The organism is Streptomyces lanatus (assembly GCF_014655715.1).
Taxonomy (GTDB): Bacteria; Actinomycetota; Actinomycetes; order Streptomycetales; family Streptomycetaceae; genus Streptomyces; species Streptomyces lanatus.
This window is the reverse complement of record NZ_BNBM01000014.1, coordinates 56207-113632: the sequence shown is the minus strand read 5'-3', so window position 1 is coordinate 113632 and position 57426 is coordinate 56207. Positions and strand designations below refer to the sequence as shown.

51 protein-coding genes (1 of these 51 running past the window's edge) are annotated in these 57426 nt (G+C 70.9%); 27 read left to right on the top strand and 24 right to left on the bottom strand.

The annotated features are described in order from the left end of the window. From IE325_RS31155 to IE325_RS31140, 4 genes are all read right to left on the bottom strand, one after another. Positions 1-832: the 5' portion of a CitMHS family transporter gene (locus IE325_RS31155; RefSeq protein ID WP_190073454.1), read on the bottom strand. Its footprint begins 572 nt before the window's first position; the window shows 832 of its 1404 coding nt (coding positions 1-832); the start codon lies at positions 830-832; the stop codon falls past the left edge of the window. A 132-nt stretch (positions 833-964) separates the two neighbouring features. Beyond that, positions 965-3217 carry a molybdopterin oxidoreductase family protein gene (locus IE325_RS31150; RefSeq protein WP_190073453.1) on the bottom strand — a complete coding sequence of 751 codons (2253 nt, stop codon included), beginning with the start codon at positions 3215-3217 and terminating at the stop codon, positions 965-967. 128 nt (positions 3218-3345) lie between these two features. Continuing rightward, positions 3346-3960, bottom strand: coding sequence for a TetR/AcrR family transcriptional regulator (locus tag IE325_RS31145; RefSeq protein ID WP_190073452.1), 615 nt, complete (start codon positions 3958-3960; stop codon positions 3346-3348). Continuing rightward, positions 3957-4565 (bottom strand): hypothetical protein, encoded by a 609-nt coding sequence (locus IE325_RS31140; protein WP_190073451.1) that lies wholly within the window; start codon positions 4563-4565, stop codon positions 3957-3959. Before IE325_RS31140 ends, IE325_RS31145 begins: the two co-directional genes overlap by 4 nt. A 150-nt stretch (positions 4566-4715) precedes the next feature. Between IE325_RS31140 and hmgA the strand changes: the two genes are divergently transcribed. The 3 genes from hmgA to IE325_RS31125 are packed head-to-tail and all read left to right on the top strand — an operon-like array spanning position 4716 to position 7978. Continuing rightward, complete coding sequence (gene hmgA, locus IE325_RS31135; protein ID WP_190073450.1) at positions 4716-6032, top strand: homogentisate 1,2-dioxygenase; 1317 nt, start codon at positions 4716-4718, stop codon at positions 6030-6032. Positions 6033-6059: 27 nt separating this feature from the next. Further along, positions 6060-6809, top strand: coding sequence for a GntR family transcriptional regulator (locus tag IE325_RS31130; RefSeq protein WP_190073449.1), 750 nt, complete (start codon positions 6060-6062; stop codon positions 6807-6809). A gap of 26 nt (positions 6810-6835) precedes the next feature. Further along, a complete protein-coding gene (locus tag IE325_RS31125; RefSeq protein ID WP_190073448.1) occupies positions 6836-7978 on the top strand; it encodes a type ISP restriction/modification enzyme in 1143 nt (380 codons plus the stop codon). Here the strand turns inward: IE325_RS31125 and IE325_RS31120 are convergent. Then, entirely contained in the window at positions 7975-8694 is a 720-nt protein-coding gene (locus IE325_RS31120) for a TetR/AcrR family transcriptional regulator (protein ID WP_190073447.1), read from the bottom strand. The two genes, IE325_RS31125 and IE325_RS31120, sit on opposite strands and share 4 nt — an antisense overlap. Before the next feature lie 63 nt (positions 8695-8757). On the opposite strand from IE325_RS31120, the gene IE325_RS31115 reads away from it, so the two are divergent. Then, positions 8758-9708 (top strand): ATP-binding cassette domain-containing protein, encoded by a 951-nt coding sequence (locus IE325_RS31115; protein ID WP_190073446.1) that lies wholly within the window; start codon positions 8758-8760, stop codon positions 9706-9708. Continuing rightward, positions 9705-10487: an ABC transporter permease gene (locus IE325_RS31110; protein ID WP_190073445.1), complete on the top strand. Its 783-nt coding sequence runs from the start codon at positions 9705-9707 to the stop codon at positions 10485-10487. Before IE325_RS31115 ends, IE325_RS31110 begins: the two co-directional genes overlap by 4 nt. A gap of 249 nt (positions 10488-10736) precedes the next feature. Here the strand turns inward: IE325_RS31110 and IE325_RS31105 are convergent, their stop codons facing one another. From IE325_RS31105 to IE325_RS31095, 3 genes are all read right to left on the bottom strand, one after another. Next, entirely contained in the window at positions 10737-11006 is a 270-nt protein-coding gene (locus tag IE325_RS31105; RefSeq protein ID WP_190073444.1) for a hypothetical protein, read from the bottom strand. 126 nt (positions 11007-11132) lie between these two features. Beyond that, a complete protein-coding gene (locus tag IE325_RS31100; protein ID WP_190073443.1) occupies positions 11133-11975 on the bottom strand; it encodes an anti-sigma factor in 843 nt (280 codons plus the stop codon). Further along, complete coding sequence (locus IE325_RS31095) at positions 11972-12514, bottom strand: sigma-70 family RNA polymerase sigma factor (RefSeq protein WP_190073442.1); 543 nt, start codon at positions 12512-12514, stop codon at positions 11972-11974. The genes IE325_RS31100 and IE325_RS31095 overlap by 4 nt, the downstream gene beginning before the upstream one ends. 209 nt (positions 12515-12723) lie before the next feature. Here IE325_RS31095 and IE325_RS31090 point away from each other — a divergent pair, with 209 nt between their 5' ends. The 4 genes from IE325_RS31090 to IE325_RS31075 all read left to right on the top strand — a co-directional run bounded on the left by IE325_RS31090 (position 12724) and on the right by IE325_RS31075 (position 19374). Further along, positions 12724-14259: a DUF4331 domain-containing protein gene (locus IE325_RS31090; protein ID WP_190073441.1), complete on the top strand. Its 1536-nt coding sequence runs from the start codon at positions 12724-12726 to the stop codon at positions 14257-14259. Positions 14260-14368: 109 nt separating this feature from the next. Next, positions 14369-16006 (top strand): tetratricopeptide repeat protein, encoded by a 1638-nt coding sequence (locus tag IE325_RS31085; RefSeq protein WP_190073440.1) that lies wholly within the window; start codon positions 14369-14371, stop codon positions 16004-16006. Continuing rightward, on the top strand, positions 16003-17715 hold the full coding sequence (locus IE325_RS31080; protein ID WP_190073439.1) for a nickel transporter: 1713 nt from the start codon (positions 16003-16005) through the stop codon (positions 17713-17715). Before IE325_RS31085 ends, IE325_RS31080 begins: the two co-directional genes overlap by 4 nt. Before the next feature lie 63 nt (positions 17716-17778). After that, entirely contained in the window at positions 17779-19374 is a 1596-nt protein-coding gene (locus IE325_RS31075; RefSeq protein ID WP_190073438.1) for a serine/threonine-protein kinase, read from the top strand. 13 nt (positions 19375-19387) lie between these two features. On the opposite strand, the gene IE325_RS31070 is transcribed toward IE325_RS31075, so the two are convergent. Then, positions 19388-20197, bottom strand: a complete 810-nt coding sequence (locus IE325_RS31070; protein WP_190073437.1) for an SGNH/GDSL hydrolase family protein — start codon at positions 20195-20197, stop codon at positions 19388-19390. Positions 20198-20465: 268 nt separating this feature from the next. On the opposite strand from IE325_RS31070, the gene IE325_RS31065 reads away from it, so the two are divergent. From IE325_RS31065 to IE325_RS31035, 7 genes are all read left to right on the top strand, one after another. Then, positions 20466-21674 carry a S8 family peptidase gene (locus tag IE325_RS31065; protein ID WP_190073436.1) on the top strand — a complete coding sequence of 403 codons (1209 nt, stop codon included), beginning with the start codon at positions 20466-20468 and terminating at the stop codon, positions 21672-21674. A gap of 175 nt (positions 21675-21849) precedes the next feature. Further along, positions 21850-22299 (top strand): hypothetical protein, encoded by a 450-nt coding sequence (locus tag IE325_RS31060; protein WP_229912134.1) that lies wholly within the window; start codon positions 21850-21852, stop codon positions 22297-22299. Position 22300: 1 nt separating this feature from the next. Then, the gene (locus IE325_RS31055; protein ID WP_190073435.1) at positions 22301-23410 is read left to right on the top strand and encodes a GNAT family N-acetyltransferase; all 1110 of its coding nucleotides are present in this window, start codon (positions 22301-22303) and stop codon (positions 23408-23410) included. Between the two features lie 401 nt (positions 23411-23811). Beyond that, entirely contained in the window at positions 23812-24633 is an 822-nt protein-coding gene (locus IE325_RS31050) for a glycosyltransferase family 2 protein (RefSeq protein ID WP_190073434.1), read from the top strand. Continuing rightward, on the top strand, positions 24630-25616 hold the full coding sequence (locus IE325_RS31045) for a glycosyltransferase family 2 protein (RefSeq protein WP_190073433.1): 987 nt from the start codon (positions 24630-24632) through the stop codon (positions 25614-25616). The genes IE325_RS31050 and IE325_RS31045 overlap by 4 nt, the downstream gene beginning before the upstream one ends. Next, a complete protein-coding gene (locus IE325_RS31040) occupies positions 25613-26413 on the top strand; it encodes a polysaccharide deacetylase family protein (RefSeq protein WP_190073432.1) in 801 nt (266 codons plus the stop codon). Before IE325_RS31045 ends, IE325_RS31040 begins: the two co-directional genes overlap by 4 nt. After that, positions 26406-30188 carry a lipopolysaccharide biosynthesis protein gene (locus tag IE325_RS31035; RefSeq protein ID WP_190073431.1) on the top strand — a complete coding sequence of 1261 codons (3783 nt, stop codon included), beginning with the start codon at positions 26406-26408 and terminating at the stop codon, positions 30186-30188. The genes IE325_RS31040 and IE325_RS31035 overlap by 8 nt, the downstream gene beginning before the upstream one ends. Positions 30189-30206: 18 nt before the next feature. On the opposite strand, the gene IE325_RS31030 is transcribed toward IE325_RS31035, so the two are convergent. Continuing rightward, positions 30207-31619 (bottom strand): GH39 family glycosyl hydrolase, encoded by a 1413-nt coding sequence (locus tag IE325_RS31030; RefSeq protein ID WP_190073430.1) that lies wholly within the window; start codon positions 31617-31619, stop codon positions 30207-30209. A 155-nt stretch (positions 31620-31774) separates the two neighbouring features. On the opposite strand from IE325_RS31030, the gene IE325_RS31025 reads away from it, so the two are divergent. Next, positions 31775-32869, top strand: coding sequence for a DUF5925 domain-containing protein (locus tag IE325_RS31025; RefSeq protein ID WP_190073429.1), 1095 nt, complete (start codon positions 31775-31777; stop codon positions 32867-32869). A gap of 15 nt (positions 32870-32884) precedes the next feature. After that, the gene (locus IE325_RS31020) at positions 32885-33637 is read left to right on the top strand and encodes a DUF72 domain-containing protein (protein WP_190073428.1); all 753 of its coding nucleotides are present in this window, start codon (positions 32885-32887) and stop codon (positions 33635-33637) included. A 16-nt stretch (positions 33638-33653) separates the two neighbouring features. On the opposite strand, the gene IE325_RS31015 is transcribed toward IE325_RS31020, so the two are convergent. Further along, entirely contained in the window at positions 33654-34022 is a 369-nt protein-coding gene (locus IE325_RS31015) for a GntR family transcriptional regulator (protein WP_190073427.1), read from the bottom strand. Positions 34023-34093: 71 nt separating this feature from the next. Here IE325_RS31015 and IE325_RS31010 point away from each other — a divergent pair, with 71 nt between their 5' ends. After that, positions 34094-35023: a GNAT family N-acetyltransferase gene (locus tag IE325_RS31010; protein WP_190073426.1), complete on the top strand. Its 930-nt coding sequence runs from the start codon at positions 34094-34096 to the stop codon at positions 35021-35023. Continuing rightward, on the top strand, positions 35004-35510 hold the full coding sequence (locus IE325_RS31005) for a ribonuclease FAU-1 family protein (RefSeq protein ID WP_190073425.1): 507 nt from the start codon (positions 35004-35006) through the stop codon (positions 35508-35510). Before IE325_RS31010 ends, IE325_RS31005 begins: the two co-directional genes overlap by 20 nt. Here IE325_RS31005 and IE325_RS31000 read toward each other — a convergent pair. Further along, the gene (locus IE325_RS31000) at positions 35507-36121 is read right to left on the bottom strand and encodes a class I SAM-dependent methyltransferase (RefSeq protein ID WP_190073424.1); all 615 of its coding nucleotides are present in this window, start codon (positions 36119-36121) and stop codon (positions 35507-35509) included. The genes IE325_RS31005 and IE325_RS31000 overlap by 4 nt on opposite strands. 141 nt (positions 36122-36262) lie before the next feature. Between IE325_RS31000 and IE325_RS30995 the strand changes: the two genes are divergently transcribed. After that, positions 36263-36403: a hypothetical protein gene (locus IE325_RS30995; RefSeq protein ID WP_190073423.1), complete on the top strand. Its 141-nt coding sequence runs from the start codon at positions 36263-36265 to the stop codon at positions 36401-36403. 27 nt (positions 36404-36430) lie between these two features. Here the strand turns inward: IE325_RS30995 and IE325_RS30990 are convergent, their stop codons facing one another. Continuing rightward, positions 36431-36880 (bottom strand): GNAT family N-acetyltransferase, encoded by a 450-nt coding sequence (locus IE325_RS30990; RefSeq protein WP_190073422.1) that lies wholly within the window; start codon positions 36878-36880, stop codon positions 36431-36433. A gap of 141 nt (positions 36881-37021) precedes the next feature. Here IE325_RS30990 and IE325_RS30985 point away from each other — a divergent pair, with 141 nt between their 5' ends. Beyond that, complete coding sequence (locus tag IE325_RS30985; RefSeq protein ID WP_190073421.1) at positions 37022-38002, top strand: lytic polysaccharide monooxygenase auxiliary activity family 9 protein; 981 nt, start codon at positions 37022-37024, stop codon at positions 38000-38002. A gap of 73 nt (positions 38003-38075) precedes the next feature. On the opposite strand, the gene IE325_RS30980 is transcribed toward IE325_RS30985, so the two are convergent. Beyond that, positions 38076-38948, bottom strand: a complete 873-nt coding sequence (locus IE325_RS30980) for an esterase/lipase family protein (protein WP_190073420.1) — start codon at positions 38946-38948, stop codon at positions 38076-38078. 173 nt (positions 38949-39121) lie between these two features. Next, positions 39122-39568 (bottom strand): MarR family winged helix-turn-helix transcriptional regulator, encoded by a 447-nt coding sequence (locus IE325_RS30975; RefSeq protein WP_190073419.1) that lies wholly within the window; start codon positions 39566-39568, stop codon positions 39122-39124. Positions 39569-39679: 111 nt separating this feature from the next. Between IE325_RS30975 and IE325_RS30970 the strand changes: the two genes are divergently transcribed. Next, a complete protein-coding gene (locus tag IE325_RS30970) occupies positions 39680-40054 on the top strand; it encodes a cupin domain-containing protein (RefSeq protein ID WP_190073418.1) in 375 nt (124 codons plus the stop codon). 2 nt (positions 40055-40056) lie between these two features. Here IE325_RS30970 and IE325_RS30965 read toward each other — a convergent pair whose 3' ends face one another. Both IE325_RS30965 and IE325_RS30960 read right to left on the bottom strand, forming a co-directional pair. Then, positions 40057-41025, bottom strand: coding sequence for a DNA polymerase Y family protein (locus tag IE325_RS30965; protein WP_190073417.1), 969 nt, complete (start codon positions 41023-41025; stop codon positions 40057-40059). Then, entirely contained in the window at positions 41022-44471 is a 3450-nt protein-coding gene (locus IE325_RS30960) for a DNA polymerase III subunit alpha (protein WP_190073416.1), read from the bottom strand. Before IE325_RS30960 ends, IE325_RS30965 begins: the two co-directional genes overlap by 4 nt. 179 nt (positions 44472-44650) lie before the next feature. Here IE325_RS30960 and IE325_RS30955 point away from each other — a divergent pair, with 179 nt between their 5' ends. Further along, positions 44651-45676 (top strand): DUF3533 domain-containing protein, encoded by a 1026-nt coding sequence (locus IE325_RS30955; protein WP_190073415.1) that lies wholly within the window; start codon positions 44651-44653, stop codon positions 45674-45676. A gap of 153 nt (positions 45677-45829) precedes the next feature. Here the strand turns inward: IE325_RS30955 and IE325_RS30950 are convergent, their stop codons facing one another. The 4 genes from IE325_RS30950 to IE325_RS30935 form a co-directional block, all read right to left on the bottom strand. Then, the gene (locus tag IE325_RS30950; protein WP_190073414.1) at positions 45830-46912 is read right to left on the bottom strand and encodes a S1 family peptidase; all 1083 of its coding nucleotides are present in this window, start codon (positions 46910-46912) and stop codon (positions 45830-45832) included. A gap of 277 nt (positions 46913-47189) precedes the next feature. Then, positions 47190-48023 (bottom strand): slipin family protein, encoded by an 834-nt coding sequence (locus tag IE325_RS30945; protein ID WP_190073594.1) that lies wholly within the window; start codon positions 48021-48023, stop codon positions 47190-47192. A gap of 162 nt (positions 48024-48185) precedes the next feature. Then, positions 48186-49091, bottom strand: coding sequence for a S1 family peptidase (locus tag IE325_RS30940; protein WP_190073413.1), 906 nt, complete (start codon positions 49089-49091; stop codon positions 48186-48188). A 262-nt stretch (positions 49092-49353) separates the two neighbouring features. Next, positions 49354-50565, bottom strand: coding sequence for a DUF5685 family protein (locus IE325_RS30935; RefSeq protein ID WP_229912133.1), 1212 nt, complete (start codon positions 50563-50565; stop codon positions 49354-49356). 382 nt (positions 50566-50947) lie between these two features. Here IE325_RS30935 and IE325_RS30930 point away from each other — a divergent pair, with 382 nt between their 5' ends. Beyond that, positions 50948-51385 (top strand): cell division protein SepF, encoded by a 438-nt coding sequence (locus IE325_RS30930; protein ID WP_190073411.1) that lies wholly within the window; start codon positions 50948-50950, stop codon positions 51383-51385. A gap of 35 nt (positions 51386-51420) precedes the next feature. Here the strand turns inward: IE325_RS30930 and IE325_RS30925 are convergent, their stop codons facing one another. Further along, on the bottom strand, positions 51421-52611 hold the full coding sequence (locus IE325_RS30925; protein WP_190073410.1) for an acyl-CoA dehydrogenase family protein: 1191 nt from the start codon (positions 52609-52611) through the stop codon (positions 51421-51423). A gap of 185 nt (positions 52612-52796) precedes the next feature. Continuing rightward, positions 52797-54398, bottom strand: coding sequence for an MFS transporter (locus IE325_RS30920; protein ID WP_190073409.1), 1602 nt, complete (start codon positions 54396-54398; stop codon positions 52797-52799). 259 nt (positions 54399-54657) lie between these two features. Between IE325_RS30920 and IE325_RS30915 the strand changes: the two genes are divergently transcribed. Together IE325_RS30915 and IE325_RS30910 are read left to right on the top strand one after the other, a co-directional pair. Next, entirely contained in the window at positions 54658-55848 is a 1191-nt protein-coding gene (locus tag IE325_RS30915) for a mannosyltransferase family protein (protein ID WP_373315249.1), read from the top strand. Between the two features lie 237 nt (positions 55849-56085). After that, complete coding sequence (locus IE325_RS30910; protein ID WP_190073408.1) at positions 56086-57123, top strand: phosphatase PAP2 family protein; 1038 nt, start codon at positions 56086-56088, stop codon at positions 57121-57123. A gap of 53 nt (positions 57124-57176) precedes the next feature. Here the strand turns inward: IE325_RS30910 and IE325_RS30905 are convergent, their stop codons facing one another. Beyond that, positions 57177-57392 (bottom strand): I78 family peptidase inhibitor, encoded by a 216-nt coding sequence (locus IE325_RS30905; RefSeq protein WP_190073407.1) that lies wholly within the window; start codon positions 57390-57392, stop codon positions 57177-57179. Between the last annotated feature and the right edge of the window lie 34 nt (positions 57393-57426).

Below are 57426 nucleotides of genomic sequence, written 5' to 3'. Positions count from 1 at the left end.
CCGTGAGCAGCGCGTTGAACCAGTAGAGCTTGGGGCGCAGGGTGGGCCGGTCGGGATCCAGGGCCTGGAAGCGCTCGTCGTCCTCGGAGTCGTCATCCGCGTCGGTGCCGGAGCCCGAACCGCCGGTCTTCACCGGGGACTTGGCCGCACCGGAGCCGGAGCCCACGAGAACCGTCTCGGTCTCCTTCTCCTCCACCAGGACCTCGCTCAGCGTCAGCACACCGAGCCGCTTGCGCTCGCGCAGACCGAGGAAGTACGAGAGCGTGACGACGGCCACCAGACCGACGGCGAGCGCCGGGATCATCGGGACGAAGATGTCGCTGGCGTCGACCTTGAGCGCGGTGGCGGCACGGGCGGTCGGGCCGCCCCACGGCAGCGTGTTCATCACGCCGTTGGCCATCGCGGCGACGCCGGTCATCACGACCAGGCTCATCTTCAGGCGCTTGTACAGCGGGTACATCGCCGAGACGGTGATCATGAAGGTGGTGGAGCCGTCGCCGTCGAGCGAGACGATCGCGGCGAGGATCGCGGTGCCGACGACGATCCGCATCGGGTCGGCCTTGCAGAACTTCAGGATGCCCCGAACGATCGGGTCGAAGAGGCCGACATCGATCATCACACCGAAGTAGACGATCGCGAACATGAGCATCGCCGCGGTGGGGGCGAGGCTGGTGACGCCGTCGATGACGTAGTCACCGAGCTTGGCGCCCTTTCCGACGAACACACAGAACAGTGCCGGAATCAGTACGAGCGCCGCGATCGGCGACATCTTCTTCATCATGATCAGGACCAGGAAGGTCGCGATCATGGCGAAGCCGAGGATGGTCAGCATGTGGATACCTAACGTTCGCCCTTGAACATCCCACGAGGGCCGGGGGTGCGACGACGTTAGGTCCCGTCAAGTGACGTTAACAAGACGTTGACATGCGAGCAATAAGCGCAAAACTCCAGGTCAGAGCTTTGCTCAGGTCAGAGCCGTGATCTTTTCGGACACCGGGGACACCTCGATGGGCACTCCGTTGAGCACGGCGTTGCCCGACAGCGGGTCGAGCAGGCTGCCGTCGAGGAGCTGGTTGACGTTGACTCCGGGGTCGATCGCGGCATGGCCGAGCCGGGTGCCGGGGCGGTCGTGGCCCCAGCCGTGCGGCAGGCTCACCACACCCGGGCGCACCGCGTCGGTGACCTCGGCGGGCGCGGTCACCTCTCCCCCGGCGCCCTTGAGGCGTACGGGCGCCCCGTCCCGTACGCCGAGGCGTTCGGCGTCGGCCGGGTGGATGTGCAGGGTGCAGCGGTTGGAACCGCCGGTGAGGGCGGGCACGTTGTGCATCCAACTGTTGTTGGAGCGCAGATGGCGCCGGCCGATCAGGACCAGCCCGTCCGGGCGGTGCCGCAGGGCCTCCCGCAGCCGGGGCAGATCGCCGGCGATGGGCGCCGGCAGCAGCTCCACCTTGCCGCTGACGGTCTTCAGCGGCTGCGGCAGCCGGGACTTCAGCGGCCCGAGGTCGATGCCGTGGGGATGGGCGAGCAGCTTGTCGAGGGTCAGACCGTCCGGCCGTACGCCGAAGCCGTCGCCGTAGGGGCCCAGGCGCAGCATCATGTCGAGCCGCCGCTCGGGGCCGCTCTCGCCGGTGAGCCGCGCGGCGAGTTCCTGCGGGTCGCGGCCGTGGACGGGTGAGTGGGGCTCCTTGACGGCCTTGCCGAGGGTCTGGCCGATGACCAGGTCGTCGACCGCGGACGGGTCGGCGCCGTGCATGCCGGTGGCGGCCAGGATCAGCCGGGCCAGGATCTCGGACTCGGCCATGCGGCCCGGCTCCAGCGGGACGGCGGCACGGGTGTAGCGGACCTGGTTGCGTACGGCGAGGGTGTTGAAGGCGAAGTCGTGGTGCGGGCTCTGCGAGGGCGGGGGCGGCGGCAGCACGACGTCGGCGTGGCGCGAGGTCTCGTTGAGGTAGGGGTCGACGCTGACCATGAAGTCGAGCGAGTCGAGGGCCTTGTCGAGGCGGTCGCCGTCGGGGGCGGACAGGACCGGGTTGGACGCGACGGCGACGAGGGCGCGGATGGGCTCGCCCTCGGCGGTGGCGGTGTCGATCTCCTCGGCGAGCGCGGACAGCGGCAGCTCGCCCTTGGCCTCGGGGTGCCGGCTCACCCGGGAGTGCCAGCGCCCGAGCGCGAAGCCGTGGCCGGGCCCTGCGGGGCGGGGCGTCTTGTCGGTGGCGGCCTGCGGGAAGAGGGCGCCGCCGGGGCGGTCGAGGTTGCCGGTGAGGACGTTGAGTACGTCAACCAGCCAGCTGGCGAGGGTGCCGTGCGGGACGGTGCAGCTGCCGATGCGGCCGTAGACGGCGGCGGTGGGGGCGGCGGCGAGCTCGCGGGCGAGGGCGCGGATGGTGCCGGCGTCCACGTCACAGGCGTCGGCGGCGGCTTCGGGGGTGAAGTCCCTTACCGCGTCCGGGAGTTCGTCGAGTCCCTGGAGATGCGGGGCCAGCTCGCCGGGGTCGACCAGGCCCTCGTCGAAGAGGGTGTACGCCATCGCCGCCAGCAGCAGCGCGTCGGTGCCGGGCCGGATCGCGACGTGCCGGTCGGCGAGTTTGGCGGTGCGGGTACGGCGCGGGTCGATGACGGTGAGGGTGCCGCCGCGGGCCTTGAGCGCCTTGAGCTTGCCCGGGAAGTCGGGGGCGGTGCACAGGCTGCCGTTGGACTCCAGGGGGTTGGCGCCGATCAGGAGGAGGTGGTCGGTGTGGTCGAGGTCCGGGACCGGGATCGCGAGGGCGTCGCCGTACAGCAGTCCGCTGGAGACGTGTTTGGGCATCTGGTCGACCGTGGAGGCGGTGAAGACGCTGCGGGTGCGCAGGCCTGCCATCAGGACCGGCGGGTAGAGCGCGCCGGCGACGGTGTGGACATTGGGGTTGCCGAGGACGATGCCCACCGAGTTCGGCCCGTACCGCTCGACGACCGGGCGGATTCCGGCGGCGATCGCGTCGAAGGCCTCCTCCCAGGTGGCCTCGCGCAGCTCGCCGTCCTTGCGCACCAGCGGGGTGCGCAGCCGGTCGGGGTCGCCGTCGACGGCGCCGAAGGAGGCGCCCTTGGGGCAGATGAACCCCTGGCTGAAGACGTCGTCACGGTCGCCGCGGGCGCCGGTGACCTTGGTCCCCTCGATGGTGAGGGTCAGGCCGCAGGTGGCCTCGCACAGGGGACAGATGCGCAGTGCGGTGCGGGACACGGGTTCCTCCCGGAGGGGCGACGGCAGTGGCGCACGGACTCTCCGGCGAGCATACCGACCGGTATGCACGGAGGGGAGCCCTCTCGGGAATGAGGTCGGAAATCCGCGAGCCGTCTACGGCTGGGGCGTCAGTCCAGCACCCGCGCCAGATACGCCCGCAGCATCTCCCGCGCCTCCTCCAGGATCCGCTCGTCGCCCTCGGGAGTCACCCGGAAGGCCAGGTGGACCAGGGTGTCGGCGGTCTCGACGGCTACCAGGAACGTGCGGCGCAGATCGTCGTCAGGGGCACGGTCGAGATAGCCGGAGAGCAGGTCGGTGAGGCGGTCGGCGACGCGGGTGTTGGGTTCGCCGCGGGTCCCGACCGGGATCTGGTTGCCGAAGTCGACGAGCGAGAAGCCGGGCGCGGTGCGCTTCATGGCGATGTACTCGTCGAGCACGGCGTCCATCGCCACGCGCCAGCCGCCCTCGCCGGTCGCCTCCAGGCGCTCGGTGACACGAGCGGTGTAGCGCTCCAGGTTGCGCTGGGCTAGGGCATCGGCCATCTGGCGCTTGTTGCCGAAGAAGCGGTACACGGAGCCGATGGGGACTCCGGCCCGCTGGGCGACGGCGCGGGTGCTCAGGTCGTCGTAGCCGACCTCGTCGAGGAGGTCGGCGCAGGCGTCGAGGATCCTGGTGAGCCGTTCGGCGCTGCGGCGCTGCACGGGCGCCCGGCGTAGCGTTGCTGGATGGGGCACGGTCTTCATGATGCCTTTCCGGCTCGGTCCGGTGAACATCGACCCCCAGTACGGAGACAAGTACCCGGTGCGCTCAGTGCGGCGGGAGACGGTGTCGCGGTCGTCTCCGCCGCCGACGCCGTGATGTCGGCGGTGCTCTCGACGGGCTGGCCGTCCACGGCCCACACCGTGCCGTCGTCGGCGTACAGCCGCACGGTGACCTGGTGCGTGCCGCGCGGCACGAGGCCGGCCGGGAGGCGGTAGCCGGGGGTGCGGAGTTCGGTGACCGGACGGCCGTCCACGAAGAGGCGGGCCGCCCCGCGCCCGGCCACGGCCTGCGGCTTCGCGCCGGCGGGCGAGAAGCGGAAGTCGCGCAGGGTCAGCCGTACGTCCCACCCGGCGCCGTCGCCCGGATCCGGCTGCACCTCTATGGCGACCTGGGGCGCTTCGCCCTCGCCCACCTCGCGGTAGTGCCGCCCGTCGCCGTCGGTGTCGCCGAGGACCTTGCCCACCGGGGAGGGCGACACGGCGCTCCCCGCGCCGTCCCGGGCATCGCTGGAGCCGCAGCCCACGGATCCGGTCGACAGCAGGACACAGACCGCGAGCACGGCGGGAAGGGTCCGTGTCCACGACATGCCCGGAGACTAGAACACGGGTCCGACAGTCGGATCCCCCTGAAGTCTGGTTCCGGTCGTCACCACTGAGGAGGACCGGTGGATCTCTTGCGCCCGGGCAACCGCAATCCTACGGTGAAGCATAGGAATCAGATCCTTTAAGGAGTGATCATGAGCGGGGACGCGCGGAAGACCGCGGAAGGGCTCACCTACCTCTCCGGTTTCGGCAACGAGCACAGCTCGGAGGCGGTGCCGGGCGCCCTTCCCCAGGGCCGCAACTCACCCCAGCGCGCCCCGCTGGGCCTCTACGCGGAGCAGTTGAGCGGTACGGCGTTCACCGAGCCGAGGGCGCACAACCGCCGCTCATGGCTGTACCGCATCCGCCCGTCGGCCGCCCACCCGGCGTTCACGCGCACGGACAACGGCGCGATCCGTACGGCACCCTTCACGGAGTCGACACCGGACCCGAACCGTCTGCGCTGGAACCCGCTGCCCGAGCCCGCCCCCGGCACCGACTTCCTGGCCGGCCTGTGGACCCTGGGCGGCAACGGCGACGCGACCCAGCGCACCGGCATGGCCGTGCACCTGTATCACGCCAACTCCTCGATGGACCGCGTCTTCAGCGACGCCGACGGCGAGCTGCTGATCGTCCCGGAGCGCGGCGGGCTGCTGCTGCGCACGGAGTTCGGGCTGCTCCATGTGGAGCCGGGACATGTGGCGCTGATCCCCCGTGGGGTGCGCTTCCGTGTGGAGCTGCTGGATGCCTCGGCCCGGGGTTATGTGTGCGAGAACTATGGGGCGCCCTTCCACCTCCCCGACCTCGGCCCGATCGGCGCGAACGGCCTGGCGAACGCCCGGGACTTCATGGCACCGGTGGCCGCGTACGAGGAGGTCGAGGGCCCGGTGGAGGTGGTGAACAAGTTCTGCGGCAACCTCTGGACGGCCATGTACGACCACACACCTCTCGATGTGGTCGCCTGGCACGGCAACCATGTGCCGTACATCTATGACCTGCGCCGTTTCAATGTGATCGGCACCATCTCCTACGACCACCCCGACCCGTCGATCTTCACGGTGCTGACGTCCCCCTCGGACACCCCGGGCCTCGCGGGCGTCGACTTCGTCGTCTTCGCCCCGCGCTGGCTGGTGGGCGAGGACACCTTCCGGCCGCCGTACTTCCACCGGAATGTGATGAGCGAGTACATGGGCCTGATCGAGGGCGCCTACGACGCCAAGGCGGAGGGCTTCGTGCCCGGCGGTGGCTCGCTGCACAACATGATGTCGGCGCACGGCCCGGACCGGGAGACCTTCGACCGCGCGAGCGCCGCCGAGCTGAAGCCGCAGAAGATCGACGACGGTCTGGCGTTCATGTTCGAGACCCGCTGGCCGGTGACGCTCACCACGGCCGCGGCCCGCGCCGATCATCTGCAATCGCATTACGACAACGCCTGGTCAGGCATGGAAAGGCACTTCCGCCCGTTGCACTGAACGATCCGCGAAAGGTACGGATAGCCCGTGACCTCTTTCGCCCCGGACTCCATCGTCCTGAACCGCAAGCTGCCGCTCTGGTACCAGGTGTCGCAGTCGCTGCGCGCCTCGATACTGGGCCGCCGCCCGCAGGACCCGCTGCGGCTGCCCACCGAGGAGCAGTTGGCGGAGCACTACGGCGTGAGCGTACTGACCATGCGGCAGGCGCTGAAGGAGCTGGAGGACGAGGGCCTGATCACGCGGCATCGCAGACGCGGCACGTTCATCGAGCCGGACGTCCGCCGGGGCGCCCCCGTGCGGCTGCTCGGCTCGGTGGACGCGATCGTGGCCCAGCAGTCCGGCATGGCGACGGAACTGCTGGACCACGGCCGGGCGCAGGTGCCCGCCGAACTCGCCGAGTTCTTCCCGGACATCGACGAGGTGGCGACGTACCACCGCCTGCGCAGTGACGAGAAGACCGGCGAGCCCACCAACCACGCCCGCAACTACGTCCGCCCCGAACTGGCCGCGCGCATGGACCGGGACGACCTGGTCCGCTGGCCGATGACCAAGGTGCTGCGGGATGTCGTCGGGGCGGACATCAGCCGCATCACGGACACGGTCGAGGCGCGGCTGGCCGACCCGGAGACGGCGAAACTGCTCCAAGTCCCCCTGCTGAGCCCGATCCTGCACTACACGGGCGTGACGTACGACGCGGACGGACGTGTGCTGGACGTGGCGGTCATCCACTACCGCGGCGACCGCTTCTCCTTCACGGTGACCTTGGAGGCGACCTGACTCCCGTGTCGCACCCAGGCCGTACCATGCCCAGCGTGACGCACGACGACGCTCCGCCGCTGGCGGACCTCATGCCGTGGTCCGTCGCACCGCCGCGGCTCGGCCGGGGGTGGCCGTCGGGCCCCGACGCAGCGACCCTGAAGGCCCGCTGGGACGCCTTCGTGAAGGCCGAGGGCCCGGACCGCGAGACCCTGCTGGAGCCGACCCGCTCCCGCACCCTGCACTCCGCGGTCGGCCAGCTCCCCGGCCAGGACACCGGCACGGAGAAGCTGGCCCGCGCCTCGGGCCCCTGCCCGGACCCGGTGCGCGTCCTGCACGCCCCCTTCGACGAGCAGTGGCTGATCCCCGACCACCGTCTGATCGACGTGGCCCGCCCGGAGCTGTGGCGGGTGCGGGACGAACACCAGGTCTTCGTCCTGGAGACGCCGGAGTCCCGGCTGCTGGCGGCCTCCGCGCTGCCGCTGCTGCGCCCGGGTCGCGTCCGCCCGCTGTACCGCCGCCCCGGCGGCACGGAACCCAACCTCGCCCCCGGTCTCCTGGACCACCTCCGGGACCGGCTCGGCACACCGGTCGAGCCGCTCGACCTCCTCGCCTGGACCCTGGCGGCCGTACGCCCGGACCTCACCGTCCCTCTCACCGCCGACCCCGGACTGTGGGCACGCGGCGTGGAGTCGGGCCACCGCGCCCTGTGGCTGATGCGGCGCAACGGCGACCGTCCGAAGCTGCCGGGAGGCCGCCGCCCGTACGTCCGCGCACCGCTCCCCTCCCGCCCGCTCACCCTGGAGTACGACCGCGAGGAGGAGACCCTGCTCCTGGGCGAGGGCCGCATCTCCCCGGTCCCGCCGGAGGCCTGGGACTACGAGGTGGCCGGCGTGAAGGTCCTGGAGCAGTGGTTCACGGCCCGCGTCACGGAACCCGAGCCGGGCACCCTGGCGGCGATCCGCCCCGCGACCTGGCCGCAGGCGTGGACGTCGGAGCTGCTGGAGTTGATCACGGTGCTGGCGCTGTTGGCGGAACTCCAGCCCCTCGACGAGGAGTTGACGTCACCCGTCACCACGACCGACCTGCGCAGGGCCGGCGTGCTGCCGGTCCCGGGAACAGCCCGCCGACCGGCCTCGGTGCTGGACGGCCACGAGGAGGGGCCGGAGGGTCAACTCACGTTGATCTAACCGCCCTGAAGGGGATCGAACGCATCCAGCACCCGCTCAAGGGCCCGCCGGAACACCCCTTCCAGATCGATCGGCCCGCTGTCCGCCATGAACGCCGCAGCAAGCCGCGGATACTTCCCCGTCGCCACCTGACCCCCGAGATACGCGATCCGGACCGCGTTCTCCTCCTCCTCGGACCACGGCATGGAACGGGTGCGCTCGGCGGTGGCGATCTCGTTCGCGGTGTACGTCGTCACGACACCGTTGAGCAGCGCGACGAGCTCCATCTTCACGCTGTACGGGACGTCGAGCGGTTCGAGACAGGCCAGGCAGTGCTCCAGATAGCGCAGGGTGTTGGGGCTGAAGCCGTACACCCCTGACATCAGCCGCGGCACCCAGGTGTGGCGGTGCATGATGCCGCGCGTCTCCTGCGCGTTGCGGATCATGTCGGCACGCCAGTCGCCCGAGGGCTCCCCGATCTCGTGCTCGGCACCGACCGCGTCGATCATCAGCTCGTGCAGGTCCTCCTTACGGGGGACGTAGTTGTACAGCGACATCGTCCCGCAGCCCAGTTCGGCCGCGACATGCCGCATGGACACGGCATCCAGCCCTCCGGCGTCGGCGATGCGCACCGCCGCGGCCGCGATGTCCGCGCGCGTGAACGCGGGCCTGGGCCCACGCCCCGTCCGCTCCGGACGCGCCCAGATCACTTCGGGTACGGCTGCTCGGCCCGCCATCGATCATCACCTCGGCCACCATCCTAGTTACGTACAGCGTACGTAGTGCGCTATGGTCGACCCATGACTTCTACGTACGCTGTACTTAGTGAAGGTCTGGAGAAGCGATTCGGCCCCAAGGGAGCCGAGGTCCACGCCCTGCGCGGACTCGATCTGGCCGTCGCGCAGGGCACCGTCTGCGGCCTCCTCGGCCCGAACGGCGCGGGCAAGACGACGGCGGTCCGGCTCCTCACCACGCTGCTGCGCCCGGACGCGGGATCGGCCCGGGTCGCCGGTCACGACCTGCTCCGGGACCCGGCGGCGGTGCGCCGCAGCATCGGTGTCACCGGCCAGTACGCCTCGGTCGACGGCGACCTCACCGGCCGCGAGAACCTCCGGCTGTTCGCCCGGCTGCACCGGGTGCGCGGACCGGCCGAGCGGGCCGCCGAGCTCCTGGACCGCTTCGGCCTGACCGAGGCCGCCGACCGGCCGGCGTCCACCTACTCGGGCGGGATGCGCCGCCGCCTCGACCTCGCGGCGAGCCTGGTGCGCCGCCCCGACGTGCTGTTCCTCGACGAGCCCACGACCGGCCTCGACCCTGCCAGCCGCAACCGGATCTGGGAGGCGGTCCGAGAGCTGACCGCCGACGGCACCACGGTGCTGCTGACCACGCAGTATCTGGAGGAGGCCGACCAACTCGCCGACGACATCGCCCTGGTGGACCGGGGACGGGTCGCGCACACGGGCTCACCGGCCCAGTTCAAGGCGACCATCGGCGCCCATGTCGAGGTCGTCGTCACCGAGGCCGACGTGATGGTCAAGGCGGCGGCCGTACTGGATCAACTCACCGGCACGGAACCGTCGTTCGACCATGAGCGGCGAGCCGTCGGCGCGGTCACCCGGGACGCCACACTCACCCTGCCCCGGCTGGTGCGCGAACTGGACGCGGCGGGCGTGCCGTTGCTCGACGCCCGCATCGAACCCCCGACCCTGGACGACGTCTTCCTGCGACTCACCGAGGAGCGTGCCGCATGAGCACCCTGGCCTACGACGGCGGCGCGATGCTGGGCCGGCAGCTGCGGAGGATCCGCAACAACCCCGGGCTGCTGATCCTGACCCAGACCATGCCGATCACCATGCTGCTGTTCTTCGGCTATGTCTTCGGCAGCGCGCTGGCGATGCCGGGCGAGGAGTACCGCTCCTTCCTGGTGCCGGGGCTGCTGGTGGCGACCGCGGCGAACGGGATCATGACCGGTATGTTCCAGGCCGCCCAGGACACCCACCGGGGTGTGATGGACCGGCTGCGGACGCTGCCGATGAGCCGGGCCGCCGTACCGCTCGGGCAGGCCGCCGCGGATCTGGTCGTGACGGCCGCGGGGACGGTGCCGTTCCTGCTGGTCGGGCTCGCGGTGGGGTGGCGGATCGAGGGGTCCGCGCTCGACGCGGCGGGCGCGGTGGCGCTGTTGCTGCTGTTCCGGTTCGCGACGACGTGGATCGGCATCTTCCTCGGGCTGCTCACCCGGAACGAGGAGGCCGCGGGCCAGCTGGGCGGGGCCACCTTCATCCTCCCGCTGCTGTCCAACGCCTACATCCCGACCGAGGGACTGCCGGGCTGGCTACGGACCGTCGCCGAGTGGAACCCGATCAGCGCCGTCACCACGGCCCTGCGGGACCTGTTCGGCAACGCTCCGGTGCCGCAGGACGCCGCCTGGCCGGTCGCGCATCCGATCGCGGGGTCACTGATGTGGTGCGCGGTGCTGATCGCGGTGTTCGGGCCGCTGGCGGTACGGCGGTACGCGCGCGGCGAGCGCTGAGAGAGCAGGCGCCGGGTACGACAACGGCCCCGTCAACATCCGTGCGCGGCAGAGCCGTTGTGCACGGGGACGGGGCCGATGAGCGGGGTGGGGGTGGAGCGGGGGACGAGGCCCGCACCCGGGTCGCACTCCGGGGGCGCCGCCGGGTGCCGTGGGGATGACGGCGGTGACAGCGCGGTGCGGCGCCGGGACGTGTGGGTCGCCGGGCGCGGGCCTGGAAGTCGGTCGAGGAACGCCGGTACTACGTGTTCAGCGTCCGCCGAACAGTGAACGCCGGAGCCGACGCAGCGGGGCGAACAGGGAGACACGGCGAACCCGCGAGCTCCGGTCGCTGCGCTCGTGCGCGACGTCACGCGTGGTCAGCTCGCGCATCAGTGACGTCGCCTCGGCCGCCTCCCGCTGCGGCACGGCGGGGCCCGCCAGCACCGAGAGATGGCGGTCGAGACGCGAACTGGTCGCGCTGCTCCCGCAGGTGATCGCAGGGACCCTTGCCCTGCTGCGCACTGTTATCTGATCCATGTCACTCCCCACCCGTACGAGTCCACCCGGCCCGGGCAGGTTAACCCTATCGCCCCGGTGGGGCACTCGTGTATCGCGGTCACAGGATTCACCTTCCCCGTAAGGGTGTTGACGACTCGCGCCCGATTACTCTCCGAATCCAACCGATTTCAGGGCGAGTTGGACAACGGGCTGGCTGGTGGGTTGCGGTGACCCCCCGTCGGGCTCCACGGTCACAGCCAGTGATGTCGCCGATTTGTCGAGACCGGACGTGACCAAGGGCGTGTCGCCGTCGAAAAGGCCCAGGGAGCGCGGTTGCACATCGGGGCGCATGAGCCAGAGCTGGTGCACCCGGCCGCCGGTCGGCTTGCCGTATCCGCTCAGAGTGACGACCGCGCGCCCCTCGGATGCGGAGGCGACCACTCCGATCGTGCGGCCCTCGGCGTCCTCGCCGGCGGTCGCCCGGGCGTCGGGCGCGCCGAGAACGTTAGCGATCTCACTCGCCTGTGCCCGCTGGGCGTCCAGCTCGTCCTGGGTCCGGTTGGCCTGCACGGCGATCAGGGAGGCGACCACGAGAGCCGCTGCGGCGGTGGCCGTGGCGAAGGGCACGAACAAGGGGCGCGGCCTGGGCGCACGGGTGCGCGGCGGCGGCTGACTGCCCCACACATGGGGCGGCAGCTGCGTGCCACGCGCGTGTGCCGCTTCCCGCCCGGCGGACTGCCCGACGGACTGTCCGGCGGACTCCTGCGGAGTGGCGCGTACGGCGGCCAGGACGCGGTCGCGCATCGCGGCGGGCGGCGCTGCGGCCGTCGACCAGGCGAGGCGTACGGCGTCCTCGGACAGGACGCGTACCTCGGCGGCGCAGATGTCACACGTCCTCAGGTGCTTCTCGAAGCGGTGCCGTTCGCCGGGCTCCAGGGCGTCGAGGGCGTAGGGGGCAGCGAGGGAGTGCAGATCCTCACGCCGGAAGAGACGGCCGACGAAGCTCATGCGACACCTCCCAGGCACTTGCGCAGCTGGGTGAGTCCGTCGCGCATCCGGGTCTTGACCGTGCCCAGCGGCAGGGAGAGCCGCTCGGCCACTTCACGGTACGTGTAGCCGTCGTAATAGGCGAGCGTGACCGACTGGCGCTGGAGGGCGGTGAGGCGTTCGAGACACCGGCGCACCCATTCCCGCTCCAGACCCGCCTCCACCTCCTCGGCGACATGGTCGAAGGCGGGGTGGTTGGCGCGCAGGGCCTCGCGCTGCTCGCGCTCGCCGGCCGCGCGGGCGCTGCGCACCCGGTCGACGGCACGGCGGTGGGCGAGGGTGAGGATCCAGGACAGGGCGCTGCCCCGACCGGGATCGAACTTCGCCGCCGACCGCCACAGTTCGAGCAGCACTTCCTGCGCCACCTCCTCGGACTGGGCGGGGTCGCGCACCACACGCCGTACGAGCCCGAACACCGGCCCGGAGACCAGCCCGTACAACTCCTCGAACGCCTTCTGATCACCGCCCGCCACGAGCACGAGCAGCTCGTCCGCCTCCAACTCGTCTCCCCCTCCAGCCAGACCGCATCTCGGCCGTCTTGTCCCACGAGGTATTCGCAACGAACACACCTCCGGATGGGGTTACGGATCAGCGGACCGAAAACGCGGGTCGGGAAGACGCGAAATTTGTTTTCGAGATCGACCAATCCGGCCCGCCCCCGGCTCCGAATCCCGGTGCGTCAGGCAAGTTGGCACTGAGGACGGACGGCATGACACCTATTTCCAGGAGCGGTGCGGGACGCAGGAGCCTCGCGACCCTCGTATGTGGTGCGCTGGCCGCCGGTGGGCTCGCAGCCGCCGGCATGGCCGCGCTGGAACCGGGGGCGGCCTCCGCCTCCAGCCACCGGGAGGCCCCGCTGATCTCGGGGACACCGCAGTACGACAACACGGACGTGTACGCGTTCGTCAGCCCGGACAAGCCGGACACGACGACGATCATCGCCAACTGGATCCCGTTCGAGGAGCCGGCCGGCGGTCCGAACTTCTTCACGTTCGCGGACGACGCGCAGTACGACATCCACATCGACAACAACGGTGACGCGCAGGGCGAGCTGCTCTACCGCTTCACCTTCGACACCCACGTCAAGAACAAGAAGACGTTCCTGTACAACACGGGTCCGGTCGAGAGCCTCGACGACAAGGACCTCAACATCACGCAGACCTACGACATCGAGCTGATCAAGCTCAAGGACCAGTACCCGGTGTCGAAGACGAAGATCGCCAACGATGTGCCGGTGGCGCCGTCGAACGTCGGCAAGGCGTCGATGCCGGACTACGCCAAGCTGCGCGAGCAGGCGGTCCACGAGGTGCACGGCGGCACCACGACGTTCGCCGGCCAGGCCGATGACCCGTTCTTCCTCGACCTGCGGGTCTTCGACCTCCTGTACGGCGGGAACCTCTCCGAGGTCGGCAACGACACCCTCAAAGGCTACAACGTCAACTCCGTGGCCCTCCAGGTCCCGACGCACATGATCGCCGAGTCCGCGGACCAGCCGATCGTCGGCGTCTGGTCGACCACGCAGCGCCAGAACGCCAAGGGCGAGTACGAGCAGGTCTCGCGCCTGGGCATGCCGCTGGTCAACGAGGTCGTCAACCCGCTCAAGGACAAGGACAAGTTCAACGCGTCCTCGCCGTGGGACGACGCGAAGTTCCTGAAGAACGTCACCAACCCCGAGCTGCCCAAGCTCATCGAGGCGATCTACAAGATCCCGGCGCCCGACGAGCCGCGCAACGACCTGGTCGACGTCTTCCTCAAGGGCGTCAAGGACCTCAACCAGCCGCCGCATGTGACGGCGTCGGAGATGCTGCGCCTCAACACCTCGATCAAGCCCGCGGCCGAACCGAAGCGCCTGGGCGTCCTCGACGGCGACAACGCGGGCTTCCCGAACGGCCGCCGCCTCACCGACGACGTCATCGACGCCTCGCTGCAGGTGGTCGAGGGTGAGCTGCTCGGCGCCAAGAACGACCTCGGCGACGCGGTCGACAAGAACGACAAGGACTTCGAGAAGGCCTTCCCCTACGTCGCTCTCCCGACCGAGGGTTCACGCGGTCCGCTCGCCAAGGGCACCGAAGGCGACACCGACGTCCGCAGCCAGCTCGGCGACGCCCTCCAGCCGGCCGGCGCCTCCGGCGGCACCGACAACATGACCCTGATCGCCGGTTCGGCCGGCGCGGGCGCCCTGGGCATCCTCCTCATCGGCGGCGCCCTGGCCTGGTGGCGCCGCATGCGGGACCGGGCGTACTGACCCCGTCCCACCCCTGAACCGGCGCGGCCCGCGGAGTATCCATCCCCCACGACGCGGGCCGCGCCGCCCCACGCACCAACCGTTCCTGAAACCCGACGGAGGAGAGGGCATGGCCCCGCGCACGAACGACACCCCACCGGAGAACGAGGATCGCGTTGCCGCGGTACGGCGGGTGCGCGGGGTGAAGCGAAGGGACCCGAGCCTCTCGGCACCGGAGCAGGAGATCTCAGCCCGGCCGGAGGCGATCTCAGCCCGGCCGGCGCTTGAGGACAAGGCCCTTTCGGGGCCGGAGCGGGGGTCTGGGGGCGGCAGCCCTCAGGACGGCGGGGTCGAAGGGGCGGAGCCCCTGGAGGAGGGGACGGGTAGGGGCGGCAGAGGCGAGAACACCAAGCCGCGCATCACCGCCGTACGCCGCGCCGCCGCCCACCGCCGCGCCCTGCACCTCGCAGGCTGCGCCGCCCTCCTCGCCGTAGCCCTCACCGCCGGCTCCATAGCCCTCGGCGCCGCCCGCGACAACACCGGCCAGGGCATCGCCCCCGCCTCCGCCGCCGTCTCCCCCGGCCTCCTCACGACCGGGGACCTCGACACAGGCATCGCCTCCCTCCAGTCCCACCTCCGGGACCAGCCAAAGGACTTCAGCAGCTGGGCGACCCTGGGCCTCGCCTACATCGAGCAGGCCCGCACCAAGGGCGACCCCTCCCGCTACCCCCAGGCCGACCAGGCGTTCAAGCAATCCCTCGCGCTCAAGGCCGACAACGACCAGGCCCTCGCCGGCCGCGCCGCCCTCGCCGCGGCCCGCCACGACTTCGAGGACGCCCTGAAGTACGCCGATCAGGCCCTGGACATCAACCCCTACAGCGAACGCGCCCTGTGCACCCGCGTCGACGCCCTGGTCGAACTCGGCCGCTACGAAGAGGCCTCCAAGGCCGCCGACACCGCCGACGACCGCCGCCCGGGCATCCCGGTGTTCACCCGGTACGCGTATGTGCACGAACTGCGCGGCGACGTCCGCACGGCGGAACGCGTCCTCGAACAGGCCCTCTCCTCCGCGAGCGCCCCCGGCGACATCGCCTACGTAGCGGCCCAGCTCGGCCAACTCGCGTGGAACCAGGGCGACTACGACACGGCGCTCACCCACTACGCCCGGGCCCTCGGCGCCGACGAGAACTATGTCCCCGCCCTGGAGGGCCGAGCCCGCGCCCAGGCCGCGAGCGGCGACAAGGCAGGCGCGCTGAAGGGCCTCAAGGACGTCGTCGCCCGCTATCCCCTCCCCGGCCCCCTGGTCGAACTCGGCGAGCTGTACGAGTCGACCGGCGACAAGGTCAAGGCCGACGACCAGTACGCCCTGGTCGACGCCTGGACGGCCCTCGCCCGCGCCAACGGCGTCAACGCCGACCTCGACACCGCCCTCGCGGCGGCCGACCACGGCGACAAGGCCTCCGCCCTGCGCGCCGCCCGCGCCGAGTGGAACCGCCGCCGGACCGTGCACACCGCGGACGCCCTCGCCTGGGCCCTGCACGTCAACGGCAAGGACGAGGAAGCCCTCCCGTACGCCAGGAAGGCCACGGCGACGGGCTACCGCAGCGCCGCGTTCCGCTACCACCGCGGCGTCATCGAGCGCGCCACCGGCCACGACGAGGAAGCCCGCGAGCACCTGAGCGCCGCCCTGAAGCTCAACCCCGGCTTCTCCCCGCTGGGCGCCCGGGAGGCCCGTACGGCGCTCAAGGACCTGGAGGCCGCCAAGTGACCCCCCGCCGTCTGCTCGCCTCCGGCGCCGCCGTCCTCACGGCGGCCTGCGCGCTCGCGCTGTTCCCCGCCACCGGAGCGAGCGCGCACCCTCTCGGCAACTTCACCGTCAACCGCTACGACGGCCTGGTCGCCGCCCCCGGCGAGCTACGCGTCCACCATGTCGAGGACCTGGCCGAGATCCCGGCGACCCAGGCCAAGCCCGACATCGAGAAGGCGGGCATGACTCAGTGGGCCCGGCAGCGGTGCGCGAACGCCGCGCAGGGCAGCGAGGTCACGGTGGACGGCCGCACGGTCGAGCTGACGCTGAACAGCAGCCACGCGCGCGTACGGCCCGGTCAGGCCGGCCTCGACACGCTCCGGGTGGAGTGCCGGCTGACGGCGCCGCTGCCCGAGGACGCCACGGTCGCCCTGGGCTTCCGGAGCGCGGGCGCGCAGTCCGGCCCCGGCTGGCGGGAGATCACGGCACGCGGCGACCGGATGACGCTGAGCACCTCGGACGTACCGAAGCAGTCGGTCTCCGGCGAACTGACCAAGTATCCGGAGGAGTTGCTCTCCTCCCCCGCCGACACCAAGTCCGCGTCGCTGCGGGTACGCCCCGGTGGGCCCGCCCTCGCCGAGTCCGAGCAGGACGCCCCCGCCGCCTCCGTCCTGCCGCGCGGCGCCGACCGCTGGACACGCGCCCTGGACGGCCTGGTCTCCCGCCATGACCTCACCCTCGGGTTCGCCGCGCTCGCGCTGCTCATCGCGGTCTTCCTGGGGGCGATGCACGCGCTCGCCCCGGGCCACGGCAAGACCATCATGGCCGCGGTCGCGACGGCACGCGGCGGCCGGGCCCGGCTGAAGGACGTCATGCCGCTGGCCGCGTCGGTGACGGTCACCCACACCCTGGGCGTGGTCGCCCTGGGCCTGCTGGTCACGGCCGGTTCGGCGGCGGCGCCCTCGGTGATCACCTGGCTGGGCATCGCGAGCGGCGCCCTGGTGATCGCGGCCGGCGCGACCCTCGTACGCCGGGCCTGGCACATCCGCAACCACGGATACGGGCAGCCCCACGACCACGGCCACACCCACGACCATGGCCATGACCACGGCCACCCCCATGACCACACACATGATCACGACGACCACCCCCACCAGCACACCCACGACCACACCCACGAGTCGGAACACGCTCACGAGCGCCAACCGGTCCTGGTCGCCGCACACACCACCCACGCCCACACCACGCCGGAACCCCCCACCCCCATAGCCCCCGACCACACACACCCCCACCCCCAGCCGCACTCCCACCCACACAGCCAGCCCCACAAACATGGTCTGCTCACCCACACCCACGGCGGCTTCACCCATAGCCACCCCACCGCCCCCACCCTCCGCGGCACGATCTTCCTCGGCTTCGCCGGTGGACTCGTGCCCAGTCCGTCCGCGGTCGTCGTGCTCGTCGGCGCGGCGGCGCTCGGCAAGGCGTGGTTCGGGCTGCTGCTCGTCGTGGCGTACGGCGTCGGGCTCGCCCTGACCCTCACGGCGGCCGGGTTCGCCGTCGTCAAGCTGGGAACCGGGGTCACCCGCCTCCTGGACAAGCAGCCCCGCTGGACGACCCACCCGCTCACGACGTTCCTCCGCAGGACCGCCCCCCTGGGGTCCGCGCTCCTCGTGGTGGCTCTCGGGGCCGGATTGGTGTTCCAGGGGGCGGCATCCGTACTCGGCTGAGCTACTTTTGGGAAGAAATCACACGGAGTGGAAATTTCGCACGGCTGCGAATGGGGGACGCCCGTGTCCGAAGAACACGGCAGTGAGCGTGTGATCGCGGGCCGCTACCGCCTCCTGTCCCCGCTCGGCGAGGGCGGCATGGGCACGGTGTGGCGGGCCCGGGACGAGGTGCTGCACCGCGAGGTGGCCGTCAAGGAGGTGCGCGCGCCGGCCGGGCTGCCGACGTCGGAGGTCGAGCGGATGTACGCCCGCCTCGAGCGCGAGGCGTGGGCGGCGGCGCGGGTCGCCAACCGCAATGTCGTCACGGTGTACGACGTGGCGACGCAGGACGGCCGGCCCTGGATCGTGATGGAGCTGGTCCGGGGCATCTCGCTGGCCGAGCTGTTGGACGCCGAGGGTCCGCTGAGTCCGCAGCGCGCCGGGCACATCGGCGCCGAGGTGCTGTCCGCGCTGCGCGCCGCGCACGATGCCGGGGTGCTGCACCGGGATGTGAAACCGGCCAACGTGCTGCTGTCGAACGACGGCCGGGTCGTCCTGACCGACTTCGGTATCGCGATGGTCGAGGGCAGCTCGGCGCTGACGATGACCGGCGAGGTGATCGGCTCCCCCGAGTTCCTGGCCCCGGAGCGGGCGCTGGGCCGCACGCCCGGCCCGGAGTCCGACCTGTGGTCCCTCGGCGTACTGCTCTACGCGGCCGTGGAGGGCAATTCCCCCTTCCGTCAGAACACCCCGCTCAGCACGCTCCGCGCGATCGTCGACGACGAGTTGCCGCCGGCGCACCGGGCCGGTCCGCTCGCGCCCGTCATCGAGGGGCTGTTGCGCAAGGACCCGGCCGAGCGGCTGTCGGCCGAGCGGGCGGAGCAGGATCTGCGGATCGTCGGGGCGGGCGGGACGCCGCGCGCGGACTCCGTGCAGGCGAGCCCGTACGCCCCGACCGTCGCGGCGTTCCCGACGCCGTCGCAGACCGCGCCGACGGCCCCGGTCCCACCGCCCGGGCCCACGACGACCCCCGTCCGCCCCGACCGCAATCGCCGCGCCGCCCTCACCCTCATCGCGGGCATCGCCGTCCTCGCGCTGGCGGTGGCAGGACTGACGTACGCCCTCCTCAACCGTGACGACGGCGGGGGCGACGCGGGCAATCAGGGGACCAACACCCAGAAGGGCGGCGGGACTTCACCGACCGCGACCGCGACCGAGACCGAGACCGGGGACGAGGGCACCGGCGGCGAGAACCCGGAGCCGAGTCCGAGCCGTACGAACACCCCGCCGCAGTCCGTGCAGGTGGCGCTGGCCGGCTCGAACCTGGAGTACTCCGGGGCGTGTCCGCCGCCGAGCGGTCAGGCGCCCGCCTTCACGGCGACGTTCACGGTGGGGCGGCTGCCGGCGCAGGTGACCTATCGCTGGGTGTCCGAGGACGGGGACGTCATGGATCAGGGCTGGAAGACCCTGTCGTTCCCGGAGGGCGGGGGGCGGAGCAAGCAGGACCGGGCGTTCGTGACGACACACGACGACAGCGGGACGTTCGAGAGCGAGATCAGCGTCGAGGTGCGCGACCCGGTGGAGACGAAGTCGGATTCGGTGGCGTTCTCGGTGACCTGTGAGACGGAGACCCCGACGGGCGGGGTCTCGCCTACGCCTACCGAGACGCCGAGCGACTGACGGCCTGAAGCGGTCAGGCCGCGCCGCTGAGCACCGGCAGATAGCCACCCGACTGGCCCGCGGCCGTCGGGTGGTACGACTCGGGGATGTTGAGCCAGCTGACGGCGTGCATCCACGGGCTGCCGGAGCAGAGCTCGTGGCCGGTGAAGGCGGGCCGTACGTCGGCGAAGGTGAAGCCGTGGTCGGCGGCGCGCTTCGCGGTCGCCGCGTCGATGTAGTCGGCGGCGTCGTTGAGCGCCCTGCGCTTGGTCTCGGAGAGGCCGATGCAGCCCGACGCGCCCAGCTTGTAGAAGCGGGGGTAGCCGAGGACGACCACATGGGCGGACGGCGCCCTGGTGCGGATGGCCGTGTAGACGTTGTCGAGGCGGCCGGGGAGCGTCGAGTCGACGAACGCCTTGGCGGTGTTGATGCGGGAGACGCAGGCGCTGTCGCCCTGCAGCACACAGGTCGTCATGATGTCGGCGAATCCGGCGTCGTTGCCGCCGATCGAGATGGACACGAGTGCGGTGGCGGAGCTGAGCGGGCCGAGCTGGCTCGCGGTGACATCACCCGTTTGAGCGCCCGAGCAAGCCGTGAAGTCGAACGACGAGGGTGAGTTGGCGGCGGCCCAGAGGTACGGGTACGCCTTCGTGCTGCGCTTGCAGTCGCCGCTGGAGCCGATGTAGCTCCCCGCGCCGAGGCCCGAGGAGTAGGAGTCGCCGAGCGCCACGTACCCGCCTGTTGCGGCGGTGTCGGCGGCGTGCGCGGTGGCTGCCCCGGTGAGGGCGCTGCCGACGGCGAGGAGGAGTGAGGCGACGTATACGGAAAGTCGGGAACGTCTCATGGAACCTCCCTATAGCAGGATCTCTGCCATAACCGTCGTACCAACTACGCGTGTTGACGGGAAGTGTCCATGCCAAGACTTTTCCGGGCATCGCGACCCTCAACCTATGTGTACCCCATGAGTTTGATTTCGTGTTCATGACAACATTGTTGACAGGTCGTCAACTCTCTTGCCGGTCACGAGTGGACCACAGATCCTTTACCTCGGCTTCGAACCCCCACATGTGCGCGTACCACATTGCGCACGGCCTAGAGGAGGACTCCCTCGTATGGCACCACTGCGTAGCAACAAGCTCCGGCTCGCCGCGATAACCAGCCTGGCGACCGCCGCCCTCGTCGGCGGACTCACCGCCCTCCCCGCCCAGGCCGCCCCGGCCGAGGGCAAGGTCCTTGCCGCCGGCTCCCCCACGGCCGTCAAGGACAGCTACATCGTCACGCTGAAGAAGAGCACGGGCCTCAAGGCCGCCTCGGCCGCGGGCAAGGACGTCGTCGAGGAGTACGGCGGCACGGTGAAGAAGACGTTCACCAAGGCGCTGAACGGCTACTCCGCCACCCTCTCCGCGGCCGAGGCCAGACGACTCGCGGCCGACCCCGCGGTGGCCTCCGTCGAGCAGAACCAGCGTGTCCAGCTCGCCGACACCACTCAGACCAGCGCCCCCTGGGGCCTGGACCGCATCGACCAGGCCGCCCTCCCGCTCTCGGGCACCTACACGTACCCGGACAGCGCGGGCAGCGGCGTGACGGCGTACGTCATCGACACCGGTGTGCGCATCACCCATCAGCAGATCAGCGGTCGGGCCAGCTACGGCTACGACGCGGTCGACGGCGACACCACCGCCTCCGACGGCAATGGTCACGGCACCCATGTGGCCACCACCATCGCGGGCAGCACCTACGGTGTCGCCAAGAAGGCGAACATCGTGGCGGTGCGGGTGCTGGACAACAGCGGCTCCGGCACCACCGCGGGGGTCATCGCGGGCATCGACTGGGTGACCGACAACCACTCCGGCCCCTCGGTCGCCAACATGTCGCTCGGCGGCGGCGCCTCCACCTCGCTGGACACCGCGGTGGCGAACTCCATCGCGAGCGGCGTGACCTACGCGGTCGCGGCAGGCAACAGCAGCGCCAACGCCTCCTCGTACTCCCCGGCCCGTGTCCCCACCGCGATCACGGTCGGCGCGACCACCAGCTCCGACGCCCGCGCCAGCTACTCCAACTACGGCTCGGTCCTGGACATCTTCGCGCCGGGCTCGTCGATCACGGCGGGCTGGAACACCAGCGACACCGCGACCAACACCATCTCCGGTACATCGATGGCGACCCCGCATGTGGCGGGCGCGGCGGCGGTCTACCTGGCGGGCCACACCTCGGCCACCCCGGCCACGGTGGCCTCCGCGCTCACCGGCGGCGCCACCACCAACGCGGTCACCAGCCCCGGCAGCGGCTCCCCGAACCGCCTGCTGAAGCTCGTGCCGTGACGCACCCCCGCACCATCTGAACCAGCGGTCCCCGCAGGCCTCGCGCCCGCGGGGACCGTTCGCACATGCGTGGGGCATGAACAGATGTCAAGAGGCCGTTCGCATCTTGACGACCGACGCGGCACTGAGCCACATTGAAGCCCGGCATCCGGCGCTTCGGGGGGCAAAGTCGCCAATGCAGACCTTACGTGGCAAGACAGATATCAAGACAGCTTCGTCCAGAGGCGAGGCCGATGACGCCGAGCGTGCGCGGTCAGGGCCGGGGAGGGACCTGACACCGCTGCTCGCGGGCGCCGCGACGACCGTGGGGGTGCTCGGCGCGATCCTCGCGCTGGCCGACTCGGGCTCGCCGCTGCGCGGACCCTTCACGCTGTTCTTCCTGCTCGCGGCACCGGCCGGGGCCATCGCCGCGGCGCTGCGCGGGCTGGAACCGTTCGGCCGGACCGTCGCCGCGGTTGCGGGCGCGGTCGTCCTCAACATGCTGGTGACCCAGGGCATGCTCGCCGTGCACCGGTGGTCGGTGGACGGCGGGATCGTGGCGGTGACCGCGATCAGCGCGCTCATTCTCGTGCTCGTCCTGGTGCGGCGGCTGCGCGGCCGTACGACGCGAAGGCGGACTGACTGACGTGGACATCAGCGTGTACCGCCCCGGGGAGCTCAGCTCCGCCGACCGGGCGGCGTGGACATCGATGCAGTCCAAGGCCCATCTCCAGGGCTCGCCCGAGCTGGGCAACCCCTTCCTGTCGCCCGAGTTCGCGCTCGCCGTCGGCCGCTGCCGGCGCGGGGTGCGGATCGCGGTCGTACGGGAGGGCGGCGAGCCGGCCGCGTTCTTCCCGTTCCAGCGGACGGCGTCCGGCGTGGGCCGGGCCATCGGCCTCGGTGTCTCGGACGCCCAGGGCGTGGTGCACCGGCCCGGGTTCACCTGGGAGGCGCGGGAGCTGCTGAAGGCGTGCGGGCTCGCGGTGTGGGAGTTCGACCACCTGGTGGAGGGGCAGATGGCGTTCGGGGCCGAGGCCTCCGGCACGTTCCCGTCCCCGGTCATGGACGTCGACCAGGGGTACGAGGCGTATCTGGCCCAACTCCGGGAGCAGTCACCGAAGTTCACGCGGACGACGCTCGCCAAGGAGCGCAAGCTCGGCCGGGACCACGACGGCGTGCGGTATGTGCACGACGAGCGGGACCCGGCGGCGCTGCGCACCCTGATGGCCTGGAAGTCGGCGCAGTACCGCAGGACCGGGCGCAGCGACCGCTTCGCGCACGAGTGGATCACCCGTCTCGTGGACCAGCTGTTCCACACCCGCTCGGAGCCGTTCGCGGGGATCCTGTCGGTGCTGTACGCGAACGGCCGTCCGATCGCCGCGCACTTCGGGCTGCGCACCGAGCGGGTGCTGGCCTGCTGGTTCCCGGCGTACGACCCGGCGTTCTCGAAGTACTCGCCGGGCCTGGTGCTGCACTTGCGGATGGCGGAGGCGGCCGCCGCCGACGGGATCGCCTATCTCGATCTCGGCCGGGGCCAGAAGGAGTACAAGGACTCCCTGAAGACACGCGAGTTGACGGTGTCGGAGGGGTGGGTGACCAGGCGTCACCCGGTCGCGTTCGGACACCGGGCACGGCGTGCCCCGGTCCGGGCGCTGCGCAACACCGTGCAGACACGGCCGGAGCTCTTCGAACCGGCGGACCGGCTCCTCAAACGCATGGGGAAGATCCGTTCGGGACAAGGCCAGGGACGCGGCTAACTCCGGTCAAACCAACAAAAATGTGAGGGCTCGTTCCAGCTCTTGCCATACAGGCTCAATCGTCAATACCGTCGTACATCTCACCCGCATCGGACGGTCGCCGCGGCTCTAGGGGAGGGCTCAAGGACCGCGACGGTCCCGGCGCGGGGCGTGGTAGGGGGGTGCTCGGTGAAAGGTGTTCACACTTCGGTGTTCCCGCTTCGGTGTGCGCACCCGCGACCGGGTCGTGCCGCGCGACCGGCTGCCGCTCTTCGGGTGGTCGGCCAGAAATGCCAGCTCACCACACGCGTACGGAGATCCGTTCCTTCGTGCCGTGAGTGAGAAGAACCCCCCTTTCGAACCGGACACATAGCCGGGCCGCCCAGGGGCGGGCGGTCCACCGGACGAGAGGGACCTGACTCATGAGTTCTGTTCTGCGCCCGCCGGTCGCGGACCGCGATCCGTCACCGGCCGGCAAGTACCGGCCCATCTCCTCGCACCTGGCCATCACTCCGCCGGTGAGCGTGGTGATCCCGGCCATGAACGAGGCGGAGAATCTGCCGTACGTCTTCAAGACACTGCCGGACTGGATCCACGAAGTGGTCCTGGTGGACGGCAACTCCACCGACGACACCGTCGAAGTGGCCCGTGAGCTGTGGCCCGAGGTGAAGGTCGTGCGCCAGCGCGGCAGGGGCAAGGGGGATGCCCTGATCACCGGGTTCGAGGCGGCCACCGGCGACATCATCGTGATGGTCGACGCCGACGGCTCGGCCGACGGCCAGGAGATCGTGTCGTATGTGTCCGCCCTGGTCTCGGGCGCGGACTTCGCCAAGGGGTCCCGCTTCGCCAACGGCGGCGGCACCGACGACATGACGCCGATCCGCAAGCTCGGCAACTGGGCGCTGTGCACGGCCGTCAACCGCAAGTTCGGTGCCCGCTACACCGACCTCTGCTACGGATACAACGCGTTCTGGAGGCACTGCCTGGACAAGATCGACCTCGACTGCACCGGCTTCGAGGTGGAGACCCTGATGAACATCCGGGTCGTCAAGGCGGGCCTGAAGGTGCAGGAGATACCCAGCCACGAGTACCTCCGCATCCACGGCACGAGCAATCTGCGGGCCGTGCGGGACGGGCTCAGGGTGCTCAAGGTGATCCTGAAGGAGCGCTCCAACCGGCGTGCCCTGCGCAGCCGCAGGAACCACTCCCAGGTGATCAGCTCGGTCCGGGGAGAGGCGTCTTGAGCGGTCCCGACATCTCCGTCGTGATCTGCGTGTACACCGAGGACCGCTGGGAGGACATCCTCGCGGCGGTCTCCTCGGTGCGGGCGCAGGCGTATCCGGCGCTGGAGACGCTGCTGGTCGTGGACCACAACGCGGCGCTCCTGGACCGGCTGACCAAGGAGTACAAGGAAGCGACCGATGTGCGGGTGCTCGCCAACGCGGGCCCGCGCGGGCTGTCCGCCGGCCGCAACACCGGCATCGCCGCGTCGTACGGCGAGGTCATCGCGTTCCTCGACGACGACGCCGTGGCCGAGCGGGACTGGCTGCGGCACTTCGCCGCCGGGTACGCCGACCCGCGCGTGATGGCCGTCGGCGGGCGCACCGAGCCGATCTGGGCGTCGGGGAGGCGCCCCGACTGGTTCCCGGAGGAGTTCGACTGGGTCGTCGGCTGCACCTACCGGGGCCTGCCGCGCGGCCGGGTCAAGGTGCGCAACGTCCTCGGCGGCAACGCCTCCTTCCGGCGTACGGCGTTCGACTTCGCGGGCGGTTTCGCCACCGGCATCGGCCGCGACGGCGACCGGCTGCCGCTGGGCTGCGAGGAGACGGAGCTGTGCATCCGGCTGACCCGGGCCCGGCCCGACGCCGTACTGCTGATCGACGACCGGGCGGTGATCCACCACCGGGTGCCCGAGGCACGTGAGCACTTCGGCTACTTCCGTACGCGGACGTACGCCGAGGGCCTGTCGAAGGCGCTGGTGGCCCGAAGTGTCGGCGCCGACAAGGGACTCGAGTCCGAGCGCCGGTACGCCACCCGGGTCCTGCCGGCCGGGGTGGCGCGCGGGCTGCGGGATGCCGTACTGGCCCGGCGGGGCGGTGCGGGCCGGGCGGGCGCGATCGTCGCGGGGGTGCTGACGGCCGCCGGTGGGTACGTCGTGGGGAGTGTCCGGGTGCGCCGAGGGGGCGTTGAGTACTCGGTGGTGGGCATCGAGGGGGGAAGCAGATGACCGACGGGCGCGTGCCCATTCTCATGTACCACGCCGTCTCCACCGCGCCGAACGGCGCCACCCGCGATCTGTCGGTGGCGCCGGAGGCGTTCGCGGAGCAGATGGCGCTGATCGGCGATCTCGGCCTGACGCCGGTCCGCACGGCCGATCTCGCGGCACGCTGGCGTTCCGGCAAGCCGCTGCCCGAACGCCCGGTGCTGATCACCTTCGACGACGGCTACGAGGGCGTGCACCGGCATGCCCTGCCCGTGCTCGCCAAGCACGGCTTCGCGGCCACGGTGTTCGTCTCCACGGGCTGGCTGAAGGGCCCGCACGACATGGGCGGCGGCCTGGACACCATGCTCGACTGGGACCAGGTCCGCGAGCTTGCCGGGGCGGACGTCGAGATCGGCGGCCACAGCCACACGCATCCGCAGCTCGACCAGCTCCCGGACGACAGGCTGCGGTCCGAGCTGATCCTGTGCAAGGAGATCATCAGCGATCAACTCGGCACCGTCCCGGCCTCGTTCGCCTATCCGTACGGCTACTCCAGCCGCCGGGTGCGCGAGGCGGTGCGGGAGACGGGGTACGGCCAGGCGCTCGCCGTCAACAACGGCCTCGCGCGGCGCCGGCAGGGGCCGTACGCGCTCACCCGGCTCACCGTGCGCCGCACCACCGGCATCGAGGAGTTCGGGCGGATGGTCGAGGGCCGTGCCATCGCCCGCGCCTTCGCCAGGGACCGCGCCCTCACCAAGGGGTACGCCGTGGTCCGCAGAGCCCGACAGGTACGCCGGAAGGCCATCCGTTCCCGTGTCTGACACGACGACCACGACCGAGCCCGCCTCGACCGACGCGCAGGCGCCCGAGCAGTCGGGGCGCCGCCTTCGCCTGCCCGGCATGGGCGGGTCCTCCGGGGGCAGCCAGCTGTTCCGCAACGCCTACGCCCTGATGCTCAACACCGGCGTCTCCGCCGTGCTCGGGCTCGGTTTCTGGCTGGCCGCCGCCCGCTACTACTCCGAGTCCGCGGTCGGCCAGGGGTCGGCCGCGATCGCCGCGATGAAGTTCCTCGCGGGGCTCACCGCGGTGACCCTGACGGGCGCCCTGGCCCGCTTCATCCCCGTCGGGGGCCGTACGAGCGCTCGCCTGATCTTCCAGACGTATGCGGGCAGTTGTGTGATCGTGGCACTGGCCGCCGGCGTCTTCCTGCTGACGCTGGACCTGTGGGGGCCGTCGTACCGGTTCCTGGACGGGCCGCTGAACGGGCTGTTCTTCGTCCTGGCCGTCGTCGCCTGGAACGTGCTCACGCTCCAGGACGGGGTGCTGACCGGGCTGCGCAGCGCGGTGTGGGTGCCGGTCGGGAACACCGTGTTCTCTGCGGTGAAGCTGGGGCTGCTGGTGGCGTTCGCGGTGGCGATCCCCACCGCCGGTGTCTTCGTGTCCTGGGTCGCGGCGATCGCGGTGTCGGTGCTGCCGCTGGGCTGGCTGGTGTTCCGGCGCCTGGTGCCGCGCCACATGGCGGCGACCGAGGACCATGCCGCTCCCCCGTCGCTGCGAGAGATCGGGCGGTTCCTGGCGGGCGACTACACCGGCTCGCTGTTCTCGCTGGCCGTGGTCTATCTCATCCCCGTGATCGTGGCGGCGCAGGTCTCCTCCGAGGACAACGCGTACTTCTACATCACGGCCACCATCGGCGGCACCGTCAATCTGCTCGCCATCAACATGGGCGCATCCCTCACGGTCGAGGGCGCCCACGATCCCGGCCGGCTGGCCGCCAACACCCGCGCGGCGCTGAAGCGCATGGCGCGGATCATGCTCCCGGTCGCCGCGATCCTGTTCTTCGGGGCGCCCTGGATCCTGGGCGTCTTCGGCCCGGGTTACGCGGACGCGGCGACGCCGCTGCTGCGCTGGTTCGCGGTCGGCGGACTGCTGCGGGTCGTGATGGAGACGTACTTCGCGGTCCTGCGCGCCCAGAGCCGCACCGCCGGACTTGCGTGGCTCCAGGGCCTGTTGTGTGCCCTGGTGCTCGGTCTGACGCTGGTGCTGCTCCCCCGGATGGGCCTGACCGGCGCGGGCGTCGCCGAGATCGCCGCGCTGTCGGTGATCGTCGCGATCGCCGCGCCCAAGCTGTACCGGACCGCGCGGGCGAACTCGGCCGAGATCCCCGAGGACGCGGCACCCGACGGCGACCTCGCCGACCTGGGGGCGCGCGAGGTGCCCGAGGGGGCGCGCAAGCGGGGGCCCGGCTGGGCGCTGGACAGCGACACCCTCGCTCTCGGCATCCATGTGGACTTCGACCACCTGGAGCGGCGGCCGGATGTCCGCCCGGGTCCGGGGACACCGCCCACGGGCACGCCGCCGGTACGTCCGGAACACCGGCCGACCTGGGCACGGACACCGGAGTTCGGGCTTCCGGTGGAGGAGCGGGAGCCGGCCGAGGTGGACGCGCCGTTCGAGGCGGAGTTCGACGCGGGCAAGGGCGCCGGCGAGGAGACGGCCGTACCAGAAGAGCGCGAGGAGGCCGCCGTACCGGAAGAGCCGCCCATGCCCGAAGAGCCCGCGCCGGCCCGGCGTGAGCGGCTGCTGCCGACCCGTCTCGGGGTGATCCTGGGCTGTCTGCTGATCGCCGCGCTGCTGCTGTACTGGGTGCCCGCGCTGCGGCTCGGCGAGTCCGACCTGGACAGCATGGGCGGGCTCGGGCTGATCTCGGTGCTGCCGCCGGCGACGCTGCTCGGGGCGGCGCTGCTGGCGGTGACGTTCGCGTCGCTGCTGTGGCTGGGCCGTGAGCACCGGGCGCTGCTGCTGCTCACGCTGCTCGCGACGGTCGTGTCGCTGCACGCCCTGCCCGCCCTGATCGAGACCGAGCCGCGGTTCGCGACGGCGTGGCAGCACCTCGGCTTCCTCGACTACATCGACCGCACCGGCTCGGCGGTGCCCGACCTGGACGCGCGCTGGAGCTGGCCGGGCTTCTTCGCGGTGGCCGCGTTCACCGCGAAGGCCTGCGGGGTCAACGACCTGACCGAGGTCATCCGCTGGTGGCCGACGGCGATGCAACTGCTGTACCTGGTCCCGATGTTCCTCCTGGTACGCCATATGCGGGCGAGCTGGCGGGCCAAGTGGACCGGCATCTGGGTGTTCGTGCTCAGCGGCTGGGTCGGCCAGGACTACTTCTCCCCGCAGGGCTTCACCTACCTGCTGTATCTCGTCTTCGCGGCGATCCTGCTGGTCTGGTTCCGCGCGCCACGGGTGATCTGGACGAAGCGCCGGCCCGGCGAGCTGGAGGTCGAGCCGACGGACCGCCGTCAGCGGGCCGTACTGCTCATGGTCGTGACCGGCCTGTTCGCGGCGAGCGTCCCGGCCCACCAGCTCACGCCGTTCGTGATGCTGGGCGTGCTCACGGCGCTCGTCCTGATCGGCAGGTCCGAACTGCGCGGTCTGCCCATCCTGTTCGGTGTCATGGTCACCGTCTGGATCGGCTTCATGGCCGAGCCGTACTGGTCCGGCCACTTCGACGAGCTCTTCGGCGGGGTCGGCGGCGTGGGCGGCAATGTGACGTCGTCGGTGTCCGGCCGTATCGAAGGCGGCAGCTCCACGCACAAGCTGGTGCTGTACGTCCGCGTGCTGCTCGCCGGCGGTGTGATGGCCTTCGCCTGCTGGGGCTGGTGGCGCCGCCGCTTCCACCACTACCGCGAACGCTCGCTGCTCGTCCTCACCTTCGTGCCGTTCCTGGGCTTCGGCATGCAGTCGTACGGCGGTGAGATGGCCCTGCGGGTCTTCATGTTCGCCCTGCCCGGCGCGGCCCTCCTCACCGGCCTCGCCTTCTTCCCGCGCACCGGCGTCACCGCCAAGGAACGCGACAAGGACCGGGTGAGCCTCGCCCCGCTGGCGGCGCTGATGGCGGGCCTGGTGCTGATGGGCGGCTTCCTGGTGGCCCGCTGGGGCAACGAGCCGTTCGAGCGGGTCAAGCCCGGCGAGGTCGCCGCCATGGAGTACGTGTACGCCCATGACGACCCGAGCCTCAGACTGCTCTGGCTGAGCAGCGACCCGGTGAACGATGTGACACCGGCGATGCCATGGGGTTCGCGGGACATGGAGAAGGTGTCCTATGTGCCGACGCAGGCTCCGGTCGACCCGGTGCTGGTGTCGGGCCTGGTGAAGGCGCTGAAGGACGCGGGCCCGAACTCGTATCTGATGATCAACCGGGGTCAGGTCACCTATCTCCGGCTGGACGTCGGCTATTCGGCGACCTGGGAGACGAGGCTGCTCCAGAACCTCGACAAGCGGCAGGAGCTGAAGCGGGTCTTCGGCAACGCCGATGTGACGATGTACGCGCTGAAGAAGCAGCCCGCGGGTGCCGTCCCGAAGGCCGATCCCGGGCCGATCGGGCCGCAGGTGACCTGGACGCCGTGGTCGGTGGTCGGCGGCCTTGCGGCGCTCGCGCTGATCGTGCTGCTGATGGCCCGCGAGATCGTCCGGGTGGCTATGGCGCCGGGCGTGCGGCAGTTGCGGTGGCTGCAGAGCAGCTTCTGGTTCTCGTTGCCGCTGCTGGCGGTGTTGCTGGCTTCGTTGGTGCAGCGGTTCCTGACGATCAAGTAACGGAGGTGGGGTGGCTCCTCAGCGTTGGAGCCACCTGACCTCGTAGGCCTGCAGCTCGACCTTCTCGCCGTCGATCTTCGCGGTGGTCTGCCGGTCGAGGGTGTTCACGGCGAGGATCACCTTGTCCGTGGCGAGAACCCGGACGTCGGGCTTGTCCACGGACACCTCCTTGTACCCGGTCCCCGGCCGGAACTCCTTCCCGAACCGCGCGACCAGGTCGTACATCGGCAGCTTCGCACCGCCACGCGAGGCGTCCGTCGGCGTCCACAGACAGCCGGCGCACTCGGTGCCCTTCTCCTCCTCCGGGTTCCAGTAGAAGGCGGAGGTGGCACCTCCCTTGGCCAGCGCCATCATCCCGGCGGCCTGGACGGCGACCCGGCGGGACTCGGACCAGCCCTTGCGGTCGTCGTTGCCGTCGGCGGGCTCGACGTAGTACTCGGCCCACCACAGCGGCAGATCACCGGTCTGCTTCCGCACCCACTCCCCCACGGCCGTGAACTTGTCGGTGGCCGTGAACTCGTCGGGCAGCAGCTCGTCGTCCCGGGTGTAACTGGAGCCGTCCACGACGACGAAGTCGGCGCCCGCCTTGTGCTCGTTCCAGTACGCGAAGGCGTCGACGGTGCGCTGGTCCAGGGCACCCCAGGAGCCGGTCAGGGCCTTCGAGGCCTCCTCCGCGCGCGGGTCGACGCTGTCCATCACGAGGTAGGGCCCGCCGACCATGATGTCGGGGTTGACCTTCTTGAGCGCCTTGTAGATGAGGTTGTAGAGCTTGGTGTAGCCCTCGTAGTCCCAGCGGCCCTCGGCGTCGTTCCAGAAGCCCTTGAACTCGTTCCAGACGATGAAGTGGCGTACGTCCGGGTAGCGCTTGGCGACGGTCACGGCGAGCGCGGCGTAGTCCTCGAAGTGCTCCGGGTCGGGCGCGGTCTCCAGGGCGGCCTGGCTCCAGTCGGTGTTGTCGACGCCCGCCTCGCCGCCCTTCATCCAGTCGGGGGCGCAGCACAGGGTGACGACCGGGGTGCTGCGGGAGGCGCGGACGAAGTCGATACGGCGGTCCATCGCCTCGAAGTCGTAACGCCCCCTGACCGGCTCCGGGTTGTCGGCGCCCCAGCCCATGATGTGCTGGATCTGCGGCAGCCCCCCGGCGTCCGCGAGCCGTCCCTCGACGCGCTTGACGGCGGCGGAGGCGCCTTCGTCGGCGCTGTGCTCGGTGTGCGTGAAGCCCCAGCCGACCTCGGGATTCGTCGCGTCCGGTGTGGCGGTCGGGTTGCCGTGCGGCTTGTCGCCGTCGCGTGAGGTGCCGTCGGTGTTCACACCGTTGCCCGGAAGCGTGTTGAGGAGGGTCACGACCAGCGCCAGAGCGGCCGCGCCCACGCCGAGCAGTGCGGTGAGCCGCCACCGCCGTGCCCCCGAATTCCACCCATGACGTCCCATCAAGGACAACGGTAACGGGGGTGTCGGGCGCTGGGGCAGGTTTCGGAGGTACACAGTCCCGTAACAGGCCGCGGAGGGCGCGGGACGTGCACCGTTGGCGGGACGTGCGGCGGAAACCGGGTGCACGGGGGCGTCGCGTGCCCGATCATGGCGGCATGTCCGTGAACCCGCACGAAGCTCTGCCGATCCGGCTCAACGTCGACGACAGCGACTCGCCGTCCGACGTCGTCGACGCGCTGTTCCTCGGCCGCTTCGCGACGGGCGAGCAGCCGTACTCGCACGCGGCGAACATCGACCGCGTACGGTCCGGGGCGACGCTGCTGCCGCCGGGCGCCCGTGTGCTGCGCACCGCCCGCGACGACGACCGCAGCGCGACGCTGGCCGAGGGCGACGGCTGGACCCTGCTGGTCTCCCGCTGGAACCGGGGCGCCGACGTCACCGTGACGGCGACCAGCGAGGAGCTGGCGGAGCGGGTCCTCGGCGAGGCGACGGACGGCGCGGCCGACGAGCCCGAGCCGCAGCCGGAGAACGTCACCATGGGCTTCTGGTACGTCTCCCCCAGGCGCGGCCCGCACCGCACGACCCGGCAGATCTCGGCGGGCACCTGGGACGAGGTGCGGCCCAACTACACCGCGCCGGTCGCGGACGCCATGGACCGCCTGATGAAGACGACCCCCGAGGACATCGCGGGCCGCCTGCTCCTGCTGCACGGCCCGCCGGGCACCGGCAAGACGTCGGCGCTGCGGACCCTGGCCCGCTCATGGCGGGACTGGTGCCAGGTGGACTGCGTCCTGGACCCGGAGCGCCTCTTCAGCGACGTCGGCTACCTCATGGACATCGCGATCGGCGAGGACGACTCCACGGGCAAGGGCCGCTGGCGGCTGCTGCTCCTGGAGGACTGCGACGAACTGATCCGGGGCGAGGCGAAGCACACGGCGGGCCAAGCCCTGTCCCGGCTGCTGAACCTGACCGACGGCCTGCTCGGCCAGGGCCGCAACGTCCTCGTCGGCGTCACCACCAACGAGGACCTGGAGCGCCTGCACCCCGCCGTCGTCCGCCCCGGCCGCTGTCTGGCCCGCATCGAGGTGGGTCCGCTGACCCGCCGGGAGGCGGTGGGCTGGCTGGGCACGGACGAGGGCGTCGGCCGGGAGGGCGCCACGCTGGCGGAGCTGTACGCCCTGAAGCGGGGGACGTCGCCGACGTCGCTGCCGGATCCTCGGGACGGGGCGGACGCGGGCCTGTATCTGTAGTGCTTTGATGGATTTATGACCCTGTTCGTCGGGACTTCGGGGTGGCAGTACCGGGACTGGCGGGGCGTGTTGTACCCGCCGGACGTCCCTATACGGCTGTGGCTGGAGGAGTACGCCGCACAGTTCGCCACGGTCGAGATCAACAACGCCTTCTACCGGCTGCCGACCAGGGAGAACTTCGAGGCGTGGCGGGACCGGGTGCCGGGTGACTTCGTGGTCGCGGTGAAGGCGAGCCGCTATCTGACCCACATCAAGCGGCTGCGGGATCCCGAGGAGCCGGTGAGCCGTCTGATGTCCCATGCGGAGGGGTTGGGTGCCCGGCTCGGCCCGGTCCTGCTCCAGCTGCCGCCCACGCTACGGGCGGACGCCGGGCTGCTGGACGCCTGTCTGGAGTGCTTCCCCGCCGCGACGCGGGTCGCGGTCGAACCCCGGCACGACAGCTGGTGGACGCCTCGGGTGCGCGAGGTCCTGGAGTCCCGGGGCGCGGCCCTGTGCTGGGCCGACGTCGAGTCCCGCCCGGTGACTCCGCTGTGGCGCACCACCGACTGGGGATACGTCCGCTTCCATGTGGGCCGCGCACATGTGTGGCCGCACTATGGCCGGCAGGCACTGAAGACATGGGTCGAGCGGATCACGGAGACCTGGGCGGAGGACGAGGACGTGTACGCGTACTTCAACAACGACCCGCGCGGGGCGGCGGTGGAGGACGCGGTGACGTTCGCGAAGGCGGCACGCTCGACCGACCTGGTGGTCACCCGCACCCCCTGAACACCCGCGGGTCGCCCTACTCCCCGTAAACCGCCCGCAGGGCATCCCGTACGGCGACGAGGGCATCCGTCTCCGTCAGCCCCAGCCGGCGGGCGCGCTCCACGTACGCCTGGGCAGCCGACGCGAGCTCCCGTTCCGCCGCGGAGCCCGCCTCGGCCACGAACGTGCCGTTGCGCCCCCGCGTCTCGATCACCCCGTCGCTCTCCAGCGCCCGGTACGCCTTGGCGACGGTGTTCGCGGCCAGGCCCAGGGACTCCGCCAGGCCCCGCACGGTCGGCAGGCGGTACCCCACCGGCAGTACGCCCGCCCTCGCCTGCTCCGAGATCTGCGCCCGCACCTGCTCGTACGGCGCGGCACTGTCGTCGATGTGGATCTTCAAGGTCACAGGGCGATTGTCCCGTACCCGCCGGAAAATGAGAGGCATCCGCGCACATCCCCCACGTAGCGTGCGCCACCATGACCGTGACCGTACGCGACCTCCGCCCCGAAGTGCCCGCCGACGTCGAGCGCTTCGCCCGCAGCCGACACCTGGCAATCCCCTACGTCCTGTGGACGCCGGAAGCCATCGTCCATCGCACGACCCGCACCCACCCCGACGCCCACTACCGCTCCCTCGTCGCGGAGGAGGACGGCGAGACGATCGGCACGGCCCAGGTCGGCATCGCCCATGACAGTGGGGAGCCCGGTCAGGGTTATCTCAACATCTATGTGCAGCCGGACCGCACGCGCCGCGGCGCCGGGGACCTCCTCGTGCGCGCCGCGGAGGAGCATCTCACCGCGCTGGGTGCGACGAAGCTGTTCTCCTGGGTCCTGGACGAGCCGGGCAACCGGGCGTTCGCCGAGCGGCACGGCTACCGTGCGAGCCGCTCCGCCCACTTCCTGCGCCTGGACCTGGCGAACGGCGCGCTGCCGCCTCTCCAGGATCTCCCGCCCGGCGTGGAGCTGCGCAGGGCCGCGGACTTCGCGGACGACCCGCGCCCGATGTTCGAGTTGGACGCGGAGACGACGTCGGACGAACCGAGCGATGTCGGGGCCGATCTCACCGACTACGAGGCCTGGATCGAGGAGAGCTGGAAGCACCCACTCCTGGACCTGGACCTGACGTCGGTCGCGGTCGTCGACGGCCGCCCCGTCGCCTTCAGCGCCGCCTACACGGACCGCGCCACCCGCTACTCCACGGCGATGACCGGCACCGCCCGCGCCCACCGCGGCCGGGGCCTGGCCAAGCTCGCCAAGAACGACTCGCTGCACCGCGCCCGCGCCGCCGGCTACAAGGAGGCGTTCACGGGCAACGACGCCGACAATGAACCCATGCTGGCGATCAACCGGTGGTTCGGGTACGAGATCTGCGCGACGGAGGTCCGCCATGTCCGCGAACTCGGCTGACCGGGGCGGACGCCCGCTGGACGTGGTCCTCGTCAAGGGCGGCCGTACGAAGATCCGTTACACGGCGGAGCTGCTCGCCGACGACGGCACCCGTGTCACCGTCCGCGCCCCCTGGTCCGGCGACGGCGTGCGTGACTTCGGCTTCGTCCGGTTCGAGCCGGGCGATGTCTTCACCGAGTACTACTGGCGTGATCGCTGGTACGCGGTGAAGGAGGTCCGCGACGCGGAGGGTGTCCTCAAGGGCTGGTACTGCGACATCACCCGCCCGGCCACGCTGTCGGACGGCGAGCTGGTCGTCGAGGACCTCGACCTGGACCTGTGGCGCTCGGCCGACGGCACGGACGTACGGCGGCTGGACGAGGACGAGTTCGCGGAGAGCGGCCTGGCGGAGTCGGACCCGGAGGCGGCGGCCTCGGCGGTGGCGGCCCTGTACGAGTTGGAGGGGTTCGCCAGGGTCGAGGGCGGCCTGGAGGCACTGCTGGACTAGGCCGTCGCCACCACGGCATACCGCTCGTCTTCCACGGCCCTGCCCCACAGCCGCGGGTCGTCGGACAGGCTCTCCACACGCACCTCCAGGGCGAGCGGGGCGAGGAGGGAAGTGAGCGGTTCCGCCGGGATACCGACCGGCGAGACCGTCCCCCACACACCCTCGATCAGCACGAACCGTCCTCCCGGACGCAGCAGCCCACGCCAGTGCCGCAGCACCCGGCCCGGGTCGGGCAGCGCCCACAGCACATGCCGTACGAGCACCACGTCGAACCGCTCCTCCCCCACCGGCGGCGCCGCAGCGTCGCCCCGCAGGAACACCGCGTCACGCCCGGCGAGCTTGGCGCGGGCGAGGGCGACCATCGCGGCGGATCTGTCCACGCCCGTGACCCGGTGCCCCTGCTCGGCCGCGAGGAGTGACAGGCTGCCTGTGCCGCAGCCGAGATCGAGTACGTCGGACGCGCGCTCGGGCAGCCATGACCGCAGTCTGGCGGCCCATGCCTGGCGCACTTCGGGGTCGCGCAGGCCGTGGTCCGGCTCGTCGTCGAAGGTGGCGGCGGCCTTGTCCCAGTCCGGTTCCGTCCCTGTGAGGGCGTGTTCACCGTTCGTCATGAGGCCAAGAGTGACACCCGCCACTGACAGTCCGATCGTGACACCCGCCACTGACAGGGCCCGCGGCGATGAGGAACTCTCCCCGAAAGGGTCTACCTCCGTGACAACGCGGAACTTGGGTAGGCACTGAAGGAGGCAGCCATGCGCCGCACAACCGTGCAGAAGCCCCTGAAGAGCAAGACGGAAGCCCGCCGCCGGCTCCGGGAGGAGGCGGACGATTCGCCGTCGGGACGACCGGAGGTCCGCAAGGACATCGCCCGGACCTGGTGGCCGGAAGGCTGAAACGCCCCGCCGGGCGGGCGAGACGCGTCAGTCGAGGCGCTTGCGGTAGTGGATGCGGTCGTACGGCCCCTCCACGCGACGCTCGACGACCTCGTACCCGTACTTCGGGTAGATCTTCTGGTTCTCCCACATCAGCGCGTTCGTGTAGAGCCTGACCTCGGGCAGGCCCAGCGCACGCGCGCGTGCGTCCACGAAGTGCAGCAGCCGTCGCCCCACGCCCTGGCCATGGGCATCGGGGTGGACGGCGATGTTGTCGAGGAACAGATGGTCCTCGTGCACTTCCAGGACGACGAGCCCGATCACGGGATCGCCCGTCACGAACACCTTCCCCTCGGCCACGTTCGCCGCGTGGTCCGCGAGCATGGGCACCGGGATCCGCCCGATGCGCTCGATGTAGTGCGTGTAGGCCGCGTCGGTCACGGCTTTGACGTCCGGTGCGTCGGCGGCCGTGGCGGGCCGGATCTCCTCGTTCGTCATGGCATGCACGCTACCTACCTGATCTCAGTCTGAGCACTCCCTTAAGGCGACCCTAAAGATCGCCGCGAACCCCCTGCGACAGGCGAATTCACGGTTTCTTGGATCCGGCACCCATCCGCATCGGTTCCAAGGAGATCCCCCATGCCCGCACGCCGCACGGCCGCCACCGTCGCCGCCCTCGGCCTGACCCCGCTCGCCCTGACCGCCCTCGCCGCCGCGCCCGCCTCGGCGCACGGTTCGATGGGCGATCCGGTCAGCCGGGTCTCGCAGTGCTACGCGGAGGGCCCGGAGAGCCCGAAGTCCGACGCGTGCAAGGCGGCGGTCTCGGCGGGCGGCACCCAGGCCCTCTACGACTGGAACGGCATCCGCATCGGCGACGCGGCGGGCCGGCACCAGGAGCTGATCCCGGACGGCAAGCTGTGCAGCGCGAACAGCGAGGCCTTCAAGGGCCTCGACCTGGCCCGCGCCGACTGGCCGGCGACGAGCGTGAGCAGCGGGTCGTACACCTTCAAGTACCGCGTGACCGCCCCGCACAAGGGCACCTTCAAGGTGTACATCACCAAGGCGGGCTACGACCCCTCGAAGCCGCTGGCCTGGGGCGACCTGGATCTGGCGAACCCGGTGGCGACGGTCACCGACCCGGCGGCGTCGGGCGGCTTCTACACGTTCTCCGGCACCCTTCCCGAGCGCTCGGGCAAGCAACTGCTGTACGCGGTCTGGCAGCGTTCGGACAGCCCGGAGGCGTTCTACTCCTGCTCGGACGTCACGTTCGGCGGCGGGACCACCCCTGGCGGCTCCGACAGCGGGCCCGCGCCCGCCCCGAGCGCCTCCGCGCCCTCCGAGGAGCAGATCGAGGACGGCGCCGGCCAGTCCACGATCGAGCACCACGGCCACGGTGACCAGGACGCGAGCACTTCGGCGGAGCCGGTCGCGGCGCCTGAGGACACGCCCGCCAACCAGCCGAAGGCGGCGGGTGCCGGCGAGAACCTCGCCGAGACCGGCGGGGACAGCGGCACGGCGTATCTCGCGATGGGCGGTGCGGCGACCCTGGCGCTGGGTTCGGCGGTTCTGTTCGCGTCGGTGCGCAGGCGGGCGACCGGAGGCGCCCGCCACGGCCGCTGACGGGAAGGGCTCCGGGGCCTGAACGGCGGCTCAGGCCGGTCAGGCCCCGGCGATGTGTTCCGCGCTCATGTGCTCAACCGATCACGGACACGCAGGTGGTGGGGCTGGCGTGGGCCGGGTCGAGCGCGTTGGCCACCTCGTGGAAGGCGATCCGGTCGGTGAGGCCGATGAGCGCGTGCTCGGACAGATCGACCGCGCACAGGTCCTGGATCAGGACGTTCTTGACGTCGGGCCCGTTCAGGAACTGGGTCCGCCACGGCGTGACCACCTCGTCGTACTTGGTGGCTATGACCGTGTAGCGCACCCCGGGGACGGTGTCACCGCCCGCGTTGAGCCTGGTCATGAACTCGGATCCGACGACCTGCTGGGCGAGGGCCGGGGTGGCGGTGCTGAGCAGGTCCTCGGCGCCGGGGAAGTACGGCAGCAGGTTGGCGAGCCCGGACAGGGTGGTGCCGTGGTTGTTGGGCGCGATGCCGACGAGGGCGTTCACCTTGCCGGCACCGCCGAGGAACTTGAGGTAGTAGCGGGGCATCATGCCGCCCTGCGAGTGGCCGACGAGGTCGGCCTCGGCGGCGCCGGTCGCGGCGAGCACCTTGTCGACATAGGCGGAGAGTTGCTCCGCCGACTTGTCGATGGGGCCGAGGGCATGGAAGAACGGCACGCCCGAGAGCTGGCCGTAGTCGAGGGAGAAGACGCAGTAGCCGCGGTTCTTGAGGTAGGGCGCGAGTCCCAGCCAGTTGTCGACGGAGTTCGCGAAGGTGCCGTGCACGAGGACGACGGGGCGGGGGTGCGCGGCGGACGGCTTGCAGGAGTAGTCGTTCCAGCCGCTGCTGGAGGTCGCGGCCGTCTCGGCGGCCTGGGCGGTGGTGGCGGCGGGGACGACGGCGACCGCGGCGGTCAGGAGCAGCGCGGCCAGCGGTCTGAGCACTCGTTTCCAGGGCAGCATCGGGTGATCTCCTTGCGGCTCAAGGGAGGTACGACGGCCTTACGCCCTGTGATCCGGATCACGAGGATGCTGTTCACTCGTCAAGTTACGGGCGAGTAGTAGACGTGTGAAGTTACGCGTCAGTAAAAACTTCCAGTGATAGTCAGAGACGGTTCACAACCACTGATGAACCCTCACCAGGCAGGCCGGATGGGCCCATACGGTGCGATGCGCGCCAATTGCCCGAGCAGCGCCCGCACCTCACCCTCGCCGAGCACATCCCCCCACCCCCGCACGACCTCCGCCGCCGCCTCCTCGGCCGCACGAGTACAGGCCCACCCCCGCTCGGTCAGCACGATCAACCGCGCCCGCGCGTCCCCGGGATGCGGCCGCCGCTCGGCGTACCCCTTGCGCACGATCTCGTCGACGAGCTGGCTCGCCGCCTGCTTGGTCACCCCGAGATGGACGGCGAGGTCGGTGGCGGTGGCGCCGTCCGGGGCGAGCCGGGCGAACGCGAAACCGTGCGCGGGCCGCACCCCCTCGAAACCCCGGGCGACCACGCCCTCATGGATGCGCTGCGTGAGCTCACCGGCGACGGCGAGCAGGGTGGCGGACAGGGCCATGGCTTCGGAGTTCTGCACGCAGGCATTGAAACACCCTTGACGAATCGGTCAAGCAGCTTGACCATAGCCACATATGGTCAAGCTGCTTGACCATCTTTCATCTTCCCTCACCGTCGACAGGAGGCACCCATGCCTGTGATCCGAGCGTCCGAAGCCGTCACCCACGAGATCCACGGCGCCCGATTCGTCTCGTACGCCACCCCTCTGACCGGCAGCAAGGAGCTGTGCGCCTGGCGCGGCGAGATCCCTGCGGGGACCAAGGCACCCGCGCACACCGTCAACCGGGAGGAGATCCTGCATCTGCTCGACGGCGAGCTGCTGATCACGCTCGACGGCCGCACCGACCGGATCGCGGCCGGCGACACCCTGATCATCAACCCCGGCGCGACCCTGACCGTCCAGAACCCGACCGAACGGACCGCCGTCACCTGGGTCACCACATCCATCGGCCTGACCGCCGAACTGGCCGACGGCACGCTCATCACGCCGCCATGGGCCAACTGACGCTACGCGGCCAGCGACCCCGGCATCACAGCGTGCGGCCCGAACTTCGCCCGCGCGCGGTCCGCGACCTCCTCGATACGCCGGGCCTTCTCGTCGAGCGGGTCGAAGGTGAGCTGGTAGGAGGCCTGCTCGGCGGGGTCGAGCCCCTCCGCCCGCAGGGCGACGGCCCGTACCCGGGCGCGCTGGAGGCCGAGGGCCTCGTACATGCCGTACGCCGCCCTGGTCAGCGCCGCCGAGTGGGCCGTCGGTTCCTTCAGGGTGCGGCTGCGGGTCGTCGAGGAGCGGTCGGCGTAGCGGACGGTGAGGGCCAGGGTGCGGCAGACCTTGTCCAGGGCGCGCAGCCGGGCGCCCAGTTCCTCGGCGGCCGAGAGCAGGGCACGGCGGTGCCGGTCGGGGTCCAGCTCGTCGCGGGTGAAGGGCCGTTCGGTGGCCAGCGACCGCGACACACCGTTCGGCACGACCCGGCCCCGGTCGACACCGCCCGCCTTCTCCCGCAGCTCACGGCCGGCCTTCACCCCGACCAGCCGCTGGAGCGTGGACAGCGGCGCGGCGGCGACCAGGCCGAGGGTGTCGAGGCCGTACTCGCACAGGGTGCGGGCGGTCGCGGCGCCGACGCCGGGCAGCGCGGCGACGGGCTTGTCGGCGAGGAACCCCGGGACGGCGTCCTCGGGAACCGCACAGGTCACCCCGGGCCGCGCCTCCCCCAGCGCCACTCGGGCCAGCATCGGCCCGGGCCCGGCGCCGATCACGCAGTCGACCCCGTGATGGGCGAGGGCGCGCACCCGGATCACCGACGCCAGCTCGACCGCGTCGCGCCCGAAGTACCGCTCGGCGCCCCGCAGATCGGCCAGCGCCGCATCCGGTGGCAGCGCCTGGACGACCGGCGTGAAGTCCTCCAGCAGCCCGAGCAGTCCGGGCAGGGCCGCCTCACGCGTCGGCGGCAGCTGAAAACGTACGCAGAGGATGGTCATCCCGCACTCCCCGGACTCTGGTGCCACAACTTCCGTACCTGTGAAGGCTCTTGACCCGCCGGTCGTAGATCGGCCCACGGGTTCATTTCGTATCCGGTGGGCATTTGGATTCGTCGGCCGCGCGCCGGATCCCCGTCGTCCCCGGCCGGTGCCGCCACCGGCTCCGCCAGCCGCGCCGCCACCTCGTCCAGGCCGCCCTCGGCGCGCAGCTCGACCAGCTCGGCGAGGTTCCAGGCGGCGGAGCCCACCACGCTCAAGCTGCGCGGCCCGCGCCGCTGCACGACCCCCCGCACCAGCAGCAGCCAGGAGTGGAAGACGGTGTGGGCGCAGGCGTCGTGCGAGTCGTCGAAGAACGCGAGATCCACCAGGCCCGTCCCGTCGTCCAGGGTGCTGAAGATGACCCGCTTGCCGGACCGGATCGGCGGCGTCTGGGTGGCCGCCTTGGCCCCCGCTACCAGCACGGTCTCGCCGTGCCTGGCCTCCCTCAGCCGCCGCGCCGAGACGACGCCCAACTCGTCCAGGAACGCCCGGTGGTCGTCCATCAGATTCCGCGAGGCATCCATCGACAGCACCCCCAGCTCGGCACTGAGCCGCTCCGCGGAGGTGAGGTCGGGCAGTCCGGCCGCGGCGGTCTTCCGCCCGCCGGCCAGCGGGAGCTGTCCCCCGCCGCCGCCCTTGCCCCGGGCGCCCCGGTGCAGTTCGGTCAGATGCAGTTGCAGATCACGCCGGTTGGCCCCGAAGGCGTCCAGCGCGCCGACCTGCGCGAGCCGCTGGGCCAGCGGACGGCTGGGCCGGCCCCGCTCCCAGAAGTCGAGCAGCGAGGCGTACGGCTGCCCGTCCGCGATCCGGGCCGCCTCGGCCTCGCTGATGCCGTGCACGTCGGAGAGGGCGAGCCGCAGCCCCCAAACCCCTTTCACACCCCGGGATTCAGACACCAGTTCGATACGGTGGGCGACTCCCGACACATTCACGTCCAACGGCAGGATCGGCACCCCACGCCGCCGCGCGTCCGCCAGCAGCAGTCGCTTCGGATACATCCCGGGGTCATGGGTGAGCAGCCCGGCATAGAAGGCGGCCGGGTGATGGGCCTTCAGCCAGGCCGACTGATAGGTCGGCACGGCGAAGGCGACCGCGTGCGCCTTGCAGAAGCCGTACGACCCGAAGGCCTCGACGATCTCCCAGGTCCGCCCGATGGTCTCCGCGTCGTACCCCTTGGCCGCCGCATGCTGCGCGAACCACACCCGGATCCGCCCCTGCGACTCGGGGTCGGACAGCCCGCGCCGCACCCGGTCGGCCTCGTCCCGCCCGCAGCCGGTCATGATGTGCACGATGTCGATGATCTGCTCATGGAAGACGACGACCCCGTACGTCTCCCGCAGCGGCCCCTCCAGATCCGGGTGCGGATAGCGGATGGGCGCCCGCCCGTGCCGCGCCTCGATGAACGGCCGCACCATGTCGGCGGCGACCGGTCCGGGCCGGAAGAGCGAGATGTCGACGACGAGATCGTGGAAGGTGGCCGGCTGGAGCCGCCCGACCAGATCCCGCTGCCCCGGCGACTCGATCTGGAAGCAGCCCAGGGTCTCGGCGGACCGGACGAGCCGATAGGTGGCCGGGTCCCCGTCCTCCACCCGGTCCAGATCGATCCGCTCCCCCGTGGCCCGCTCCACCTCCGCGACGGCGTGCGCCATCGCCGACTGCATCCGCACGCCCAGCACATCGAGCTTGAGCAGCCCGAGGTCCTCGACGTCATCCTTGTCGAACTGCGACATGGGGAAGCCCTCGCCGCTGGTCGGCATGACGGGCGTACGGGAGAGCAGCGAGGCGTCCGAGAGCAGCACCCCGCACGGATGCATGGCGATGCCACGCGGCAAGGCATCAAGCGCCTCGACCAGCTCCCACAGCCTGCCGTACCGCTCCCGCTCCCCGGCCAGTTTCCGCAGCTCGGGCAGTTCCTCGAGGGCCGCGCGGGCGTCGCGCGCCCGGATGTGCGGGAAGAACTTGGCGATCCGGTCGATGTCGGCGGGGTCCATGGACAGGGCCGCGCCCACGTCCCGTACGGCATGCCGCACCCGATAGGTCTCGGGCATGGAGACGGTGGCGACCCGCTCGCTCCCGAACCGTTCGATGATCGCGCGATAGACCTCCAGCCGCCGCGCGGACTCCACGTCGATGTCGATGTCGGGCAGCACCGGCCGCCGCTTGGACAGGAAGCGCTCCATCAGCAGCCCGTGCTCCACGGGGTCGGCGTGCGCGATGCCGAGCAGATGGTTGACGAGCGATCCCGCGCCGGAGCCACGCGCGGCCACCCGGATCCCCATCTTCCGTACGTCATCCACGACTTGGGCGACCGTCAGAAAATAGGAGGCGAACCCGTGGTGGGCGATGATGTCCAGTTCCTGGTGCACCCGCTCCCAGTACGCCCGCCGCCCGTCGTAGCCGCGCAGCACCATGCCCGCCACCGCCCGTGAGGCGAGCGCCCGCTGAGCGGTACGGGCTCCGGCCCCGACGAGGTGCGGCTCGGGAAAGTGGACGGTGCCCATCCCGAGATCGTCCTCGGGATCGACAAGGCACTCGGCGGCGGTCGCCCCGGTCTGCTCCAGCAGCCGGTACGCGGTGTCACGCCGGAAGCCCGCGGCCTCGACGACCCGCTCCGCGACCCGGGCCATGTCACCCGCGCCCTTGAGCCAGGCCTCCCCGGAGTCCAGTTCCTTGCCGGCGCCGATGGGCACGAGCCGTCGCGCGGCGTCCAGTACGTCGGCGACCGGCCCCAGCCCGGGGTCGGCGTAGCGCACCGCGTTGCTCAGCACGGGCCGCACCCGCTGCTCGGCGGCGAAGCCGACGGTACGGGCGGCCAGCCGCAGCGAGCCCGGACCGGTGCCCTTGCGCCCGTGCCAGACGGCCTCCAGTCGCAGGGAGTCGCCGTAGACCTCCCGCCAGGGCACCAGCAGCCGGGCCGCCCGATCGGGACGCCCGGCGGCGAGCGCGCGCCCGACGTCGGAGTCGGCGCCGAGCAGCACGATCAGGCCGTCCCCCCGGTTGTCCTCCCGGGGCAGCATCGGCGGCCCCTCCCCGCCATGCGCGGCCGAAACGATTCGGCAGAGATCGCCCCACCCCCGGGCCCCGTCCCTCCCGAGAAAGGTGACCCGAGGCGTCGAGTCATCGACGAAGGCCCCGCCACGCACCGGAACCCGCCGCCGCCCGCCGGCCTCCTTCACCCCCGAGGGCCCGAACCCCTCCACGGCCAGCTCCACGCCGAACAGCGGCCGCACCCCGGCCCCCGCACAGGCCTTGGCGAACCGAACCGCGCCCCCGAGCGAGTCACGATCGGTGAGCGCCAGGGCGTCCATGCCCCGCTCGGAGGCACGCTCGGCCAGCCGCTCCGGGTGCGAGGCGCCGTATCGCAGGGAGAACCCGGAGGCGGTGTGCAGATGCGCGAAGCCCGACACACGCACCTCCCGCTCCGGCGAGCCCGGGGCCGGTACCCGGACCCCGCACTCGAACATCAGTTCCCAACACCCTCACCCCCACCATAGACCATTTCCGGACCGTTTCTCGAACACTCGTGCGACATCCGTTCGGACGCCTCCCACCTGCGCAAACGCCCGGAGCCCCGGACGGTGGGGGCATGACGCAGACCACCGGCAGCCCCTTCCTCGCCGAGGTGAAGGACGCGGTCACTCCACGGGCCACACTGCTCCTGACCGGCACGGTGATCCTCGCTCTGCTCTTCATCGCCTCCTATGTGGGCGCACTCCACGACCCGAAGCCCAAGAACCTGCCCTTCGGGGTCGTGGCCCCCCAGGTCACCGCCCAGCAGACGGTGACCCGGCTGGAGAACCTGCCCGACGACCCCCTGGACCCCCGCGCCCTGCCCGACGCGGCGACGGCCCGCGCCCAGATCCTGAACCGCGAGATCGACGGCGCCCTGCTGATCGACCCGGCGGGCACCACCGACACCCTGCTGGTCACCACCGGCGGCGGAAGAGCACTGGCCACCGTCCTGGAGAACCTCGTCACCACCCTGGAGAAATCCGAGGCCCGCACCATCCGCACCGTCGACGTGGCCCCCGCCGACCCGCACGACGCCAACGGCCTCACGTCCTTCTATGTGACCGTGGGCTGGTGCGTGGGCGGCTACCTCTGCGCGTCGATCATGACGATCAGCTCGGGCGCCCGCCGCCCCACCCCGAGACGCTCGGTGATCCGCCTCCTCGCCATGGCCCTGGTCGCGGTCGTGGGCGGCCTGGGCGGCGCACTGATCGCCGGCCCGATCCTGGGCGCCCTTCCCGGCAGCATCGCCGCGCTCTGGGGCGTGGGCGCGCTGACCATCTTCGCGGTGGGCGCGGCCACCCTGGCCTTCCAGGCCATTTTCGGCCTGGCCGGAATCGGCCTGGTGATCCTGATCATCGTCATCCTGGGCAACCCCAGCGCGGGCGGCGCCCTCCCACCCCCACTGCTCCCCCCGTTCTGGCGCGACATCGGCCCGGCCCTACCCCCCGGCGCGGGCACCTGGGCAACCCGCTCCATCGCCTACTTCAAGGGCAACGACGTAACCGACTCCCTACTGGTCCTCTCGGCCTGGGCAGCGGCGGGAATCGCGATCACACTCCTGGCGTCGATGCTGCGGGGCAGGGAGCCGGCAACGCCGTAGCGACACCCGCGTACGGCGGCGCGACCTCGACCCACCACACAACCGTTGGCGCTACGCGCACCCCCACCGAACCCGCGCAGGCCGCCGCAGGCATCAACACGAAAGCCCCGCCCCTCGAAACACGAGGGACGGGGCTCCGCGAAGCGGAACGTGTCAGCCGATCTCGGTACCCGTGGCGGACAGCGCCTCGGTCACCGGCTGGAAGAAGGTCTCCCCGCCGGAGGTGCAGTCACCGCTGCCACCCGACGTGAGCCCGACCGCCTTGTCACCGGAGAACAGCGACCCGCCACTGTCACCCGGCTCGGCGCAGACGTCGGTCTGGATCAGCCCGTTGACGATGTCGCCGTTGCCGTAGTTCACGGTGGCGTCCAGGCCGGTCACCTTGCCCTCGTGCACCTGGGTGGTCGACCCGCTGCGGGTGACCGCCATGCCCACGGTCGCCTCCGCGGCCCCGCTGATCGCCTGCGAGGACCCGTTGTAGAGGTTGACCTCGCTCGGGTGGTCGACCTCGGCCGTGTACTTGACCAGCCCGTAGTCGTTGTCCGGGAAGCTGGACGTCTCGTTGGTGCCGATCTCGTTGCCGTCGGAGTCCGACCACGTGGAGATGGACTCGGTGCAGTGCCCGGCAGTCAGGAAGAACGGCTCGCCGCCCTTGACGACGTTGAAGCCGAGCGAGCAGCGCCCGCTGCCACCGGTGATCGCGTCACCGCCGGCGATGAAGGGCTTGAACTCCCCCTTCGACCGCTTGAGTTCGACCGTGGAACCCAGCCCGTCGACGACCTTGTCGAGCTTGGCCAACTCGGCCTTGGAGACCGTACGGTCCGCGGTGACGACGACCTTGTTCGTCGCCGGGTCCGTCACCCAGGCGGTGCCCGGGATGGTCGCGTCCTGCTTGAGGGTGGTACGCGCGCTCTTCAGCTCGGCGAGCGAGTTCTCGACGACCCGCGCCTTGGCGCCGGCGGCCTCGACCGCATCGGCGGCGGCCTGGTCGAGCACGTTCACCACGAGGTTCTTGGTCTGTGCGTCGTAGTACGTGCCGGCGGCGTCACCGCCGAGGTCCTTCGCCAGCGTCGAGGCGAGCTTTCCGGCCGCGGTGATCGACAGCGTCTTCGGCGTGGACGCCTCCGGCGTCTCGCTGGCGTTCGCAGTCTGCAAGGTCACGCCCGCGGCGACCAGTGCGGCGATACCCGCACCTGCCACGGCTGCACGCCGCTTGGGTATGCGTCGGTGCTTCAACTCACGTCCTCCTGTGGGGGGTCGGCCCGAGAGGTTGTGGGGACCTCGCCGGACCGGAAGGCGTACGGCCACGGGGGCGGTGCACAACAAAAGCCGCACCCGCGCCGGTTGAACAACGCTCACTATTGCGAGGGTCACAGGGAGTGCACAAGGTCGACTTCAGGACGCGCGTAGAACGCGTTTCCACGCCCCCGCTGTCTTGACCGTGCACAGTCACACCCGGTGCCTTCGCACAGCAAACACCGCAAGCGAGCATCCCATCACCAACGCGTGAGGTCTACTCCTGTCTTGAAATCGCCCCTCCGGGACCCGATTCCAACCGAGGTTCCCGGGACGGCACTTCCTGCGCGACCGGGCCACCTTTCTCCAGGAACCGCAACAATTCCACCGGAATCGGCAGCACCAGCGTGGAGTTCTTCTCGGCCGCCACCGCCATCACCGTCTGCAGCAGACGCAGCTGAAGGGCCGCGGGAGTATCGGCCATCTGATGAGCGGCCTCGGCCAGCTTCTTGGAGGCCTGAAGTTCCGCGTCGGCGTTGATGACCCGTGCCCGCCGCTCCCGGTCGGCCTCGGCCTGCCGCGCCATCGACCGCTTCATGGTCTCGGGCAGGGAGACGTCCTTGATCTCCACCCGGTCGATCGTCACGCCCCACTCGACGGCCGGACTGTCGATCATCAACTCCAGCCCCTGGTTGAGCTTTTCGCGGCTGGACAGCAGATCATCGAGCTCGCTCTTGCCGATGATGGACCGCAGCGACGTCTGCGCCATCTGCGAGACCGCGAACCGGTAGTCCTCCACCCGTACGACCGCCTCGGCCGGCGCGGTCACCTTGAAGTAGACGACGGCATCGACCCGTACGGTCACATTGTCCCGGGTGATGCCCTCCTGGGCGGGAATGGGCATCGTCACGATCTGCATGTTCACTTTGCGCAGTTTGTCGACGCCCGGCACGATCATCGTGAACCCTGGCCCGCGCACTTGGGGCCGGAGCTTCCCGAGGCGGAACACCACGCCCCGTTCGTACTGCTTGACGACCCGCGCGGCCGCCGCCACATAGACCAGCCCGGCGGACGCGAGCGTCACTCCCGCCGCCACCAGCTCCTCGACCATCACCGACCCCCAGGGTCCGACGTGGGCGCATCACAGCGGAGTACTGCCTGTACGTCGACGGTAACCCCGCCGCCGGAGCAAGGGCGAGCCCCCGCACGGCAGTTGCGTGCGGGGGCTCGTCTGCTGCTGGCTGCTTGCTGTCGATCAGGCCGGACGGAGGTCTCAGTAGACGCTGACGCCGTACGCGCTGAGGGCCTCGGTGACCGGCTGGAAGAAGGTCGTGCCACCGGAGGAGCAGTTGCCGCTGCCGCCGGAGGTCAGACCGTACGCGGTGCCGTTGCTGCCGTAGAGCGAACCGCCGGAGTCGCCGGGCTCGGCGCAGACCGTGGTCTGGATCAGGCCGGAGACGATGTCGCCGCCGCCGTAGTTGACGGTGGCGTTCAGGGCGGTGACCCGGCCGCTGTGCGTACCGGTGGTGGAGCCGTCACGGATGACGGTGGTGCCCACGCTGGGCGTGGCCGCGCGCGTGATGTCCACGCCGTTCGCGGTGCCGGGCCGGCTGACGGAACCGGAGTAGCGCACGATGCCGTAGTCGTTGCCCGGGAAGCTGGAGCCGGCGGTCGAGCCGATGACCGAGGTGTGGCCGGAGTTGGACCACCAGGTGCCCGCACCGTCGGTGCAGTGGCCGGCGGTCAGGAAGTACTGGTTGCCGCTGCTGTCCTGGACGTTGAAGCCGAGCGAGCAGCGCCAGCTACTCGCATAGATGGCGTCGCCGCCCTGGATGAACTTGCTGAACTTGCCGGGGACGCTCTTGATGGTGAGCGCGTCGGCGTTCGCCCCGGCCTGTTCCTTGATCTTGGCTATCTCCGCCTGGGAGACCGTGGAGTCGACGGTCACCGTGACGCGGTTGGTCTTGCTGTCGACGGACCAGGCGGTGCCGGGTACGTCGGCCTTCAGTACGGAGCCGCTGGCGCTCTTGAGCTGGGCGGCGCTGAAGGTGGCGGGAGTCTCCGCGGCGGTCGCGTTGGGGATCGCGATCGCGGCCGCGGCAACGAGGCCGGTGGAAACGGCGATCAGCCGGGTCCGTCTCGTAATGCCGCTGCGGGGGGTGGTGCGCTTGATCCTCACTTTTCGTTCCCTCCAAGGGAAGTCGGGGGCCCGCGTGGGGTCGGGGCCCGGTGTGAGGCGCAGTCAGAGGGCCGTTGTCCGGATTTCGAATACGCCGTGCCCCTGACAAGCGCTGAGGGGAGTATTCGGCCGAACGACCGGTTGGCACAAGGGCGCCTTTCGGCCGTCAACCTTTGAACCATCTGTGCTGGTTGACCGCTCCTGCCCCGGTCAGAGCCGGTCGGCACGGCTTGCGCCGGGCCGACCGCCCTCGGAATCCGCGTCAGCAACCGTCGCAGGGGCAGCAGCAGTCGCAGCCGTCACAGTCGCAGTCACGGCAGCAGCCCTCACGCTTCTTGCGCGACCACGGGCCCTCGTACTCCTTCGCGCAGCACAGCTTGCAGGTGCAGCACAGCAGCCAGAACATCCCGCAGCCGGCCCAGAACCCGCGCCGTCCCTTCGGCGGCTGCGGCGCGGCCCCACCACCGAACCCACCGAAGTCACCACCGCCCCCACCACCAAAGCCCCCGCCACCACCGCCGGGCGCACCCCCACCGCCGGCGTAGGGATTCCCCCCGGCATATGGATTCCCGCCACCGGCATACGGATTCTGCGGCGCCCCATACGGCCCCTGCTGCGGGAGCTGCGGCTGCTGCCCGTAAGGCCCGGGCTGATGCGAGGCATGGGACGAGCACATCGGCACCGTCCCGAACGCCCGGTCCACCGAGCGCCGCAGCTCATGCACCAGCAGCAGATGGGCGAGCCCCGGATCCGTGAACTCGACCTCCCGCAGCGCCAGCCGCACCCCGTGCACGGCGTCATCGGCGAGCCGGCGCGCTTCGGCGAGCGAGGTCCCGGTCGCCGTCAGCGGGTTCCACGCCCCCGCCTCGGCGTCGGCGGCCCGGTCCTCCACGGCGTCCAGGAGGTGCGCGAGCCGTCCGAAGAGGCGCCCGGCCTCGGCGAGCGGCTCGGCGTTGCCGGGCCGTCCGGCCAGGATCGCGGTGTGCGCGAAGGCGGCGGCGGTCGCGGTCTCGGTCGGCTCGGTCACGGTGAGGACCGACGTCCCGATCCCGGCGAGCGCCTCGATGCCGACCTGCCGGTCCACGGCGTCGACCAGTACGGCGGTGTCGAACCCGACGGCCGAGCCGCTCCGGGCACCCGCAGCGCCCCAGCCGGCCGCCACCCGGCGCGCCGCGAGGGCCACCGGCTTGCGGGCCAGCAGTCCGTCGCCGTCGGCCATATGGTCGCGCACCTTGGCCGAGGCGAGCACCAGTGAGACGGCGGCCGCGAGGCGGGCACCCTCACCCTGTGCTACGGAGGCGGTGCGCATCCCGCGCAACGGGCACGGTCCCGCCGTACGCCGAAGTCCGCTGTCCTGCCGCGCCTGAGCTTCCGTCAGTACGGAGATGAGGAGCCCGTCGTAGTTCGTCACGATCCGCGCGAACTGGCCATGGTCGCCCCGCAACGAGAGGCACAGCCCGCACAAATGCGCCATCCACTGTCCCGTGAGATTCTCTCCGAGGCGATGACGACAGGGCCTGACAATTCCGAACACGACGCTCCCCCGAGGTTCTTACGACGTAGCCATGACGCTGAGCTGCCGCATCGTACCGGCCGCCGCGCCGATCGCCAGGGCCGTCTCGTTCACCCGTACGCACCCCGCATCACCCATACGCCGCGAAGAATCATATTTCACTCCCAGTCAGCAGCCGTACGTGGCATGCCCCTTGGGGGACACGGGCTCTCGACGTATTGGCTGTGCACCAGTACCGTCACAAACCCCCCGCGCGGCGTCTATCCACTTGGCGTGACGTCCGCATCATGGATGACCATAGGGATGCGGAAAGCAGAAGAGACCGCTGTGAGAGGAGGCGTCCATGGGATCGGTGCGCAAGGCGAGTGCCTGGCTGGGCCTCGTTGACGACAACGATGACGAGCGTTACTACGACGACGACTACTCCGAAGGGGCCGAGCCCGGGGAGGCCTGGGTCACCGACCCGCGGGTCAAGGTGGCCACGGATGTCGCCGAGGAGAAGGGCCGCCGTATCGGCACGGTCACCCCGGACAGCTTCCGGGACGCCCGCGCCATCGGCGAGCTGTTCCGGGACGGGGTCCCGGTCATCATGAACCTCACGGCCATGGAGCCCGGCGACGCCAAGCGCGTCGTGGACTTCGCCGCGGGGCTCATCTTCGGCCTGCGCGGTTCCATCGACCGCGTGTCCAACCGGGTGTTCCTGCTGAGCCCCGCCGACACGGAGATCGTCAGCGGTGAGCGCGCGTCCCGCCGCGAGGACGGCTTCTACAACCAGAGCTGAGGCAGGGCCGTTCACCGGCCCTGCCCCCTGGTGGGTCAGCGGAAGGCGTCGAGCCCGGTGAGCGCCTTGCCCAGCACGAGCTGGTGCATCTCGACGGTGCCCTCATAGGTGAGCACCGATTCGAGGTTGGTCGCGTGCCGCATGATGGGGTATTCGAGCGAGATCCCGTTGGCACCGAGAATCGTCCGTGACGTACGGCAGATGTCGATGGCCTCGCGGACATTGTTCAGCTTTCCGAAGCTGACCTGTTCCGGACGCAGCCGGCCGGCGTCCATCCGCCGCCCCAGATGGTGGGCGAGCAGGATCCCCTTGTGCAGTTCGAGCGCCATGTCGGCGAGCTTGGCCTGGGTGAGCTGGAAGCCCCCGATCGGCCGGCCGAACTGCTCCCGAGTCTTCGCGTACTCGACAGCGGCCTCGAAACAGGACCGCGCCGCACCCATGGCGCCCCACACGATCCCGTACCGGGCGTGCGAGAGACAGCTGAGCGGCCCCTTGAGCCCGACGACGTCGGGCAGCACGGCATCGCCCGGCAGCCGTACGTCGTCCATCACGAGCTCACTGGTGACGGAGGCGCGCAGCGACAGCTTGTGCTTGATCTCGGGCGCGGAGAACCCAGCACTGTCGGCAGGGACGACAAACCCCCGGATCCCGTCGTCGGTCTGCGCCCACACGACCGCGACCCCCGCCACTGACCCATTGGTGATCCACATCTTCCGCCCGTTGAGGACCCAGTCGGAGCCGTCGCGCTTGGCGTACGTCCGCATGGAGCCGGGGTCGGACCCATGGTCGGGTTCGGTCAGCCCGAAGCAGCCGATCACCTCACCGGAGGCCATCCGCGGCAGCCACTGCTGCTTCTGCTCCTCGCTCCCGAACCGGTGAATGGCGTACATGGCGAGAGATCCCTGCACGGAGACCAGGGACCGGATCCCGGAGTCGGCGGCCTCCAGCTCCAGACAGGCGAGCCCGTACTGCACGGCGGAGGCCCCGGCGCACCCGTACCCGGTGAGCGACATCCCGAGGGCACCGATCTCCCCGAGCTCACGGGCGAGCTCACGGATCCCCGGCAGCTCACCGTTCTCGTACCACTCGGCGACATACGGCACGACCCGATCCGCCGCCCACGCCCGCACGGTGCTCCGGACGGCCAGGTCCTCGGGTTCCAGGAGATCGTCGATGCCGAGGGGGTCGGCGGGATCGAACGGGGGCAACTTCGAGGACGCGGACATGGGAGACCCTCCGGCAGCACGGAAAACTAGCACCGCTAATTACGACTGAGGCCAGACGCTACGACGCAGTGTCCCGCACGTCCAGTACGTACACCGCAAGCCGCCGATGGCGAGAACCCCCACAGGGGAGGTCCACTCCTCAGCCCACTGGAAACCGGTGGTGCGCGGGTGGGAGAAGGCTTTGGTCAAGCGGAGACGCGGGACTCGGCGACTTCCCGAGGCTTGGGCAACTCCACGGCAGGGGCCTCGCACTGCATGGTCCGCGGCAACCGCAACGCCATGGCCGCCCCCAGCAACAACAACCCCGCACTCACGAGCAACGTCACATGCAGCCCGTGCACGAACGCCTCCCGAGCAGCATGATGCAGGGCACCCCCCGCCGACCCGCCCAGCTGCGCAGCGACCTCGTACGCCTCCCCCAACGAGTGGGAAGCCGCCGTAGAGGCCGATGCAGGCACCCCCGACACACCCGAAAGCCCGGGGGCGTACGCCGCGTTCATCACGCTGCCCAGCAACGCGATGCCGATCCCCGCGCCCAGCTGGTACGACGTCTCCCCGATCGCCGCCGCCCCGCCGGCCTGCTCCGGCGGAGCCTCGCTCAGCATCGACTCGTACGCCCCGAAGAGCGTGGTCTCCAGGCCGAAGCCCAGCAGCACGAACCCGAAGAGCAGCAGCCCGGGATCGTCCTCGGCGCCCATCGCGGTCAGCACGATCACCGCGAGGGCGGTCAGACAGAACCCGGCGCACACCATCCGCCGCGGCCCGAACCGCCGTAGCATCCGCGCGCCCGCGAGTCCGGACGCCATCGCCGCGAACGTGAGCGGCAGCAGCCGTAGCCCCGTCTCCAGCGGCGAGAGGCCGAGCACCAGCTGGAGGTACTGCGCCGCGATCAGCTCCAGGCCGACCAGCGCGAGCATCGCCAGCACGATGCACCCGACGGACGTACTGAACGCCGGTCGCGCGAACATCCGCAGGTCCACCAGCGGATACGTCCGCCGCTTCTGCCGGCGTACGAAGAGGACCAGCATCACCGCGCCGGCCACCAGCGGCACCAGGGTGAGCAGGCTGGCCACCGGCTCCCCGCCGCCGAGCCGCTTCACGCCGAGGACGACGCCGAAGAGGCCGGCCGCCGCGAGCAGCGCGCCGATGACGTCCCAGGGGCCCTTGGGGTCGCCCTTGGACTCGGGCAGCAGCAGCCGTCCGACGGGGAGGCTGACCAGCATCAGCGGGATGTTGACGAGGAAGACCGAACCCCACCAGAAGTGTTCGAGGAGGAAGCCGCCGAGCAGCGGTCCGACCGCCGCGCCGACCGCGGCCACGGCGCTCCAGATGCCGATGGCGAGGGCCCGCTCACGCCGGTCGGGGAAGACCTGGCGCAGGATCGACAGGGTCGCGGGCATGATCATCGCGCCGCCGACGCCGAGCAGGGCGCGGGCCAGGATCAGTACCTGTGGGTCGTGCGCGAGGGCCGCGAGACCGGAGGCGAGGCCGAAGAGGCCGTATCCGAGGAGCAGGACGCGTCTGCGGCCGACCCGGTCGCCGAGCGTGCCGAAGAGGATCAGCAGCGAGGCGCAGACGAGCGGATAGATGTCGACGATCCAGAGCAGTTCTATCGCGCCGGGCCGGAGGTCCTCGGTGACGGCGGGCACCGCCACATGCAGCACCGTCGCGTCGACCGCGACGAGCAGCAGGCTGACACAGAGGACGACGAGGACGACCCAGCGGTTGGCACCGGCCCCGGCCGCCCGACGGCGCAGCGCAGCGGCAGCCGTGGTCGTCCCGGACATGTACGTACCTCCCAGATGTTCCCTCGCCCTAGGCGGTACACGGGGTGGGGACTCCCCGCGACTCGGCCGGAGAGGAGCGGTGGTCTCCGACCCGCGCAAACGAGGGCGAGTGACTCGTCAGAGTACGCGAGTCCCTGTCCGCGCCGAGTGGCGGACCTCTCACACATCCGACGCAACGAGTGTGGCATACACCACTCCCGCCCCCTTCGGCCGCGTCCCGGCCGACCTCGCGATTCACGCCCGGCCGATAATCGGGCCCGTGACCGATCTTGCGATGCGCGCGTCCCCGGCCCGCTCCGAGGCGCTGCGCCGGGCCGCCCCGGCGCTCCTCGGGTACGCGGCCGTACGCGCCCTGGGCCTGCTCGCCCTGACCCTGTGGAGCGCGGCGCGCGACAAGGACGCGTACACCTTGCTGACGGCACGCTGGGACGCGCTCTGGTACACCCGGGTCGCCGAGCGGGGCTACGGCTATGAGGTGCGCCTGCCCAACGGGGACGTGCACTCGAATCTCGCGTTCTTCCCGCTGCTGCCCTGGCTGGAGCGGCTGGGCGCGCAGCTGCCCTCGTTGTCGTATGCCGACGCCGGCTTCGTCGTCAGCCTGCTCGCCTCGCTCGCCGCCGCGTGGGGGATCTTCGCGGTGGCGGACCATGTGTACGGCCGTCGTGTCGGGGTGTGTGCCGTGCTGCTGTGGGCGGTGCTGCCGGTCGGGATCGTGCAGTCGATGGCGTACAGCGAGTCGCTGTTCACGGCGCTGGCGGCGTGGTCGCTGTACGCCGTGCTGACCGGCCGCTGGCTCACGGCGGGCACGCTGGCGCTGCTGGCCGGGCTGACCCGTCCGGTGGGTCTCGCCGTGGTCGCGGCGGTGTGGGTGACGGGCATCGCCGCGTTCGTGCGGGAGCGAAGCGCGGGGCCGGCGTCGGGCGTGGACGCCCCGGCACACGCCCCCGGTCCGGCGGTGCGCCGCGTCCTCGGCATGCTGCTCGCCCCGCTCGGCGCCGCCGGATACGTCCTGTGGGTCGGCCATCGCACCGGCAAGGGTCCGCTGGGCTATCTCGACGTCCAGGCGGGCTGGCGCAACGGCTTCGACGGCGGATACGCCTTCGCCCGATTCGTCGGCGAAAAGTTCACGTCGTTCCCTTCGGCCCTGGCGGGCGTCGGGCTGATCGTGGGTGTGGGGCTGCTGATCTGGCTGTATGTCGTCTGTGTACGGCAACGCCAGCCGCTGCCGCTCCTGGTGTACGCGGGCGTCGTGACCGCGCTCGCCCTGTGCGCGTCGAGCTACTTCGGCTCGAAACCGCGCCTGCTGCTGCCCGCGTTCCCGCTGCTGCTGCCGCTCGCCCGGTCCCTGGCCGGGCTGCGTACACGCAGGTCGGCGCTGGTGATGGGGGCGGTGGCCGTGGCGTCGGCGGTGTACGGGGCGTTCTGGCTGAACGGCAGCGGTCCGCCCTGACCTGGGGTGAGCGCCGGTGTGCCCCGAGAGAATTCCAGATTATGCCCGGGTGAACGAACTCAAAAGCGCAATTAACTCCCCATCCGGAATGATCAAAAGAATTGAAGGCCACACTGTCCGGTGATTGTGGATTCACTGGAATTAAACCTCCGGCTGAGAGGAATCCCACATCACATCGTCATCACAAAGCCGTTGAATCGCCCGGGTTCTGAGCTCACTCGCTGTAACGTCGATTGGGTGTGTACCGAACGGAAGCCCACCCGTCTGGACCGGGTGTTCGCCAGGCTGGATCGTGAGCCGGAACGACCGGCTCTGATCAGCGTGCCCGAAATGAGCCGGCACAGGATCGTGCTCCTGGGCGCGACCCTGGCCTTCTACGTGGCGATCGTGTGGGCCGTCGTCATCACCTCCTGGCTGGTCCGGCTGGACTGGCAGGTCATGTTCTTCCGGCCCTACCAGCAGTGGTCGGAGATCCACGCCTTCGTCGACTACTACGTGGTGCTCGGCCAGCGCGGCCCCACCGCCGTGATGGTCGCGGCCTGGCTGGGCTGGCGCTCCTGGCGGCAGCACACGCTGCGGCCGCTGCTCGCGCTCGGTGTCTCGCTGCTCCTGCTGAACATCACCGTGGGTGCCGCGAAGCTCGGCATGGGCCGCCTCGGACCGCACTACGCGACCAGCATCGGCTCGAACGAGATGTGGCTCGGCGGCGATATATTTCCCAGCGGCCACACCGCCAACGCCGTGGTGACCTGGGGAATCCTCGCCTATCTGGCCTCGACGCCGAGAGCGCGCCGCTGGCTGTCGGCCCTGTCGGCGGTGACCTCGCTGGGTGTCGGCCTGTCCACCGTGTACCTCGGTACGCACTGGCTGAGCGATGTGCTGCTCGGCTGGGCCGCGGGCCTGCTGATCCTGCTCGCCCTGCCGTGGTTCGAGCCGCTCATCACCCGCGCCGAGACCTGGATCCTGGACCTGCGCGACCGCGTGCGCGAGCGCCGGACCAGCAGCGTTCCGGTACCGACCGCTCCGGTCGGGGCGCCGGTGCCGCTCAAGCCGCGGCCCGTGCCCGCCGACAAGGAGGTCGCGGCCCGCGAGGCGGCAGCCGCGGCGCACTCCCCCCGGGCGACCGTCCACCAGCCCGCCTATCTGGCTCCGGGCCCGCACACGGCCCGCGCGGAGCGCACCCCGGTCACCCCGGCCGGCAGCCGCCGCCCGCCGCACACGGACCGCATCACCCGCGGCTCGGCCCCGACGGCCCGCCCGCTCGCGGGCGGCTGACCAGCACGGCGGAAGGCCCCGGTTCCCGACGGAACCGGGGCCTTCGCATGTCGTCAGCCCTTCCAGGCCCGCGCCACCTGGCCGTCCTTGACCTCGAAGTTCAGGCGACCGCTCCGGTATTCCATGGTGATGATCGCCCCCGGCGGCAGCGAACGCACCGTCGACCACCCACGGTCACGGGCCAGCCGCTCGGCCCGGTCGGCGTCGAGACCGACATACGCGTCCGGGTTGTCCTCGGGTTCTGCGGGGGGTTTCGGAATGGGTGCCATGCGGCCCACGCTAGGGCCTCCACAAGGCGTCGGG

Excerpts from the sequence above, each read along its gene's own strand:
- IE325_RS31145 (WP_190073452.1), bottom strand. The coding sequence starts at position 3,960 with ATGAAGACCGTGCCCCATCCAGCAACGCTACGCCGGGCGCCCGTGCAG.
- IE325_RS31140 (WP_190073451.1), bottom strand. The coding sequence starts at position 4,565 with ATGTCGTGGACACGGACCCTTCCCGCCGTGCTCGCGGTCTGTGTCCTG.
- hmgA (WP_190073450.1), top strand. The coding sequence starts at position 4,716 with ATGAGCGGGGACGCGCGGAAGACCGCGGAAGGGCTCACCTACCTCTCC.
- IE325_RS31125 (WP_190073448.1), top strand. The coding sequence starts at position 6,836 with ATGCCCAGCGTGACGCACGACGACGCTCCGCCGCTGGCGGACCTCATG.
- IE325_RS31120 (WP_190073447.1), bottom strand. The coding sequence starts at position 8,694 with ATGGCGGGCCGAGCAGCCGTACCCGAAGTGATCTGGGCGCGTCCGGAG.
- IE325_RS31115 (WP_190073446.1), top strand. The coding sequence starts at position 8,758 with ATGACTTCTACGTACGCTGTACTTAGTGAAGGTCTGGAGAAGCGATTC.
- IE325_RS31110 (WP_190073445.1), top strand. The coding sequence starts at position 9,705 with ATGAGCACCCTGGCCTACGACGGCGGCGCGATGCTGGGCCGGCAGCTG.
- IE325_RS31105 (WP_190073444.1), bottom strand. The coding sequence starts at position 11,006 with ATGGATCAGATAACAGTGCGCAGCAGGGCAAGGGTCCCTGCGATCACC.
- IE325_RS31100 (WP_190073443.1), bottom strand. The coding sequence starts at position 11,975 with ATGAGCTTCGTCGGCCGTCTCTTCCGGCGTGAGGATCTGCACTCCCTC.
- IE325_RS31090 (WP_190073441.1), top strand. The coding sequence starts at position 12,724 with ATGACACCTATTTCCAGGAGCGGTGCGGGACGCAGGAGCCTCGCGACC.
- IE325_RS31085 (WP_190073440.1), top strand. The coding sequence starts at position 14,369 with ATGGCCCCGCGCACGAACGACACCCCACCGGAGAACGAGGATCGCGTT.
- IE325_RS31070 (WP_190073437.1), bottom strand. The coding sequence starts at position 20,197 with ATGAGACGTTCCCGACTTTCCGTATACGTCGCCTCACTCCTCCTCGCC.
- IE325_RS31065 (WP_190073436.1), top strand. The coding sequence starts at position 20,466 with ATGGCACCACTGCGTAGCAACAAGCTCCGGCTCGCCGCGATAACCAGC.
- IE325_RS31060 (WP_229912134.1), top strand. The coding sequence starts at position 21,850 with ATGCAGACCTTACGTGGCAAGACAGATATCAAGACAGCTTCGTCCAGA.
- IE325_RS31050 (WP_190073434.1), top strand. The coding sequence starts at position 23,812 with ATGAGTTCTGTTCTGCGCCCGCCGGTCGCGGACCGCGATCCGTCACCG.
- IE325_RS31040 (WP_190073432.1), top strand. The coding sequence starts at position 25,613 with ATGACCGACGGGCGCGTGCCCATTCTCATGTACCACGCCGTCTCCACC.
- IE325_RS31030 (WP_190073430.1), bottom strand. The coding sequence starts at position 31,619 with ATGGGACGTCATGGGTGGAATTCGGGGGCACGGCGGTGGCGGCTCACC.
- IE325_RS31025 (WP_190073429.1), top strand. The coding sequence starts at position 31,775 with ATGTCCGTGAACCCGCACGAAGCTCTGCCGATCCGGCTCAACGTCGAC.
- IE325_RS31020 (WP_190073428.1), top strand. The coding sequence starts at position 32,885 with ATGACCCTGTTCGTCGGGACTTCGGGGTGGCAGTACCGGGACTGGCGG.
- IE325_RS31010 (WP_190073426.1), top strand. The coding sequence starts at position 34,094 with ATGACCGTGACCGTACGCGACCTCCGCCCCGAAGTGCCCGCCGACGTC.
- IE325_RS31005 (WP_190073425.1), top strand. The coding sequence starts at position 35,004 with ATGTCCGCGAACTCGGCTGACCGGGGCGGACGCCCGCTGGACGTGGTC.
- IE325_RS31000 (WP_190073424.1), bottom strand. The coding sequence starts at position 36,121 with ATGACGAACGGTGAACACGCCCTCACAGGGACGGAACCGGACTGGGAC.
- IE325_RS30995 (WP_190073423.1), top strand. The coding sequence starts at position 36,263 with ATGCGCCGCACAACCGTGCAGAAGCCCCTGAAGAGCAAGACGGAAGCC.
- IE325_RS30990 (WP_190073422.1), bottom strand. The coding sequence starts at position 36,880 with ATGACGAACGAGGAGATCCGGCCCGCCACGGCCGCCGACGCACCGGAC.
- IE325_RS30985 (WP_190073421.1), top strand. The coding sequence starts at position 37,022 with ATGCCCGCACGCCGCACGGCCGCCACCGTCGCCGCCCTCGGCCTGACC.
- IE325_RS30980 (WP_190073420.1), bottom strand. The coding sequence starts at position 38,948 with ATGCTGCCCTGGAAACGAGTGCTCAGACCGCTGGCCGCGCTGCTCCTG.
- IE325_RS30970 (WP_190073418.1), top strand. The coding sequence starts at position 39,680 with ATGCCTGTGATCCGAGCGTCCGAAGCCGTCACCCACGAGATCCACGGC.
- IE325_RS30965 (WP_190073417.1), bottom strand. The coding sequence starts at position 41,025 with ATGACCATCCTCTGCGTACGTTTTCAGCTGCCGCCGACGCGTGAGGCG.
- IE325_RS30955 (WP_190073415.1), top strand. The coding sequence starts at position 44,651 with ATGACGCAGACCACCGGCAGCCCCTTCCTCGCCGAGGTGAAGGACGCG.
- IE325_RS30945 (WP_190073594.1), bottom strand. The coding sequence starts at position 48,023 with ATGGTCGAGGAGCTGGTGGCGGCGGGAGTGACGCTCGCGTCCGCCGGG.
- IE325_RS30935 (WP_229912133.1), bottom strand. The coding sequence starts at position 50,565 with ATGGCGCATTTGTGCGGGCTGTGCCTCTCGTTGCGGGGCGACCATGGC.
- IE325_RS30930 (WP_190073411.1), top strand. The coding sequence starts at position 50,948 with ATGGGATCGGTGCGCAAGGCGAGTGCCTGGCTGGGCCTCGTTGACGAC.
- IE325_RS30925 (WP_190073410.1), bottom strand. The coding sequence starts at position 52,611 with ATGTCCGCGTCCTCGAAGTTGCCCCCGTTCGATCCCGCCGACCCCCTC.
- IE325_RS30920 (WP_190073409.1), bottom strand. The coding sequence starts at position 54,398 with ATGTCCGGGACGACCACGGCTGCCGCTGCGCTGCGCCGTCGGGCGGCC.
- IE325_RS30905 (WP_190073407.1), bottom strand. The coding sequence starts at position 57,392 with ATGGCACCCATTCCGAAACCCCCCGCAGAACCCGAGGACAACCCGGAC.